Consider the following 56,962-nt stretch of genomic DNA (forward strand, 5'->3'; position numbering starts at 1 on the left):
GCTTTACGATCAGTTACGAAGACAGGCTGCCGCAGCAGTAACCCAAGCCCCGGTTACACAAAATTCTGCACACCCTCAATGTGCTGGCGGAAAGCCACGGAGTGCTTGCCGTCCAAGCTCGCACAGATATCCTCCCGATAACACTGCAGCTCCTCCAGCAGCGGACGGAAGACGTTCTCCAGCAGTTGTTCAGCCTCGCGCTCCGTGAACTGTTCGGGCGGCCCCTCCAAGTACTCGTCGATGATCGCGATGGCCAACCAACAGATCTGTACCATCCGCTGCTCGGACTCACTCAGTGACTCAAAATCACGGCGCTCAGACCCCAGCAGCTTGTAAGCGGCCAGGCCGGCGACCAAACCAATGCCACCCGTAAGTACCGCGCCAGCCGCCATGCCACCGCCAACCAGTCCGCCTACCCAGGCGAGTGTGGCATTAGCTGCCGCAGCACCGGAAAGAGAGGCAATAGCCGTCCCAGTACCGGCCGTGCCGAAGGTCGCCACAAGTGTTAACAGCGTGGTAGTTGCTGCTGCTCCAGTGGCTTTGGCGAGCACTGCACTACTGAACTGGCCGGCCAGCTTTTCGGAATCACTGCTACTGATCTGCATGAGGCAGGCAGAAACCTTTGCCAGCTCCGTCTTGGTATTCGTCAGAAGCTCACCGATATCCTCGGCCACAAAGTACGGTTTGATGACTTCACGGATCTTGCCGTATAGCTGCTCCAGTTGATTCAGCCCACTTTCAGCCACTTTATCGATACCGGCTCTGCTGATGGCTTCCTTGGTCGGCGTAACTACAGCGTCCCGGGTTCGCTGGACGGCCTGTTCGGCTAGCTCCTTCGCCCCGCTCTTCTCCACAAGCTCTTTGCCCGCATCGGCCACATGGCCAACTTTCTCACTGGTGTAGGCCCCAACCTGGGTGGACTTTTCTTTCAGGCCGTATCGCTCATCCAACCCCTGAACCTGCACACGCACTTTGCCACCGACCTCCTTGGCCTTTTCACTGATACCAGCGGCCTTATCGATGTCCTGCAACACGTCCTTGGCAACACCGGCGGCTTTTCCTGTTGTATCAATTACATAGCCTGCAGCCTTGAACAGACTTTTCTGTACATTTCGCATCCAGTGTTGCGACTTGTCGCCTTTCTTCATGCTCATATCGTCCCTCGCTCAAGCAGCCAATCATCCAAGAAGGCAGATCGTAGTGTAGTGGTCAGCTAAACCCTGCTTCGCCCATCAGGAATGGCTCGGCGCGCCCCCACATAAAAGGACTGCACATCAATCATGTCGCGCGGCTTCAGTTTGGCAGTGGCCTTGAACAGGGAGGGGGTCCGTTGTTTGTGTACTCAGTTCGTGAAACACTGCCGCAGCTCAAAGCAGTGCCGTTAGCCATTGGCTTTTTAGCCGATTCTATTGAAAAGTCGGCCTTGGTTGTGGATTCCACGCCATCCGGCCACCCAGTCCACGCTTATCTGGCCAGGCATTCCACGGCCATCTGGCCACCTGCTCCACGGCCATCCGGCCGGGCAGTCGGAGCGCAGCGACGCAGGGCTGGCATTGTTAGTCCGGGTTGGCTGGCGTCGTCAATTTCTGCGTCCGTTTGCGCATTGATTCACCCTTCAGATTGATCCGGTAAGCGTTGTGCACCAGGCGGTCGAGGATGGCGTCGGCCAGGGTCGGGTCGCCGATCAGCTCGTGCCAGTTGTCCACCGGCATCTGGCTGGTAACGATGGTCGAGCGCTGGCCGTAGCGGTCGTCCAGTAGCTCCAGCATGTCGCGCCGTTGCTCACCGGTGAACGGGGCCAGGCCCCAGTCATCGAGGATCAGCAGGTCGGTCTTGGCATAGCCGCTCATCAGCTTGGCGAAGCGCCCGTCGCCATGGGCCAGGCCCAGCTCTTCCAACAGGCGCGGCAAGCGCAGGTAACGCACGCTGTAGCCCTCTCGGCAGTCCTGGTGGGCCAGGGCGCAGGCCAGCCAGGTTTTACCGACACCGGTGGGGCCGCCGATGATCAGGTTGAGGCCGTCGCGCAGCCACTGGCCACTGCTCAGTTGCAAGATCAGCTCCTTATCCAGCCCGCGCGGGCTGCGGTAGTCGATGTCTTCGAGGCAGGCGTTGTGCTTGAGCCGGGCCTGGCGCAGGCGGCTGCTGCGACCAGGTGGCCTCGGTGAAGGTGTAGCTGGACGCGCCGAGTACCGCGACGAACACCTGCGCCTGACGGATCTCGCCGCTGTGGCGCTCGATAACCGGCACCGTCTGGCCGGCATAGTCGACGAACAGCTTCTCGCCGACGCGGTGCTCCTGGCGCGCGACCGTGACCAGTGCGACCGGCTGGTCCTACTCGTTCACCCTGTTGCGCCTCGCGCCCGCGCTGATCTGGGAATCCGGCGAGCGGCCAGCGCTTTTCGCAGGCACGGTGGCGATCGACACGACGCCAGCGGAAACCAACGGCTGTGCACCAGGCACACCGCCCGCGGTCGTGGGGCAGCCAGCACCCGAAGGTCAGGAGACTCCCCCTTGGGAATGCCCTCGCAGCGATACCGCCTTGCCACTTACCCCTGCGCCTGGACCTGCATCAACTCCAACAGTCGCGATACCATCCGGGGAGCATTTCATGACGTGGCTGCAACAGAGAGTCGCCGCGCGGCGATTCATCATCAACGACGCCAAGGCGCTCGTGTATACGGTGAGCGACACCGCCTACCTGGTCAGTCCCGGCGTGTTCCAGCGCTATGCGCGGGAACATCCCCAGGTGGATACGCTGGTCAGGCAGGACAAGCAGCAGGATTGGCAGTGGGTGCAAAAGCGCATTTAGAAACTGCAGCTACACTGCAAGCCCCCAAATGGCCTGAACATTTGGCGAACTAAGCTACTCGGCCCGCGCTAACTCCCGTGCAAGGAACGGAGCGGTTCTGCTGCCAGACGTTCGGGCCACCTGCTGAGGGGAGCCCGCCACCACGATGCTGCCGCCGGCAGCGCCTGCACCAGGCCCCACGTCGATCACCCAATCGGCCTGGGCCACCGCGCGCATATCGTGTTCGATCATCACTACGGTATTGCCGGCATCGACCAGGCGCTGCAACTGCATCAGCAGCCGGTCGGCATCCGACGCGTGCAGCCCGGTGGTCGGCTCGTCGAGCACGTACAGGCTTCGGCCGCGCTGGCTGCGCTGAAGCTCGGTCGCCAGCTTGATGCGCTGCGCCTCGCCACCGGAAAGCTCAGTGGCCGGTTGCCCCAGGCGCAGATAGCCCAGTCCGATGTCGCGCAGCAGTTGCAGGGGCCTTGCCACCGCGTCTTCACCCGCGAAGAATTCGCTGGCCTCGTCCACGGTCATCTGCAGCACCTCGGCGATGTTGCGCCCGTTCCACTGCACCTTCAGCGTGGCCTCGTTGTAGCGCGCGCCATGGCAGGTCGGGCACGGCGCGTACACGCTGGGCATGAACAGCAGTTCCACGCTAACGAAGCCCTCGCCCTCGCACGTCTCGCAGCGCCCCTTGGCGACGTTGAACGAGAACCGTCCGGCATCATAGCGGCGGCGTCGAGCATCGGGCGTGGCGGCGAACAGCTTTCGCACATGGTCGAACAGACCCGTGTAGGTAGCCAGGTTCGACCGCGGCGTGCGCCCGATCGGCTTCTGGTCCACCTGCACCAGGCGCTGTATGGCGTCCACGTTGCCCGCCAGATGGCCGCCGGTCGCTTCGACCACTGCCGGCCCTTCGCTGGTGGCGCGTTCGGCGGCATCGGCTTCAGGCTCGTGGCCCAGGTGCAGCAGCACCAATTCCGGCAGGGCCTGCGCGATGAGGCTGGATTTGCCGGAGCCAGAGATGCCGGTAACGGCTGTCAGCACGCCCAGCGGAATGCGCGCATCCACGCCATGCAGGTTATGGCGGTGGATGCCCTGCAGCTCCAACCAGCCGGTCGCTTCGCGTGCTCGGCTTCCGGGTGCGGGAATTTCGTCGAACAGGTAACGTGCAGTACGCGATTCGGCAATCTTGCGCAGGCCATCCGGCTCGCCGCTGTAGAGCACGCGGCCGCCACGCTCCCCGGCATCCGGCCCGACATCCACGAGCCATTGCGCGCGGCGCATCAGGTCCAGGTCGTGCTCCACCACAAAAACCGAGTTGCCCGCGTCGCGCAGCCGGTCGAGTGCATCGTACAGGGCCTGGCTGTCGGAGGGATGCAGGCCCGCCGAGGGTTCGTCGAGTACGTACACGACGCCGAACAGCAGGGAACTTAATTGCGTGGCCAACCGCAAGCGTTGCAACTCGCCGGCCGAAAGCGTCGGCGTGGCCCGGTCCAGCGTCAGGTAGCCCAGGCCTAGCTCGCGCAGTTGGCGCAGGCGCGCCATCACGCCTCCAGCCAGGCGTTGTGCGGCGAGGCGCTTTTCTTCCGACAGCGCGGAGGTACGGCGCACGTCGAGCGATACCGCATGGACCGCATGGCCGGTGGCAGCGCGTTCGGCACGCTCACGCCGGGTCGCTTCCTGGTCCGTAGCCGCACCCGCTGCATGGGCGCGGAAATCGCCCTGTGCGATGGGTTCGAGCAATGCCGCCAAGTGGTCCAGCGGCATCTGCATAAACGCGCCGATGTCCACCCCAGCGAAGGTGACCGACAGCGCTTCGGGCTTGAGCCTCTTGCCGTGGCAGGTAGGACATGGCTTGCCCTCCATGAACCGGGATACGCGCTTTCTCATCAGCGCGCTCTGGGTATTGGCGAAGGTGTGCAACACATACCGCCGGGCGCCGGTGAAGGTGCCCATGTAGCTCGGCTCCATCTTGCGTTTGAGCGCGGTGCGGGTTTCGGCAGGCGTGAAACCGGCGTACACCGGCACCGTTGGTGTTTCCTCGGTGAACAGAATCCAGTCGCGATCCTTTTTCGGCAGATCCTTCCACGGCCGGTCAACGTCGTAGCCCATGCTGACCAGGATGTCGCGCAGGTTCTGGCCCTGCCAGGCGGGTGGCCAGGAAGCAATCGCCCGCTCACGGATGCTCAGGGAGGGGTCGGGCACCATGAGCGCCTCGGTCACCTCGTACACATGACCCAAGCCGTGGCAGGCCGGGCACGCCCCCTGCGGCGTGTTCGGCGAAAAATCCTCGGCGTACAGCATGGGCTGGTTGGCGGGATAGGCACCGGCGCGCGAATACATCATCCGCACCAGGCTGGACAGGGTGGTCACACTGCCCACGGAGGAACGCGCATTGCTGGCCCCCCGCTGCTGCTGCAGCGCCACCGCTGGTGGCAGGCCGTCGATCGCATCTACGTCCGGCACGCCCGCCTGGTCGATCAGGCGCCGTGCATAGGGGGCCACCGACTCGAAATAGCGTCGCTGTGCCTCGGCATAGATGGTGCCGAAGGCCAGCGAGGACTTCCCGGAGCCGGAGACACCCGAGAACACCACCAGCGCATTCCGCGGGATAGAGACGTCCACCTCTTTGAGGTTGTTCTCACGCGCGCCACGCACCTGCACGAAGCCGCTGGCCGCAGCGGTACAAGAGGATTCACCGAAAGAATTGCTTGGCATGTTCTTATCCTGTAGTTCGCCCCGCTCAGGACGGGACTTCCTGAGTGCGAGGGCCGCGGCGACTGGCTTCGAGCACTGCGGTGAGAGTGCGGGCGTCGTAACTGCCGAGCAGACGACGACCCTGGATGAAGAACGTAGGAGTGACATGCGCACCGCTGGCGACCGCGCTGACGAGGTCACGCTCGACACGCTCTATCACTGCGGGACTGTCGAGATCCGCGATGAACCGATCGATGTCAAGACCCAGCTCGGCGGCGTAGCCGATCAAGTCCTCTCGCTCCAGCGCATGCTGACGGGTGAACACGAAGTCCAGCCACGGCCAGAACATCCCCTGGTTCGATGCCGCCTCGGACGCCCGCGCGGCGATCGGCCCGTGGGGGTGGTGCGGCAACTGGCGCACCACATACCGCAGGTCGTCCCCGAAGTGGGCGCGCAGATCGTCCCACGAACCGGTGGCGTGTGCACAGTACGCGCACTCGAAGTCAATGTACTCCACGAGCGTGAGCTGGGCGTCCTCCGGACCGCGGATGTGATCGACTTCCGGATCGACTGGTGGCTCAAGTACCATCGGCAAATCGGCAGTCTCCTCCCCCCACTTGAGAGCGGCGACCTTGAATATGAGCCACCCCAGCAACGTGGCGAGTACCATCGACACGAGCACCCCGACCGTCGCCTGGCGGCCCAGGTCAGAGGTCGTACCGAACGCGAGCCCGATGATGAGCAGCGACACGGTGAAACCGATCCCGGACAGCGCCGCACCACCGAACACGCTCCCCATCCCGACGCCCACCGGCAGGCGCCCCAGTCCGAGGCGGACTGCGGCTAGAGTGATGAGCCCGATGCCTAGGAGCTTACCGAGCACGAGTCCCGAGATGACGCCCCAGGTCACGGGCGAGCCGAAGGCCTCAGCGAGCAACCCGCCACGCAGATCCACCCCGGCGTTCGCCAAGGCGAACACCGGCACGATCAGCAGTGCCGCCGGCAGCCGCAGGAACTCGTGCAGCCGCTCGTTCACAGAGATACCGCGGGATAGTCCGCGGTCCACCGCGTGGGCCGATGCGGCACTCGGAGACTGCCAGAAGTCACGGAACAGTTGTCTTGCCGCGACGACTTTGTGACGCTGCGTCGCGTAGGCGGGGATCAGGAGCCCCGCAGCCATCCCGGCCAGGGAAGCATGGATGCCGGAGTACACGGTCGCGAACCACAGCACGATCACGATCAACACATACGGCGTCGCCCGCCACTGCCGGGTGCGCCCCAACAACCACAATCCAACGAGGCTGGCGAGGGCGATAAGCAACGGGACGATCCGGATCTCCTCGCTATAGACGATGCCGATGATGGACACTGCGAGGAAGTCATCGACCACGGTCAGGGTGAGCAGGAACACGCGCAACTGACCCGATAGCCGCGGGCCGACGATCGCCAAGGTGCCCAGCATGAACGCCGTATCGGTGCCGACCACAGCACCCCACCCGTGCAGGCCCTCACTTCCGGCTAGTTTCACGATCAGGGCATACACCAGCGCGGGGAGCACGACACCCGTGACCCCCGCGATCAGGGCGAGGCGGGCACGGCTGCGGTCCCGGAGCGATCCGTGGGCGAACTCCTGACGCACCTCCAGGCCGATCAGGAAGAAGAAGACGGCCATCAGGCCGTCGTTGACCCAGTGATGCAGATCCATGTGTAGGCGCAGTGGCCCGAAGTTGAACCCGACGTCTAGGTGCCACAACTCGAAATAGGCGTTGGATAGCGGCGAGTTCGCCCACACGAGCGCCACAACCGTGACGATCACCAGCAGCACCGCAGCGCCAGACTCCGTGCGTAGATAGTGGGCAACGCGTCCGCGTCTGATATGCGCCGAGGATTCACCGAAAGAAGAGGCTGGCATGTGCTTATCCTGTAGTTTGTGAGATCACGATGGGCCGGTTTCGGATGGACCGATCAGGCGTCCGCCTCTGGCGGCGTCTCATCATCGAGCGAGCGCAGCCAAGCGAGTCTTTCTCCCGGCCTGCGCTCAACACCTCTGTCCGTTGGCTGATACCAACCCGGCCGCGCCACGCCCTCGGGAAAATAGGTTTGCCCAGCGGCATAAAAGGCTAGAAATGGTGTCCACTTAAATCAGGTGGACACCATCGCCTTTGGCGTCGGGGCCAGGAAGGTGTGTTGGCCGGACGGATACACAGAATCGGCCAAAAGCGGTCATCAGGGCTGGCTTGAATCGGGGCCGAAGGATTACGCTCTCAGCCCCATAATTGCTGGTCAGACAGTTACCACGATCTTGCCGATCTGCTGATTGGCTTCAAGGAAACGATGGGCATCCTGGATGTCGCTAAGTGTGAATGTCTTGGCGATGATCGGGCGCAACGCACCGGACTCCAACCCTTGCAGAATAAAAGCCTTTGCTCTCTCCAGGGCTTCAGGGTCGGCCACAATCTCTGCGTAGAGATAGCCCTTCAAAGTCAGGCTTTTGCCCAGCACGGTAAACAGTGGGAATGGTGTCGGTTCAGAGCTAAGTGCGCCGTACTCCAGCAAAATTCCGCCCCGCGCCATGCTCTGCGTGAGAGGTTCCAAGGACGGCCCGCCTACAGGATCGAATACAACGCGAGCGCCTTGACCGGCAGTTATCGTCATAACACGCTCGACGATATCCTCTTCATCGCTGACGATGACATGCGCAGCGCCTGCATCAAGTAGGGCTTGCTTCTTCGCGTGAGTTCGAGTGATCGCAATCGATGTGGCGCCGACCATACGAGCCATTTGGAAGGCGGCCAAGCCAACGCTGCTTGACGCGGCGGTAACGATGACAAAATCGCCCTGCCGTAGCTTCGCCTGTTCAATCAATGCCCCCCAGGCGGTGACGTACTGCATCCAAGACGCCGCAGCCTCTTCAAAGGACAAGTTCTCAGGGCTCTTTACCACCAGGTGGGCCGGTACATTGGCCAACTCGCCGTAGGTGCCCCAGCGAGCAATATCCAGAGGTGGGATCAGAGCGACCGAGTCACCAATCGTGATCTCGGTTACGTCGCTCCCAACTGCCGTTACGATGCCTGCGGCCTCGTAGCCTAAGCGGCTGGGGAACTCCGCTTCTTGTAGGTATGCGTGATTGCGGAACATCACTTCGGCTCGGTTCAAGCCAATGGCTTTAACACTAATTTGCACCTCGTTTGCTGCTGGTGCCGATACTTCCAGATCTTCCAGCTTCAGAACGCTGGCGTCACCGTATTCATGAATTCTGACAATGCGTGCCATCATAGATACCTCGTTTATCAATGGGCCTCGACGTACATCCGGAAGGTATCCGGGCACTCGAAAGGTGACGAAAATTTAGTCATTGGTTGGCGCTGGATAAAGGCCTACGATGGCGTATTACTAGAAACAGAGTGTTTATAATGGATCGCCTGACCCAGATGGCCACGTTCGTCAAAACAGTTGAGCTGGGTTCATTCAGCGCCGCTGCGGAGGACCTGAATCTGTCCCCTCAATTGGTAGGGAAACAGGTGAAAATGCTCGAACAACATCTGGGTGTTTCCCTGCTGCACCGGACTACGCGCAGGCAAAGCCTCACCGACTTCGGCAGGGCGTTCTACCCGCGAGCAAAACTGATCCTTGCAGACATGCAGTCTGCCGAGAACCTGGCCGCCCTCACTCGGGGCACACCAAGCGGCCGCCTTCGCATCAACGCGCCGGTCACGTTCGGAATTCGCACGCTTTCGCCACGCCTGCTGGAATACATGGTTCGGTATCCTCAGGTGTCTGTTGACCTAACGTTATCGAACGAACTGGTCGATATCGTTGATGATGGTTACGACGCGGTATTTCGCATCGGCGAGCTAGAGAGCAGTGGGTTGAAGGCATTGCCACTGGAGCCCTATCAGATGGTTTTATGCGCTGCGCCGTCCTATCTTGCACGTCGCCCTCCCATCATCAATCCGTGGGATCTACAGCAGCAGGAATGTCTGGGGTTTACCTATTCTGATGGCCGCTCACACTGGAGCTTCGACAGCCCGGAGGGGCGTATAGATGTTCCTATTACAAGCAAATTAACGATCAATCAAGGTGATCCACTGCTGGCAGCGGCTGTAGCTGGTCTAGGTGTGGTTCTACAGCCGATAGAGTTGGTTAGCGATGCACTGCGCGATGGGACACTGGTGCGTCTGTTGCCGCAGTACCCGGTGCCGAATACCGCAATGCACATCCTCTATGCCCCTGACCGAAGAATGACTCCAAAGCTGCGCAGCTTCTTGGAGTTTGCGCGTGAGGCTTTTGGGCAGCGAGGCCCTCTCTAACGCACGAAAATCAATGTCTGCATCTGGCCGATTCTGTTGAAAAAGTAGCTGCTCCCTCCATGCTGTTGGCAGAATTGCTCTGTCAGCTAGCGCGGGGGCGAACAGCATAATGGGACAGTTACCAGGAGGACAGCAGCGCCTGTTCTACTCGTTCAATCTGGAAGACCACGTTCCGCCCCAACACCTCTTACGCAGCATCGACCAGTGCTGGATCTCAGCGATCTGCGTGCCTACCTGGCGGATTTCTATAGCCCCATCGGGAGTCCCCCGATTGACCCGGAATTGATGGTGCGCATGCTGGTCGTCGGCTACTGCTATGGCATCCGTTCCGAACGGCGAAGTAATGCCCGCTGTGGCCGGAGCGGCCCTTCGACACGCTGGAGCAGGCCAGGAACTGGGTGAACCGCTTCGCGGACCGGTACAACCACGAGCATCGCCACAGCGCGCTGAAGTTTGTGACGCCGGCGCAGCGACTGAGACAGCCCAAGCTCGACTGCAATCTGCGGTAATTGTAGAAGGCCATCCAGTCCACGATGGCCTGCCTTGCTTGCTCCCGAGTTGCGAAACGCTGCCCACGCACGCAAGCGGTCTTCAATCAACCCCAGAAGCTTTCGATGGGCGAGTTGTCCCCGCAATTGCCCTTGCGACTCATCGACGAACGTATGCCCCTGCTTGCTGACGCAGCTTGGAAGTTCTGGCTGCAATATTGCCCCCCAAATCGCTGTGGAAGGTAGCTCCCTGGGCAAGTGCAATCGAGGGGGGGATCGCTGCGTAGAGCTTGTGACCCCCATCCTGCAGCGTGACCTGATTGGGTCAAGGCCGGGTTGTCATGCAGGCAGTTTGGCTGCAAGCAGTTCGACCTTCTCGATATTGGGCGGAGAACTGAGCAAGGTCGCGGAGTTGGCCATCAAGGCCGCGGCGATCTGGCCGTTCAGATGTGCTTGGCGACCTGCCTCATCGGCAAAGGCATCGAACACACCGAACGTCGAAGGGCCAAACTTCAATGCGAACCAGGCAGTGGTGCCGGACTCGGCGTTGGCGAGCGGCAGTGCGCTGGCCAGGAAGTCGGCAAGCGCAGCCTCCTGGCCGGGTTTGGCTTCGAGGCGAACAAACAGGGCGAGCTTGGTCATACTGTAATCCTTTGGGTAAATGGGTTAGGTGAATGGATCAACGAGCCTGCAGTCTAAGTCGTCATGACAGCCATCTCTATAGACAATAATGACAACATTGATATCATTATTGCCATGAAACTCCACATCCTTGTTTGTGATGGCGTGTTTGATCTGGGGCTTGCGGCGCTCACCGACACAGTGGGCTTGGCCAATGCGATGGCGGGCTCGCTGCCACAGGCTCCCGCGCACATAGAGCTCACGCTGGTGGGCGTGCGGCGTCGCATCCGAACTGCGCAAGGCTTGACGGTCCCCGTGGTCACTGCGCGTGGTGTGCCGGAACCAGACGTCGTGCTCGTGCCCGCGTTTGGTGACAAGATGCCCGACACGCTCTCGGCTCGGCTCACACGCCCCGACGTGCCCGATGCGGTCGCCGTGCTACAGCAGTGGTCCACCGCTGGCGCGCACCTTGGTGCCGCCTGCTCCGGTAGTTTCTTGCTTGCAGAGAGTGGCCTGCTTGATGGGCATCGTGCGACGACGTCATGGTGGCTGGGGCCGATGTTTCGGCAGCGCTATCCGAACGTCACGCTGGACGAGTCACGCATGATCGTGAACTCGACACACTTCACTACCGCGGGTGCCGCTTTGGCCCACGTCGACTTGGCCTTGCGCATCATCCGGGGGCGCAGTCCGGCGCTGGCGGCCCTAGTGGCACGCTATCTGCTGGTCGAGGCACGCAGTTCGCAAGCCGAGTTCGTGATTCCCGACCACCTTGCGCATGCCGACCCGATGGTGGAGCGCTTCGAGTGCTGGGCCAGAAGTCGACTCGCGCAGGGGTTCTCGCTGGCCGAGGCGGCCAGCGCCGCGGGCACAAGCGAGCGTACCTTGGCGCGGCGGCTGCAAAGCGTTTTGGGCAAGACACCGCTGTCGTATTTCCAGGACCTGCGCGTGGAGCATGCCGTCCATCTCTTGCGCACCGGAAACGCGAGCGTCGACCAAGTCGCCGCACAGGTCGGGTACTCGGATGGGGTGAGCCTGCGGGCCCTGTTGCGCCGCAAGCTGGGCCGGGGTGTCAGAGAATTGCGACGCGGTGGATGACCAGAGGCGTTTGGTGTATACACGGCTGGAGACCGCCGAGAAACTAACGCAGGCCAAACGGCGCATTTGGACCTGACAAAACTACTGCCCGCCACGGCGCGCAAGCTCCAGCTTGACCCCGGACAAAGTTTTGCTGGCAACGCCGTGGTTGAGCAAATCAATACCTTGATTGAACAACGCTGTGCCCTGACGATTCGACGGTTCACCGCCCCCCGCCGCCGCCAATGACGCAGCCGACGAAACCTCGGTCTGAACCGTCACGCGGACGCGGGTTCGATTCCGTGTTTGGGAATTTAACTGGCGCTGGAAAGCAGATGGGTTTGATGTCCGTTTCCGGTGACAACCAAGGTTGGAAAACCTGTGTGCAGGTCTACAATCCAGCAGGCTTTTCGATGGAGTTCGCAGCAGCCCGCAGCGCTTCGATTGCGTACTTTCAAATAGCAGTTTGGTGCGAGGTGCCATCCCACCACCATTTTAGCTCTATAAATCAGGCGCTTAGCGTATAGCTACAGTGCCTTTTTTGTGTCTTTTGAGGCTGTTCTGGCTGGGTTATGCCAGCTTTATGACAGCCTCCCTGCCCGCGGAGCCCATCCGCGGCTGTCGCCTCTACCTCAACAACCGACAAAACGTTTTCCGTCGCTTTTCCGGTTTGAAAACGCGCCACGGCGGTCTGTCAGAGGTATTAAATCTGTGTCGGCTTACACACAGAGACCCACACATACCGACACATGCCCCCCAAGAAATACCGGCTCCATCATGCCGGCCGAGGATCATCCGATTCTGGTCAGCCGTCCGCTGGTCGATCCGGTGATCAGCCGTACCCTGGGCCTGGTACGCCGCCGCGGCTCTTCGCTGTCACCGGCAGCCGAACAGTTCGTCGAAACCCTGCTGCGGCAATGGCCGAGCTACACCTCCATTGGCACCAGTAACCCCGCCGAAGTCGACAGCTGAGGCATCGCTCGGGCCGGCGTCGCACTCGCCGCCGGTCCGGCGCGCCTTCATCAGCAACCACCGAGCAAGACAGGCCGTCGAAAACCCGGATAATGGCGGCCATTTTGTTTCGCTCGCTGGTATTGCCCCATGGAAATCAAGGTCAACTTTCTCGACAACCTTCGCCTCGAAGCCAAGTTCGATGACTTCACGGTGATTGCCGATCAGCCGATTCGCTACAAGGGCGATGGCTCGGCGCCGGGGCCGTTCGACTATTTCCTGGCCTCCTCGGCGTTGTGCGCAGCCTACTTCGTCAAGCTGTACTGCCAGACACGCGACATTCCCACCGAGAACATCCGCCTGTCGCAGAACAACATCGTCGACCCGGAGAACCGCTACGCGCAGATCTTCAAGATCCAGATCGAGCTGCCGGCGGACATTTCCGAGAAGGATCGCCTGGGCATCCTGCGCTCCATCGACCGCTGCACGGTGAAGAAGGTGGTGCAGCAGGGTCCCGAGTTCATCATCGAAGAGGTGGAAAACCTCGACGCCGACGCCCAGGCGCTGCTGATGCCGGTGAGTGACACCACCACCTACATTCCAGGCAAGGATCTGCCGCTGGAGCAGACCATTGCCAACATGTCGGGCATCCTCGCCGAGCTGGGGATGAAGATCGAGATCGCCTCCTGGCGCAATATCGTGCCCAACGTCTGGTCGCTGCATATTCGCGACGCGCAGTCGAACCTGTGCTTCACCAACGGCAAAGGATCGACCAAGGAAAGCGCACTGGCCTCGGCCCTCGGCGAGTTCATCGAGCGGCTGAACTGCAACTTCTTCTACAACGACCAGTTCTGGGGCGAGGACATCGCCGCCGCCGAGTTCGTCCATTACCCCAACGAACGCTGGTTCAAGCCGGGCCCGAAGGATGCGCTGCCCGAGGAAATCCTCGACGAACACTGCCTGGCCATCTACAACCCGGATGGCGAGCTGCGCGGCTCGCACCTGTATGACACCAACTCGGGCAACACCCTGCGCGGCATCTGTTCGCTGCCATTCGTGCGCAGGAGCGACGGCGAGACGGTGTACTTCCCGTCCAACCTGATCGAGAACCTGTATCTGTCCAACGGCATGAGCGCCGGCAACACCCTGGCCGAAGCCCAGGTGCAGTGCCTGTCGGAGATATTCGAGCGGGCGGTCAAACGCGAAATCCTCGAAGGCGAGCTGTGCCTGCCGGACGTGCCGCAGGAGGTGCTGGCCAAGTACCCGGGCATCGTCGCCGGTATCCAGGGCCTGGAGGAACAAGGCTTCCCGGTGCTGGTGAAGGATGCTTCCCTCGGCGGTGAATTCCCGGTGATGTGCGTAACCCTGATGAACCCGCGCACCGGCGGCGTATTCGCCTCCTTCGGCGCGCACCCGAGCCTGGAAGTGGCGCTGGAGCGCAGCCTCACCGAACTGCTGCAGGGCCGCAGCTTCGAGGGTCTCAACGACCTGCCGCAACCGACCTTCGACAGCCTGGCGCTGACCGAGCCGAACAACTTCGTCGAGCACTTCATCGACTCCAGCGGCGTGGTGTCCTGGCGCTTCTTCGGCGCCACGCCGGACTTCGAATTCGTCGAATGGGATTTCTCCGGCGAAGGCAGCGACTCGAATGAGCAGGAAGCCGCGACCCTGTTCGCCATCCTCGAGGACATGGGCAAGGAGGTCTACGTGGCCACCTATGACGACCTCGGCGCCAACGCCTGCCGCATCCTGGTGCCGGGCTACTCGGAGATCTATCCGGTCGAGGACCTGATCTGGGACAACACCAACAAGGCGCTGCTGTTTCGCAAGGACATCCTCAACCTGCACGCCCTGAGCGATCGCGAGCTCAAGTCGCTGCTGCGCAACCTCAATAACACCGAGGTCGACGACTACACCGACATCACCACGCTGATCGGCGTCGAGTTCGACGACAACACGGTGTGGGGCCAACTGACTATCCTCGAGCTGAAGCTGTTGATCAACCTGGCGCTGAAGAAATACGACGACGCCAAGGAGCTGGTCGAGGCCTTCCTGCAGTACAACGACAACACCGTCGAGCGCGGCCTGTTCTATCAAGCGGTCAACGCCGTGCTGGAGATCCAGTTGGACGACGAGCTGGAACTGGCCAACTACGAGCACAACCTGCGCCGTATGTTCGGCAACGAGCGCATGGATGCAGTGATCGGCTCGGTGGACGGCAGCGTGCGTTTCCATGGCCTGACGCCGACCAGCATGAAACTCGAAGGCCTGGACAAGCACCTGCGCCTGATCGACAGCTACAAGAAGCTGCACGCTGCGCGCGCCAAAGCAGCCGGGCTGGCCGGCTGAACATGGTCAGCGAGCGCCCACCCCACAGGGTCGCAGCGCTGATGCTGGCGGCCGGCTACAGCCGCCGCTTCGGCGCCGACAAACGCCGGCTGGAACTCGCCGACGGTCGCTCATTGCTCGCCGCCAGCCTGGCACTGCCCTGCTCGATGCTGGAAGAGGTCTGGCTGGTGCTACGCCCGGACGAAGCGCCAGCAGAGCTGGATCTGCCGACGGGTGTGCGTATCGTGCAGAACCCGGCCACCGCCCAGGGCATGGGCCATAGCCTGGCGGCAGGTGCCGAGCGACTACTGGCCGAATCCAACGCTGATGCCGTTGCGATCTTTCTAGCCGATATGCCGTCGATACATCGGGACAGCCTGGAGACCCTAATCGCCCACTCCAGCGCGAACAACATCGTGCTGCCCAGCTATCAGGGCAAGCGCGGCCATCCGGTGCTGTTCGGCCGCGATTTCTGGCCACAACTCGCGACGCTGAGCGGCGATGCTGGCGCCAAGCCGGTGCTGCAGCAGAACGCCGAAGTCGTGCATATCGTCGAACTGGACGACCCTGGTGTGCTGCAGGACGTCGATACTCAGGAGGACTGGCAATGCCTCAGCACACGCTGAGCCCTCAGAACCTGCTCACGATCTGCTGCGCGTCAGCCATGCTGCGTTGAAACCAGCCTGGAACGCCAGCCCGAGCTGGGCGCCCCCGTCAAAATGCTCATTTACAACTCGTAAACTGCGCTTTTTCGCCTGACTTCGCCTTGCCTAGCTCTAGCTCGCGAGATCGTGAACAGGTTCTTAGTGCGGCTCCTTGCGGTACTCGCTGCCCAACTCGCGAGCCAGGGCAATGAAGTTGGCCACCTGCGGTGACTGGTGCAACTCGCGGCAGACCAGGGTGATCGGCGCGACCAGGCGCGGCTTGGCATCACGAATCGAGCGATAAGCCACACTGTGCTCGTGGAAGCCGCGCATCGATGCCGGCACCACCGAAACCCCGGCACCAGCGGCCACCAGGCTGACGTTGGTCAGCATGCGCTCCACCTCGAACGCCACATGCGGCTCGAACCCAGCATTACGACAGGCTTGCAGGAAATTGGCGTACATCCCCGGCGCACCGGGGCGGCGCACCAGAATCAACGGTTCGCCAGCCAGATCCTTCAGCGAAACCGCGCCCTTGCCCGCCAGCAGCCGATGCCCGACCGGCAAGGTGAGCACCAGCTCTTCGTTGAGCAGACGGTGATAGGCGACGCCGGCAGGGTCGGCCACTGGTGCACGCAGGATTCCAACATCGACTCGTTCGCTGACCACGTTATCGGTCAACACCCTGGCGCTGCCCTCGTTCAGGGCGATATCCACTCCCGGGTAGTCCTCACGATAACGGCGAATGATTTTGGGAATAAGCGGATGCGACGCCGCGGAGCTGGTGAACCCCAGCCGCAACGTACCTTCAATGCCCTGTGCAGCGCGTGCAGCCTTGAGTCCTCCCTGCTGAACGCGCAAGAGGATGTCCTTCGCCTCACGCAAAAACACTTCGCCGCCAACTGTCAGGTCGACGCCTTTGGCGTGACGGATGAAAAGTTCGAATCCCAGTTCCTGCTCCAGAGTTCGAATCTGCTGACTCAAGGGCGGCTGCTGCATGTTCAAGCGCGCAGCAGCGCGAGTGAAGTGACGCTCTTCAGCGACCATGACGAAGTAACGAAGGTGACGAAGCTCCATTGGGACAGTTCACCGTTAGGGAGAATGGCAGCAGGGCCGAACAATACCGAATTGCTCGCTCCATGGGTTAGGATGACCCTCTGTACACAGCAGACAACAATAACTAAAAAACAGAATGCAATGATCCAGCGACTGGCCCGTTCCGGTATTGCCCGACTGCTTTTGGCCGTTCTGCTCGGCGGTACCCTTGGTCTCTGGAATCCGCCTCTGGCAATCCAGATGAAACCACTCAGCGAGTTGTTCCTCAGCGTGATCGGCTGGCTGACCCCTTTTGTGATGTTCATCCTGCTCTGCTCAAGTGTCGCCAAACTAGTCGGCTATCCAGGCAGCGTAAAACTGGCGTTGAGGATGCTGGGTTACTGGCAACTCGTCTCTGTGCTTTCACTGAGCACGGGGCTTTTGGTGGCGCTGACGCTACAACCTGGCAACGACTCTCACTCACCACAAGTGGCCGAAAGCGTTACCCATACGGACGTTATTACTCAACTTCCCGGTATGGTGCTGCATACGCTTGAGCAGAGCCTGATTCTTAAAGTACTGCTCGCCGCGCTGATCTGTGGCTACGTGCTGGGACTTTCCGGCGCTGCTGGCGCCCCACTACAGAGACGGCTGGACCAGGGCGTCTCGATGATATTTGCATTGATGTCCAGCATCGTCCGCTTCGCTCCTCTAGCCGCTTTTGGCGCCATTGCTTTCACCCTGGGCAAATACGGCGCAACGGCCGCTGTCCCGCTGTTGAAGTTCGTCATCACCATCTATATGGCCAGCCTTCTCTATGTCGCGTTGATATTGGGACTGATACTGCGCCTGACGGGGTTGCGTCTGCAGCGCTTGATCCTTTACATCAAAGAGGAGCTGCTGCTGGTCGCTGCGACAGGCTCGTCGGTAGCAGCACTGCCGAAGCTGCTGGATAAACTCGAAGCAGTTGGCTGCGATAGACAGGTCGCTCGCCTGGTGTTGACCGGCGGTTACAGCTTCAATCTCAACGGCTCAAACCTCTACCTGATCGTAGCGATGGTGTTTCTCTGCCAATTGGCGGGGAACGAGCTGAGTGTGGAGCAAATGTTGCTGCTACTCTGCACCAGCCTGTTCACCTCGCTGGGAGCCACCAGTGTCGCGGGTTCAGCCTTCGTCATTCTGACTGCCACACTCAGCGTCTTGCCGTTCGCTCCCCTGGAAATGCTGGGCATCCTCATCGGCGTTGAACGTCTGATGAAATGCCGCTCACTGACGAATGTTCTGGGCAATTGCGTGGCCTGCTTGTTCATCAGTCGCTGGAACGGTGCCCTGGATACTGAAAAGTCCCGGCAAATGCTGGGAAGGCCTCAACGACGGCGGCGGTCACTCATGTTCATTGGGCGATGAAGTACGCTGCTCCAGCCGATAGCGCAGCTCAAAGCCCCTTGTGAACTGGGGAGGCTCCTTGATGTGCTCCAGGATCAGTAGCTGCAGCAGCTTGGCCTCTGAGCCACGACTAATGAGATCTACCTCCCGTAGCTCTGCGAAGCTCGATCCCTGATCGAGATAACGCAGCAAAGCGTCGAGAATCGACACAGCAGAAATGCCCTTCATGGCGTGCGTGGAACGCTCGCCCCGGGTCCAGCCTCCGGCGGTCCAAGCCGGCATGTCTGGCTGAAGCCGTAGGTCATCCGAATGCAGAAATACAGGGACAAGCAGAAGTGTGCCCGGCGAAGGGGCGCGGGTTTCCTCGAAACCGGCACCCACCAGAATCTCGACCCGTTTCAGGCCTTCGGGGAGGTTGTAGATGTCTGCGCTGGCCGCTATCAATACCGAGAACAGCGTGCGGTCAGTGTGCAAACGCATGAAATGCGTCGTCAGCTCGGCCCGCGACACCGGGGCAAGCGCGGCTTCAGAAACATCGGGATATGGCGAAGCGCTGCTACCAATCATCGATAGCAGCGCAGGCAACCAGAGTAGATGCTTGCTCAGCACACTCTGTGATCAGGGCCGTGCGAGACGATTAAAAGCCTTGTCCAGCACCTGCTCGGCCTCAGTCAGATGCTGGCGACGCTCACTCATCCAACCCATATCAGCAGACAGGTTTTTCCGCGCAGCAGCCAACATGCGTTTGACCTCCGCAGGCTGAGGACCACCCGTGCCCTTGCGAGTCTCTACCATGGTGCGAGGAGAGAGGGTCGCGCGGAACTCAGACTCGTTCAACGGCAACGTCTGATCCTGCCATTTGTACTTCTGCGCAGCCTTGGTATAGAGCCTCTGCGCATCGGCATAGGGGAAGTTTTTCGGCAGCAAACCGTCTTTCCGTGCCTCGCCGACGATCAGTGAAGCAAAGCTGTGACCAATGCGGAATGGCACCTTGTGCTCGCGCTCCAGGGTGTCGGCCAACTCCATCGAGGTTGTCCAGTCGTTATCCAGCTCCTCCATGGCACGCTCAGGATTGATTACCAGAGCATCGAGCACAGCATCCAGACGCTTGAACATCTGCGTAGCCGACTCGAACAGACCGAGCTCATCGAACGCTATCTTGTAATCGGTCATCCCGGTCGTGACATTGTGGGCACGGATCGTCGTGGCACCCGCCAAACCAACGACATCGGATGCCGACTCGCGGGTTCGCATCAGCAAACCGGGGTTACGTTTCTGCGGCATGGCGCTGCTGCTATAGGTAGAGCCCTCTTCAAGCAGCAACCAGGGACGCGTCTGATGGTACTGAGTGTGGATGTCGCCAATCAGCGCACCGACACGAATCGCCGACGAGGATGCAATACCGGCAGCCTCCAGAGGAATGTCGAACGTCGATACCTGACTGGAATCCAGTGAATTTTCGCGTACGCCATCGAAACCGAGCAAGGTGGCCAGGCGCTCGCGATTGAGCGGCCACCCCGAATTGGCCAGGACCGCCGTGCCCATCGGGCTGAGGTTGAGCCGCTGGTACAGCTCTTGAATACGCTGGGCATCTCGCTGGAATGCCGCCTCGAACGCCAGCAGATAGTGCGCGTAGCTGATCGGCATGGCCTGTACACCATTGGTATAGGCCGGGATCAGCGTATCGACATTATCACCAGCGATTTTCAGCAGGCGCTCACGCACGCCGTTGAGGCCATCACTGAAGTCCAACACCTGGGCACGCAGCACAGCCAGACGATAAGTCGCATACATGTCTTGCCGGCTGCGCCCGGAATGAATCAGCGAAGCTTCGGGCCCAATCTTGTCGATCATGATCTTCTCGACCTGCAAGACGTCACTCGGGCGCTTGCCATCGGGCTGCCCAGCCTGATCGACTACATGCTGCACGCCGCTGGCGATACGCTTGCCCTGTGGGGCACTAACGATACCTTCTTCGGTGAGCATGACGATGGAAGCCTTGTTGATGCGATTCATCCAGGCGAACTGACTTTCGTAAGCACCGCCCTTCAGGGCTCGCTTGTCAGTACTTGCACCAATCTTGGCAGCCTGTGCGGCACATTCGGCGGTACTGGTGCAAGGGACGTCGGCGGTGTTGGCGGCCTGGAGGCTGAACGGCAGAAACAGCGCGGTGATGATAGCCAGGTGCAGCAGGCTCTTGCGGTTTTTCATGTATGAATCCTCGCGAATGCACCGAGCCTTTGCGGGCCCGGTATAAGGTAGAAAAGGGATCAAAGTAGCGGCAGGGTGTAGCTGAAGATCAGGCGGTTTTGGTCTACATCATTGCCGCCATTGCTGCGGTATGTGCCGTTACGCCACTTGACGCCGAAGTTCTTCAGCGGACCGTTCTGAACCACGTAGCCAATGTCGGTGTTGCGCTCCCATTCCTTGCCCTCGCGGCCTCCTGCCCGTTGGAAGTTGTCGCCGCTGATATAGCGCGTCATGAACGTCAGGCCAGGCAGCCCCAACGCGGCGAAATCGTAGTCGTAGCGCACCTGCCAGGAGCGCTCCTCGGGGCTGGCAAAATCTGCCGAGATCATCACGTAGTTGACGAGGAAGGAGTTGGTTCCCTCGATATGCGGGAAACCGGTATCACCGCTCATTTTCTGATACGCGACAGCGAATGAATGGCTATTGAGGTTGTAAGTGAACTTGACACCTACAGCGGTGTTATCGACATTGCTGTTGCCGTCGCTGGTGGAGCGGGCATAACGGATATCACTGTCGAACGAATGCCCGTCCATGATAGGCAAACGATGTCGCAGATTGACGATGTGCTGTCTGTAGTTCTGATCCAGATGACCGTAGTTGTAGGCAGTTGTCAGGTTCTTCGACCATTTGTAACTGGCACCGCCGAAGTTGAATTCATCACTGGCCTGCCCGCCACGAATGCCTTTACCGGCGACCAGCATGTCCTCAGACGCACTGGTGTTGCGCAGACTGTTCTGCGTCAACTGACCGAAATCCAAGGTCAGGCTATCGATTTCTCGTGACTGCAACTGGGCACCACGAAAAGTTTGCGGCAGCAAACGAGAGTCACTGGGTAGCACGGTCGGCAACTTCGGAATCAGCGTGCCAACATGAAGCGTGCTCTTGGATACGCGAGCCTTGGCCGTAAACCCCAGCTGACTGTAGTCATCCGGTGCCTTCTCATCGCCACTCGGCAGCAGGCCGGTACCCTGGCGATCGGGACCGGAGTCCAACTTAAGACCAAGCAGCCCCAACGCATCAACACCGAAACCTATCGGCCCTTCGGTGAAGCCGGACTGATAGTTGAGCAGAAAGCCCTGCGCCCACTCGTCTCTCTTGGACTGACTGGCGCCATCCTGACGAAAGTCATGGTTCATGTAGAAGTTGCGTAGCTCGACCGTGGCCTTGCTGTCCTCAAAGAAGGCGGCGCTGGTGACGACGGGAAAGGCGAGGGAACTGCCCGCTACGACAAGAGCGGTCAGACGCGAGGTGGGTCGTATCATTTTTATGCCTCGATTCATTGTTGTTGTTAGCTACCAGGCAACTGGCATGAAGATGCTAAAGACAACCAGTCGAGATTAAAAATATATAAATAATCTCAGATTAATACTTAAAAAATATACTCACTCGTTAGTGGTTTATCCGGTTCTAGCCATCCCAAGCAGGGTCTCACTTAACGCCTGCGCCGCGCTGGACAGCTGATGCCTAGCCTGGTGCAGCAAGCCGATACGGCGCGATACCTTCGGCTCGCTGAGCGGCAGGCAGCGCGCGCCGAGTTCTTCCATCTGTTGCCGACACAGCTGCGGCACAGCGCTGACGCCGAGACCCTCGGCGACCATGCGCCCGACCGTGACCAACTGATGGCTCTCGAACGCCACCGGTAGCTTGCCGTGGCTGGCGGTAACGCTGTCCTCCAGCAGCAAACGCACCGCCGAGGGCCGCTGCAGGGTGATGAAGGGTTGTTCCAGCAGCTGTGCCCAGGTCAGCGCGGACTGTTCGGCCAACTCGCTGGCGACCGGCACTACGGCGACGAAACGGTCCTCATACAGGGGTGTGAACTGCAAGCCATCCAGTGTCGTTGGCTCGAAGGCGATGCCCAGTTCGACACGACCATCGCGCACCATTTCCATCACCTGTTCGTTGATCACGTCGTGCACCGCCACGTTGACCCGTGGGTAGGCATCGCGGAAGGAGCGCAGCGCCGCCGGTAAGCGGTTGCCGGCGAACGACGGCATGGCCGCCACCGCCACCTTGCCCATCTGCAGGGTGAAGTGCTGGTGCAATAGATCCTCGGCGTTGTCCCAGTCCGCCAGCAGGCGCACGGCAATCGGCAGCAGCGTCTCGCCCTCCGGCGTCAGCGCCACGCTTCGGGTGGTGCGCACCAGCAACTGGCCGCCGAGCGATTGCTCCAGATTCTTGATCGCCAGGCTCAGCGCCGGCTGCGACAGATGCAGGCGCTCGCAAGCCTGGGCGAAGCTCAGGCTCTGCGCCACAGCGAGAAAGGCGCGTAGCTGCTTGACGGTCATTGATTTATTTACCTGATCAATCAAGAGGAAAAACAAACTTAACAAATAAGCCTACAGCGCAGAAGCTTGGCCTCACTCCTGATAACAACAAAGAGGCAGCCTCGAATGAGCGGACTCGACAAACGCGTCGGCAGCTATGCAGAAGCCCTGGACGGCCTGCAGGACGGCATGACCGTGCTGGCCGGCGGTTTCGGCCTGTGTGGCATCCCCGAGAACCTGATCGCCGAGATCCGCCGTCGCGGCGTGCGCGATCTGACCGTGGTGTCCAACAACTGCGGCGTCGACGGCTTCGGCCTCGGCGTGCTGCTGGAAGACCGGCAGATTCGCAAGATGATCGCCTCCTACGTCGGCGAGAACGCCCTTTTCGAGCAGCAACTGCTCTCCGGCGAGCTGGAAGTCGAACTGACCCCGCAAGGCACCCTGGCCGAGAAGTTGCGCGCTGGCGGCGCCGGCATCCCCGCGTTCTTCACCGCCACCGGCTACGGCACCCCGGTCGCCGAAGGCAAGGAAGCGCGCGAGATCGATGGCCGTCATTACATCCTCGAACCGGCCATCACCGGCGACTTCGCCATCGTCAAAGGCTGGAAGGCCGACCACTTCGGTAACGTGGTCTACCGCCACACCGCGCAGAACTTCAACCCGGTGGTCGCCACCGCCGGGCGCATCACCGTGGTCGAGGTCGAAGAGATCGTCGAGCCCGGTGAACTCGACCCCACGCAGATTCACACCCCCGGCATCTACGTCGACCGGCTGATCTGCGGCAGCTTCGAGAAACGCATCGAAAAACGCACCCTGCGCGCCTGAGGAGAGACCAGCATGGCACTGACCCGTGAACAAATGGCCCAGCGCGTCGCCCGCGAATTGCAGGACGGCTTCTACGTCAACCTCGGCATCGGCATCCCCACCCTGGTGGCCAACTACGTGCCCGAGGGCATGCAGGTGATGCTGCAGTCGGAGAACGGCCTGCTCGGCATGGGCGCCTTCCCCACTGAGGACGAAGTGGACGCCGACATGATCAACGCCGGCAAGCAGACCGTCACCGCAATCAAGGGCGCGGCCATCTTCGACTCGTCGCAATCCTTCGCCATGATCCGTGGCGGCCATGTCGATCTGACCGTGCTCGGCGCCTTCGAGGTGGATGTGCACGGCAACATCGCGTCCTGGATGATCCCCGGCAAGCTGGTCAAAGGCATGGGCGGCGCCATGGACCTGGTGGCCGGCGCCGACAACATCATCGTCACCATGACCCACGCGTCCAAGGACGGCGAGTCCAAACTGCTCGAGCGTTGCAGCCTGCCACTGACCGGCAGCGGTTGCATTCGCAAGGTGCTGACCGACCTGGCCTACCTGGAGATCGAGAACAACGCCTTCGTCCTGCGCGAGCGTGCACCGGGCGTTAGCGTCGAGGAAATCGTCGCCAAGACCGCCGGTAAGCTGATCGTCCCCGAGCACGTGCCGGAAATGCAGTTCTAGGTTGTCTACCGCCCTGCAGAACGCCACCACGCCTGGCGTTTTGCGGGGTGTTTTTATTTGGTGTTATCTGCTGCACTCCCTGTAGGAGCGGATTCATCCGCGAAGCGTTCCGTCCTACCGCACCCAGAGGATTTCCCATGCAAGACGTCGTCATCGTCGCCGCCACCCGCACCGCCATCGGCAGCTTCCAGGGCAGCCTGGCCGATATTCCCGCGCCGGAACTCGGCGCCATCGTCATCAAGCGCCTGCTGGAGCAGACCGGCCTCGACGCTGCCCAGGTCGATGAAGTGATCCTCGGCCAGGTGCTCACTGCAGGCAGCGGCCAGAACCCCGCACGCCAGGCCGCCATCCGCGCCGGCCTGCCGCATGCCGTGCCGGCCATGACCCTGAACAAGGTCTGCGGCTCGGGCCTCAAGGCCCTGCACCTGGCCACCCAGGCCATTCGCTGCGGCGACGCCGACGTGATCATCGCCGGCGGCATGGAGAACATGAGCCTGGCGCCCTACGTGCTGCCCAAAGCCCGCACCGGTCTGCGCATGGGTCACGCACAGATGCTCGACAGCATGATCGTCGACGGCCTGTGGGATGCCTTCAACGACTACCACATGGGCATCACCGCCGAGAATCTGGTGGACAAGTACGGCGTCAGCCGTGAAGCCCAGGACGCCTTCGCTGCTGCATCGCAACAAAAGGCCGTGGCTGCCATCGAGGCCGGTCGCTTCGACGCTGAAATCACTCCAGTGCTGATTCCTCAGCGCAAGGGCGACCCAGTCGCCTTCGCCCGTGACGAACAACCACGCGCCGGTACCACCGCCGAATCCCTGGCCAAGCTCAAACCCGCATTCAAGAAGGACGGCAGCGTCACCGCCGGCAACGCCTCCAGCCTCAACGACGGTGCCGCTGCCGTGCTGCTGATGAGCGCAGCCAAAGCGCGGGCGCTGGGTCTGCCGGTACTGGCGAAGATCACTGGCTATGCCAATGCCGGTGTCGATCCGGCGATCATGGGCATCGCCCCGGTATCGGCTACCCGCCGTTGCCTGGACAAGGCCGGCTGGAGCCTGGCCGACCTGGATCTGATCGAAGCCAACGAGGCCTTCGCCGCTCAAGCGCTGTCCGTCGGCCAGGAGCTGGGTTGGGACGCTGACAAGGTCAACGTCAACGGCGGCGCCATCGCCCTCGGCCACCCCATCGGCGCCTCGGGCTGTCGTGTGCTGGTCAGCCTGTTGCACGAGATGATCCGTCGCGATGCCAAGAAAGGCCTGGCGACCCTGTGCATCGGTGGCGGTCAAGGCGTGGCGCTGGCCATCGAACGCGAATAAAGCGCGAAACCGTAGGTCGGGTGCACCCCGCTGCCAGAGAAATTGGCAGGCTACACCCGCCCTACGGATCAACATAACCACCAGCTCGGCCTCGGCCGGGCTTTGTAGTATCCAGGCGTATCCAACCTCGAATGCCTGGTTAAAGCCCTTACACAACCATAAGAAAGAGGCGTCATCCATGTTCAACACCCTCACTCGCATGAGCGTGAGCCTGGTACAGAAGTACCTGCCCTCACCCTTCGTGTTCTCTGCACTCCTGACCTTGGGAGTTCTACTGGCTGGTATCTTCTCCACCGGCCAATCGCTACCGGCCATGGTGCAGCACTGGAGCGGCGGCTTCTGGACACTGCTCGGTTTCGCCATGCAGATGTCACTGATCTTCGTCACCGGCCATGCACTGGCCAGCGCACCGATCATCAACCGCCAACTCGACCGCCTGGCCGGTATGGCCCGCACCCCCGGTCAGGCAATCATCATGGTCACCCTGGTGGCACTGGTCGGCTGCTGGGTGAACTGGGGTTTTGGCCTGGTGATCGGCGCGGTGTTCGCTCGCGCCCTGGCACGCAAGGTCGATGGCGTCGATTACCCGCTGCTGGTGGCGTCGGCCTACTCGGGCTTCCTGGTCTGGCACGGCGGCCTGGCCGGTTCGGTGCCGCTCTCCCTGGCCACCGGCGGCCCGGATCTGGCGCGCATCACTGCAGGCGTACTGACCGACCCGGTAAGCATCACCGAAACCCTGTTCAGCACCCTCAACCTGACCATCGTCGCGCTCCTGGTGATCGGCCTGCCGCTGCTCAACCGCGCCATGCACCCGCGTCAGGGTGCCAAGGTCGCCGACCCGGCCAAACTGGTGGAATCGCGTGCGGAACTGCCGTCCCGTGAAACCCCGGCGCAGCGCCTGGACGATAGCCGCATCCTCGGTCTGGCACTGGTGGCCATGGCCGGTATCTACCTGTTCAACCACTTCGCCAGCAAGGGCTTCGTGCTTGGCCTGGACGTGGTCATCGCCATCTTCCTGTTCAGCGGCCTGCTGATGCACGGCACACCGGAGCGCTACATGCGTGCGGTGGACGAGAGCGTGCGCGGCATCGGTGGCATCGTCCTGCTGTTCCCCTTCTATGCCGGGATCATGGGCATGATGATGGGCGCCAACGCCGACGGCATCTCCCTCGGCCGGCAGATCACCGAAGCGTTCATTTCCTGGTCATCGGCCGACACCTTCCCGCTGCTGGCCTTCCTCAGCGCCGGTGTGGTCAACGTGTTCGTCCCGTCCGGTGGCGGCCAGTGGGCCGTGCAAGGTCCGATCATGCTGCCAGCCGCGCAGGCTCTGGGCGTTTCGCCGACCGTTACCGCCATGGCCATTGCCTGGGGTGACGCCTGGACCAACATGATCCAGCCATTCTGGGCGCTGCCGCTGCTCGGCATCGTTGGCCTTGGCGCCCGCGACATCATGGGCTACTGCCTGATCATGCTGCTGTACTCGGGCGTGGTGATCTGCGGCGCGTTCTACTTCCTCGGCTGACCAGGCAGCTAGGCCTTGCAGGGTGGGCTGGGCGGCGATCCGCTTCGGCCCACGCTGACCAACCCAGGTGGGCTAAAGCCCACCCTACGAGCTGACCTGCACCACTATCAGGCAGCCAACCGGCCCTGGGGTGAGCTTCAATCTGTAGGGAGGGCCGGGCGGAGATCGCCTCTTGTAGGGTGGGCTTCAGCCCACCAGCAGCGGCCCACAGAGCTCGCCTCCTGACAGAGCGGGCACCGCCCCATGCGGCCATCGCCCGATCAATCCCCCATCAGCCCCTGCGCCTTGGCCATCGCCACGGCCTGGGTGCGTCTTTGCACACCGAGCTTGACGTTGATCCGCCGCGCATGGGTCTTGACCGTGTGCAGCGAGATGAACAGACGATCGGCGATTTCCTGATTGGAATAACCCTGCGCAATCAACTGCAGCACTGCCAGCTCACGCGAGCTGAGCAGCGCGGTACCGGCACTGGCAGGTTCGTCCAAACGCGGAGCCGGCTCGAACAGCCGCTGATGCAGGCTCTGCCCGGCCTCCCCCGGCAGCAGGCGTTCGAGCCATTGCGCCTGGCGCTGCTGCAACTCCTGCAAGGGTCGCAGCAGGCGCAGTTGCCGCGCCTCGCCGATGGCCTGCTGCAACAGGGCATCGGCCTGTTCCACCTGGCCCTGTACCAGCAGCGCTTCGGCCAGGCTGACCCGGCACTCACAGGCAAGGCTGCGATGTCCGGCGAGCTGGCTTTCGTCCAGCAACAGGCGCAGCGCATGCTCGGCAGCCGCCTGATGACCGAGCAGCAGGTCACTGATCGCCAGACAATGGCGCAGACGCGGCAGCAAGTCATAGAACTCGGACGGCGCCAGCTGCTGGCGCTGCTGCAAATGCTGCAGGGTCTGGGCGAACAACTCGCGCGCGCGCCCGGTTTGTCCCTGACGCAGCAGCAGACGCCCCGCCTGCAGCCGCAAAACCGAGCGGTAACGCACTTCCGGCACATGCGACCACTGCATGGCCCGCTCGGCTTTCTGCAACCACTGATGCGCTTCTTCAAGATCACCACGGCTCTCGGCCAGCTCCAGCAATCCCAGGTAGCCGGAAATGATGTAGGCATCCTCGCAATGTTCGGCTTCCTGCAGCCCCTGGCGATACGCCTGCTGCGCCGCCTCGTCCAGGCCCTGGCGCGCCAGCAGGCTGGCCCGCACCAGCAGCAGACGGGCAACCACCGGGCTATGGCTGAAGCCTTCACGCAGCAGTGCCAGCGACTGCTCGGCCAGTTCGGCCGCACGCCCGGCCTCACCGCGCATTTTCAGCAGCAGGCAGTGATCGGTATTGATCAGGGCTTCGAAAATCAAACTGCCATGCAGTCGCGCCAGGCGCAGCCCCTGATCCAGCGCCTGCTTGGCCTGATCCAGGGCGTGCTCGGCCATATGCTGCTGGGCCAGCGCCTGATAACAGAGCACGCGCTGCGACCAACTGCCCTCGTCCAGCATCTGCAGCGCTTCCTGGCAGTGCAAGCGGGCATCGCGCCGTCCGCACTGACGCGCCAGCACGCCCGTCAGTGCCTGCCAATGGGCGATCAACTTGCGCTGGCGCCGAGCATCGGGTTGCGGCATGAAATGCGCCAGCCCCTTGATGCAGGCACTGGCCTCGTCGAATCGGGCGCAGATGATCAGCGCCCAGGCCTGCAGCACGATCAGACGCGGCGAGCTGGCGAACAACCAGTCCGGCAGTTCCTCGCGCCATTGCAGCAGTTGCGCTACCGAATGACCCTGCAGCAACTGCTCCTGATCGAAGCGCTGCAGATAGTTGACCGCGACCTCGACCTGACCCGCCTGCAAGGCATGCTCGACCGCCTCACGGATGTCGCCATGCTGAGCGAACCACTGGCAGGCCCGCACATGGATCGGAGCCGGCGCCGGTGCCCCCGGCAAGCGCCGCAGTACTTCGGCCAGCGGTCGCCACATCCGGAACCAGGTGCCGCTGCTGTCGAGACTGCGCACGAACAGCTGACGCCGCTGCAGCTCACTCAACAGCTCGGTAGCACGCCCCTCCAGCAGGTGCTCACAGAGCGACAGGGAGAAACGTGGTAGCAAGGCCAGTGCATGCAGATCGCTGCGCAGCTCTTCGTCCAGATCGGCTAGTACCTCACGCTGCACGTAATCGCGCAGCACCGGACAGCCATCCTGCAAACGCTGGCGCAGCGCGTCCTCGTCGGCATCGAGTAGCAGCAGACGAATCGCCGCCAGCCAGCCCTCGCTGTGTGCGAGCAACGTCTGCCGAAGATCATCGACCAGCTCGATCTGCAGCGCGGCGAGAAGCTCGCTCAGCGCCGATTCATCCAGCGCCAACTCTTCGCCCTTGAGCTCCAGCAGATCGCCCTGGAGCAGCAGGCGTGGCAGGTTCCAGGCTGGCGTTCGGCGGCTGGCGACCCACCAGGTGACCTGAGCCGGCGCCGCGGCGAACAAGCGGTCGAGGCAGGCGTCGAGCGCCTCGTCGGCCTGTCGCGGGTAGTCATCGATAAAGACCCACAAGCGCCCCGCACGCTCGTGCAACCGCTCGATCAGCCCTACTTCGTTGGCATCATCGTTCGGCAGTTGCAAGACAACCGCCAGTCGCTTGCATAACTGCGCTGGCGTCAGGCTGCGCCCCGCCAGATCGAGCAGCACGCTCTTGCCGGTTCCGGCAGGCGCGCACAGCAGACGCAGACGCGACTCGCTGGCGAGCAGACGCTGCAGCAGGACGGGACGGGAAACGACGCACGGTGGCAGCCGTGGTAGATCGGCAGGTTGTACCTGCAGCGCACTCGGACGGGCGATGGCGAGGGTCGGCATGGCAGCGGTTCTCTCTGCTTGTCATTGTTGAACCACCCGGCGATGGTACCCCGCTCACCACTCACGACCACCCCTTGACGCTTATGGCGTGAGATTCACGTGAGAGAAGCAGGCAGAAAAAAGCCGGTGGCACGCGGGCGCCACCGGCTTGTTCAGACTGCTACCGGGTCAGCGAACGCCGGCGTTACGCAGCGCGGCCGGGGTGAAGTCCTTGGCCGAAGCCTGGGTGCCGTACTGCACCGCGGTACGCTCCTCGTTGGCCATGCCGATGGCGATGTAGCGGCCAGCGATTACGTCGTAGAGGGCTTCCAGCGCGTACACCGGCACCTGCTTGTCGTACTGCTGGAACAACAGCGCCTCACCCACACGCCAGAGCTGACCACGGCCGTCGTAATGCTCGGACAGAGCGATCTGCCAGGAGTCCTCGTCGACGAAGAAGCGCCGCTTGGCGTAGATGTTGCGCTCACCGCTCTTCAGCGTGGCTTCCACCTCCCAGACCCGGTGCAGCTCGTAGCGCGCCAGATCCTGATTGATATGGCCTGCCTTGAGGATGTCGCTGTACTTCACCTGCGGCGAGGCCAGACGGAAGTTGTTGTAGGGAATAAACGCCTCACGCTTGCCCACCAGCTTCCAGTCGTAACGATCCGGCGCACCGCTGAACATGTCGAAGTTGTCGGTGGTGCGCAGGCCGTCGGCGGCAGTACCAGGACCGTCGTACGCCACCTGCGGCGCACGGCGCACACGGCGCTGACCGGCGTTGTAGATCCACGCCATGCGCGGTTCGCGCACCTGGTCGAGCGAGTCGTGCACCAGCAGCACGTTGCCGGCCAGACGCGACGGTGCCGTGACCCGCTGCTTGAACAGCAGCAGGGTGTTCTCCGCCTTCGCCGGGTCGATATCCGGAACGTTGTCGGGGAAGGCGACCTCGTCCTCGAAGTTCACCAGGGTGTAGGCGCCATTGGTCTGCGGCGACGCCTGGACGATGCTGCGCTTGAGGTTGCCACCGCGATAACGGGTGATGTGGTTCCACACCACCTCCAGGCCGTTCTGCGGGATCGGGAAGGCGTAGTAGCGGCTGTCATTGAAATTGGTCAGGCCGTTGCCCCCCTCCACCAGCCCGGTATTCAGCGCGCTGCGTCTGGCAGCCTCGTAGATCCGCTCCGGCACAGCCGAGCTGCGATGGGTCGGGTAGACCGGCATGCGGTAGCTTTCCGGATAGCGCTTGAACATCGCCAACTGGCCGGGTGTGAGCTGGTCGCGGTACTGATCCAGGTTTTGCGCGGTGATGGTGAACAGCGGCTGCTCGCCGGCATAGGGGTCACTCAGAAAGCCGCGGGCGTCGACCTGCCCGGCATCAATGGCCAGGCCGCCGGTCCAGGCCGGAATGGTGCCAGCATTGTTACCGGCCATCTCCGCACCCAGCGGGGTCAGGCTGTTACCGAGCTTGGCTGCTTCCTGCTCGCTGACCGCCGCCAGCACGCTACCGGCCAGCAGGCTCAGGGACAGCGCGCCGAGCATCTTCAGGGTTGTATTCATCTGCATTCCTCAACTGATCCTGATGGCCTAGAAGCTCACGCCGAAGCTGAGCGCCAGGAAGTCGCGGTCGACCGCGGTGTTGTACTTGCCGCCGAAGAAGTCGGTGTACGACAGGCTGGCGCTGTAGGTGTTGCGGTAGTCGGCGTCGATGCCGAAGCTCACGGCCTTGGCGCCCTCGTTGAACAGGCCGTTGGGGCCGTAGCCGTCGACGTCGTGCGACCAGGAAATGTTCGGTTTGAGGTTCACGCCGGCGAACACGTTGCTGTACTCCCAGATGCCGCGCACGCGGTAGCCCCAGGAGGTGCTGGTGACGAAGCCATGGGTATCGCCGCGGAAGCCGTAGGCACCGAACAGCGAATCACGGCCGTAGCGCAGGTCTTCGCGACTTTCCAGGCCGCCGACATGGGCCATGCCGATCTCGCCCACCAGGGTGAAGCGCCCGGCGCCCATGACCTGATCGAAGAAATGGGTGAAGGTGGTTTGCACCTGGGTCACTTCCTTGCGCCGGTAGCCGACGTTGTCCTGACCCGGGCCTGCGGTGACCGGCGAGGTACCCGGCGCGATAGGGTTGAGCAAGCTCAGGGTCATGTCGGTGGTATTGATCTGCAGCGGCAAGTTTGGCCGGTAGCTGATCTCGCCGCTCCACGCGGTGCCGGTAGGCAGCGTGGTGGAGAAGCTCGCGCCGTAGAGACGGATGTCCTCGGGGTAGTCGAGGAAGTAACGACCGTTACCAAGCATCACGCTCTGCGCCAGACCAGCGCCACTGCCCGGCACGATCCCGTTGGCGGTGCCGATGATCCCCGGCAGCGCATTCAGAGTCGCCTGCCCGGCGTTCTGCGTGCTGACGATGGGCGTACGGCTGTGGTAGTTCATGAAGTACAGGCCGTACTCGGTCTCGTCGCCCAGCCAACGCAGGGCTAGGCCCCACTGACCGCTGTCACGCGCATCCCGATCACCAGCTCGCGGCAGGATCACCCCTTCGCTGTCGACCCGGAAACCCTGACCGAACGCTGCAGCCACCGGCTGCAGCGGCGCGATGGCCGGCGAGCCGATGTGATAGCCGCTGTCGCAGCCGTCTGCGGCCACATCGGCGGTGGAGAAGAAGGTGCCGCAGTTGTCGATGATGGTCTGGTCCCACTCCAGCTGGTAGAAGGCCTCCATGCTCAGGCGGTCGGTCAGGCTCTGCGACAGGTAGAGCATGTTCACCGGAATCAGGCCTTCCTTGATTTCCGCGCCGGGACGGCGGAAGGCGGCGACATCGATGGGGTTGATCGAGTTGATGCTGTTGCCGATGAAGGTGCTCTCGCCCCAGCTCACCACCTGCTTGCCGGCCCGTACCGTGCCGGGCAGATCACCGATGGCGTAGTTGTGGTAGACGAAGGCATCGAGAATTTCCGCCCCCGAGGACTTGGCGCCCTCCTTGCGGTTGTGGTCGTCGATGTCCTTGAAGCGGCGGCTCTCATCCTTCAGCTCGAAGTCGTACCAGTACTTGCCGCGCACGAAGACGCCGGTATCGCGGTACTTCAGTTCGAGGTCATGGATGCCCTTGAAGATCTTCGAGAAGGTCTCGCCCTTCTTGAAATTCAAGCGGCCGTCATCGCCAGTCTGCGCCTGACCCTGGCCACCGTTGTTAGGGCCGATCAGATCGCGATCCGGACTGCGCATCGACCAACTGGCACCGACCGACAGCGAGCTGTCGAACTGCCCTTCGATCTCACCGATATTGAAATTGACGGCCTGCGCCGGGGCGGCGAAACCGACGGCGACGGCCAAAGCCAAGGTGTGCGGCTGGAATAGTCCGGGCCCTGTTGTTCTTGTCATGCGGGTCTCCTGAAGTGGGGTGCAACTGCAGGAAACCCTACGCAGCGACCACACCTCGGATAAGCGCACCAAGGAGGGATTTCACCTGTCGCCCGAAAGGATGAATGACGCCCTGACACGGGCGCGTACGGGCCGACCTCGATTGGGTGAATGACGCCTTATCAGGCACAAGATGGGCTGGGCCCTGTGAACAACCCAACAGGTTTTAGCGTAAGGTCGGGACGCAAGGACCTATTCGCCGTGGGCACACATATTGCCTAACGTTTGCTGTCAGGCATGAACCGTTTCCTGCATACCGCCAACACGAGTCAACGTGCCGCTTTTGCAGGCGTAATAAAAAGAGCTGGTCAAAAACAACTTCACGATGACGCATGAGTACACCACTCAGGAGTTCGCCATGAAAAAAACCTTCCTCCTACTCTTTTCCGCAGTGCTGATGCTTACCGCCCTGGGTGCCAAGGCAGAGTTGCCGGACTACTACAGAGTTGTACTGCTCACAGAGAACTTCCCTCCATTCAACATGGCCACTGACGGTAAGAATTTCGCGCGCGATGAAAATGTCGAAGGTATGAACACCGATATCATTCGCGAAATGTTCAAGCGTGCGAAAATTCAGTACAACCTCAGCCTGCGTTTCCCGTGGGACCGGATTTACAAACTGACGCTGGAAAAACCCAACTACGCCATCTTCTCAACCACTCGTTCTACCGCACGTGACCCGCTGTTCAAATGGGTCGGGCCGCTCTCCTCGACCGAGCGTGTTCTGGTCGCAGCCCCCGGAAAAACGTTCGACATCAAGACGCTGGAAGAAGCCAAGCAATACAAGATTGGGGCATACAAGGCCTCTTCTACCGGGCAATTTTTGGAGAACAACAGCATCCCCTTCGAGTCGTCGCTACGCGACCAAATAAACGCTGGCAAACTCATCGATGACAAGATAGACCTGTGGGCGACCAATGACCCCGTGTTCCGCTACTTCGCAGCGCAAGAGGGAGTAACAGGCCTACACGTCGTGTTTGTCGCAGAAACGGGAACCTCGCAGTACCTCGCCTTCAATCTGGAAACGCCTGACGAGGTCATTCAGCGTCTGCAAACATCGCTGGACGCAATGCGTCAGGACGGCACCATCGAACGCCTTCGCAGCCCTTACCTGGGCACCTCCAATTGATCGACAACGACCAGTAGCTCTGCAGGAAGTGGTCGAGCGAACGTCAGGTGATACCGATGGCGCCTTCAGCCAAACGGTTCGGAGCGGACAGGGTGCACGGCCTAAAGCGATAAAAAATTGCTTTAGGCCGTCATAGCGCTCCCTGCAATGGCTTCACTTCCAACGATCCATCAGATTCACCGCCAGCCGGTCCAGCCAGCCCCACAACCGCTGTTGCGCACGACGCCACCAGGGGCGCTGACGCCAGTCGTCGAGGGTGATTTCGCGGCTGACGCCAAAGTCCTCGATGAAGCTGGCCGTCACGGCCTGGGTAAAGTCCGGGTCGAGCGCCTCGACGTTGGCGTCGAGGTTGAAGCGCAGGTTCCAGTGGTCGAAGTTGCACGAACCGACGCTAACCCAGTCGTCCACCAGTACCATCTTCAGGTGCAGGAAACGCGGCTGGTATTCGAAGATACGCACCCCAGCCCTGAGCAACTTGGGATAGTAGCGCTGGCCAGCAAAACGCACTGGAGGATGGTCAGTGTGGCGCCCGGCCAGCAACAGGCGCACTTCGACGCCACGGGCCGCGGCGCGGCGCAGGGCACGGCGGAGTTTCCAGGTCGGCAGGAAGTACGGCGTGGCCAGCCAGACCCGCTGCTTGGCCCCGCGCAAGGCACGTAGCAGCGACAGCAGGATGGCGCGGTGCTGCGCCGCGTCGGCATAGGCCACACGCCCCAGGCCAATCCCTGCTGGCGGGCATTCGGGCAGGCTCAGCGCGGCCGGCTGATGACTGGGGCGCCAGGAAAAGCGCGCCAGCCAGAGTTGCTCGAACAACTGCTGCCAGTCGCCCACCAGCGGCCCTTCCATTTCCACCATGACTTCGTGCCAGGGGCTGCGGGGCTCGTCTGGCAGCCAGAACTCGTCGGTGGAGCCGGTGCCGCCGACGTAAGCCAGGCATTGGTCCACCAGCAGCAGCTTGCGGTGGTCGCGGTGAAAGTTGCGGATGCCACGCCGCCAGCGCACCGGGTTGTACCAGCGCAGCTGCACGCCCGCGGCCGTCATCCGCTCACGCAGCGCAGCACCCAGCCCCGCCGCACCATAGGCATCGAACAGGCCGCGCACCGCCACGCCACGCTCGGCCGCCCGGCACAGGGCATCGACCAGGCGCTCACTGCAGCGGCCATCCTCGATCAGATAAAGCTCGATTTCCACCTGCTGCTGCGCGCCCTCGATGGCCGCCAGCATGCGTGGGAAGAACGCCGGCCCGTCCAGCAGCAATTCGAAGCGATTGCCGCCCCGCCAGGGAAAGATGCGGCCGCGCTTATGCACGCTCAACGCGCCGTGAATATCAGCACGGCGCCCACCGGCACCGAGAGGCTGATGGCCGGCAGTTCGGCGACCTTGCGCAGCGCCTCGACGCCACTGGCCAGGGCGAAGTCTTCGGCGTGCAACACCAGCGGAGCCAAGGTCACCACCTGAAAGCGGCGATCATCCAGGCGAGTCACCAGCAGCTCGCTGTTCAGCTCGCGGCTGTGCTCGTTGAGGGTCAATTGCAGAGGCAGACGCAGTTCCAGCTGCGCGCCGGGCGCCAGGTCGGTGAGTTGTGGCAGGTTGACCTGAGCGCTGATGCGCGCCTCGGGCAGACGCGAGGTATCGAACAGCATGGCCCGCAGGCGCTCATCGCGCAGCGCGATACCGGTGCTTACAGAATCCAGATCCACCCGCAGGCGCGCACGCCCATCGGCGGCGATCTGCCCGTGCAGGGTAAGGAAGCGATGCACCTCCGACTGACTGCCAGAGTGAGTGGAAATGAACGACAGCCGCGAGGACTCGTTATCCAGGTACCAGTCGGCATGGACGGGCAAGGCGGCAGCAAGCAGCAGGGCGAAAAGCGAACGGCGCATGGGGACTCGGAAAACGGCATGACCAGGCGGCAACGATAGTCGCCAGCGCAGGCCTTGCAAAGCCCAACGCTGGCCCAGTTCTACTCGTTCGGCAGCAACTGACAGCCCTGCCGCTCACCCAGCCAGGCGGCGCTGTGGGTGCGGCCGAGGCCACTGGCGGTCACACGTTTGGCGCTTTCGTCATCGAGCAGACTGCTGATCGGCACGTACAGCGCGACATAGCCTTCACAGTAGGCCGCCGGGTTACCGCTGACATAACGGCAGGAGCAGTATTCCTTGGCCGTGTAGGCGCCGATGATGTCCGGAAACGCTTGCAGGTAAACGCGGTTCGGCCAGGCCCAGGCCAGCAGTAGGACCAGCAGCAGCGCCAGCACACTGAGAATCGGGTGACGACGGATCATGGCTGCACCTCCGCGGCGAAGGCCGCCTGCACGCGCTTGAGCAGCTCGTTGTGCTGGAAGCCGCCGTCGCGGTCATCGGCGTAACGCACCACCACCAGGTTCTCCTGCGGCATCACGTACAGGCCTTGGCCCCAATGTCCGAGCGCGGCGATGGTATCGGACGGCGCATCCGGCCAGGGCCGCGTGCTACCCGGCAGTTCAGCGTTGAGCCACCAGTGCCCGCCCGGCACCGCGTCGCCAGGCGCGAAGCCCTGTGGCTGATAGCCGGCGAAGGGCGTGGCGACAAAATCGACCCAGGCTGCCGGCAGCAACTGGCGCTCACCCCAACGGCCACCGCGCTGCATCAGCAGGCCGACACGGGCCAGGTCACGCGCGGTCATGTAAGCGTAGGACGAGGAGATGAAGGTGCCGCTGGCATCGCGCTCCCAGGTCGCGCTGCTGATACCCAGCGGCTCGAACAATGCCGTCCAGGGATAGTCGGCGTAAGCCTGCTCGCCGACCATGCCGCGCAACGCGGCAGCCAGCAGGTTGCTGTCGCCGCTGGAATAACGAAAGCGCGTTCCCGGCGCGGCATCGGCCTCATGTGCGGCGGTGAACGCAGCCATGTCGTCGCGACCACGGGTATAGAGCATGGCCACCACCGAGGATTTCAGCGGCGCGTACTCGTAGTCCTCATGCCAGGCCAGGCCCGAGGCCCAGTTGAGCAGGTGACCGATCTTGATCTGCGGGTGGTCCGCCATCGGCGGGTAGTACTGCGCCACCGGTGCATCGAGCTTGAAGCGCCCCTCGCCATAGGCCACACCGAGGGTGGTGGCGAGCAGGCTCTTGGCCATCGACCAGGAGAGGTGCGGCGTCTGCGCGGTGGTCGGCTCGGCGTAGCGTTCGTAGACGATCTGCCCATCGCGGATCACCAGTAGCGCATCGGTACGCACGCCCTTGCGTTCGACATCGTCGCGCGGGGCAAAGGCATAGGCCTCGAGCTCGGCGATGGCGGCGGACGGTGGTGCGGGTTGGCTCTGCCAGTCGGGTTGCGGCCAGCTTTCCGCCGCGGCGGTGCTGGCAGCCAGGCTGAAACCGAGCGCCAGGCTCAGTCGACGAAGCAAGGAAGTGGGCATGGGCGGCCTCGATCAGAAATCGTGGCGCACCCTAGCACGGCGATGATGAAGGCTTGAAGCGACGAAAACGCCATCTCAGACCTTCATTTGGGCAGTTGGTAATCCTCAGGCCCCATCAGGTCGAGACCGCATTCGAGGTTCTCGATCCAGTAAAGAAAAGCGCTGATCATTTCCGGGCCGACGAAGGGCCGGCCATGTTGCGGCACGATCATCGCCACGTCCATCTGCCGCACCATCGCCGCCCACAGGCGGCAGGCCTTGTTACCAGCCATGTAACGCCGGTGGAACCCTTCCATGTTCGGCACATGGTTGACGAAGTCGCGCACCGGCGTGGCGTCATCCACCAGCGAAGCGCCCATGTCGCCGGAGAAGAGGATCTTGCTCACCGGGTCATAGACCTGGAAGTTGCCCACCGAGTGCAGGAAGTGCGCTGGCACGGCTTTGAGCGAGCACTTGCCCAGCGGGATGCTCTGGCCACGATCCGGCAGCGCGATGATGCGGTCGAAGGTATTGATGCCGCGGCTCAGCACCAGGTAGTTGGCGGTCAGGTGCGGTAGAAAGCGCGCCCACAGCTTGGAGCAGATCACCCGCGCACGGGTGTGCAGCAGCCACTTGTCGAGCGAGGCGATGATGTCCGGGTCCTGGTGCGAGGCGAAGATGTAGGTCAGGTCCTGCACCGGAATGTGCTTGGACAGCTCCAGCGACAGCGGCGTGTAGGTCAGGTCGCCACCTGGATCGAGCAGCAGGTACTGCTCGTTGTCGGTGATCAGGAACTGGTTGGACTGCACGCCTTCGCCGCTGACCAGGTCATCGAACATCAGGCATTGGTGGCTGCCGTTATCGAACAGCACGATGGGCTCGCGGCGCATGGAAACCTCGTAGATGAATCGCGAGGCAACCTTATGCGCACACTGCCGAGAGGGTACTGATATGGATCAAGAGCCGGCGACAATCTGCCGCGCTTTCTCCAGGCGTTTGCTGCGCGCCGCCGCGGCAATGCGCCGCAAACCCGTGTCGCGCTGCCACAGCGCGGCCCAGTGCGTAGGCCCCGTGGCGAAAGCGTCATCCAATTCACCAGCCAGCGCCTGCTGTTGGGCGAACAGGCCGGCGAGCAGCAGATGAGTAGTTGCAGCATTGGGCGCTTGCCGCGCCACCTCGGCGCAGCCTGCCAACAGTGCCTGCAAACGCAATAGCAGGGATTCGGGCCAGGCGCTTTCGCGGCCCACACCGAACAGCCAGGCCGCCACTGCCGCGAGGACGTGCGCGTCTTCCAGCGTACGAAAGGGTTTGACGTAGTCGTCCCAGCCATCGCCTGCCAAGCGCTCGCCCTGCGCCTGATCCAGATGCAAACGGGCATGGCCGATATCCGGCATCAGCGGCAAGGCTGGCAGCGGCTCGATGCGCACGCCGGGTGCGCCCTGGCGCACCACACCGAGAGCTAGACGCGGTGCCTGCCCTTCGCCCTCTTCGCGCGCAGCTACCAGTAGCCAGTCGGCGCATTCAGCAGCGGTGACAAAATCCTTGCGACCCACGATGTGCAGACCGTCTATACGCGTGTTCATGTCCGCCGGGCGGGTGCTGCGGTTCTCCGTCACACACAGCGCGCCGGCCGTCCAGGGCGCCGCCGGCCAAAGCACACGCAGCGCCGCCTGGTAACCCGCGAGAAAGGCCAGCCCAGGCGTGGCCGCCTGCAAACCGCCCACCAGCGCCAGCTCGAAGGGCTGTGGCGTGCCGCCCAGACGCGCCAGCAGGCGAGCGTACCAGTCCTCCAACCCCGCCTCGGCAGTCAGGCGCTCGATAGGCTGAAACAGGCTCGACCAAGGCATCGCATCGGCTCCTCGCAGCAGCATCTGAGCTGCTGTCACATAAGCATCAAAAAAGCTTCACGGTGGTGACACCGCAGCTACCTAGCCTGAGCTTGCCCAACAAGATCGACCGGCTGCAAGCATCCAGCCGGCACACGGAGGATCTGGCATGACTCAAACCGCTCGCCGACTGCAGGCCGAACGCCTGCAAGGCCCCGCCGCCCTGCGTGAAGCGCAGGCCTTGCGCTACCGCGTATTCAGCGCGGAATTCGACGCCAAGCTCAACGGCGCCGAATTGGGTCTGGACATGGACGACTACGACATTCACTGCCGCCATATCGGCGTACGTGACCTGGAAAGCGGCGAGCTGGTGGCCACCACCCGCCTGCTCGACCACCAGGCGGCTGCCGGTCTTGGCCGCTACTACAGCGAAGAGGAATTCGCCCTGCACGGCCTTGCCGGTCTCGAAGGCCCAGTGCTGGAGATCGGCCGCACCTGCGTCGATGTCGCCTACCGCAACGGCGCCACCATCGCCGTACTCTGGGGCGAGCTGGCCGAGGTGCTCAACGAAGGCGGCTACCGCTACCTGATGGGCTGCGCCAGCATCTCCATGCAGGACGGCGGCATCCAGGCCCATGCAGTCATGCAGCGCCTGCGTGAACGCTACCTGTGCACCGAGCATCTGCGTGCCGAGCCGAAACACCCACTGCCGCAGCTGGACCTGCCGGGCAACGTCATCGCCGAAATGCCGCCGCTGCTCAAGGCCTACATGCGCCTGGGCGCGAAGATCTGCGGTGAACCCTGCTGGGACAAGGATTTCCAGGTGGCCGACGTGTTCATCCTGCTCAAGCGCGACGAGCTGTGCCCACGCTACGCCCGGCACTTCAAGGCGGCAGTCTGAAACCCGGCCTGTAGGAGCTCGCCCCTACAGGCCGGCATGAATCACGATAATGGCCAAACGGCGCTGCCCGTGGATAATGCTGGCACTCGTTCTCAAGCGGAGGCCTCAATGGCCAAACTGCGTCTGTCCCTGCGCCTCGCCCACCTGGCCCTGGTAATCGCCTTCGGCGCCCTGCTGGCCGGCATCGTCAGCCTGTTCGAGCGTGTAGTTCGGCACGACCTGATGCCGCTGCGCCAACGCCTGACCCGCTGGTTCCTGGCACGCCTGGGCGGCGCCCTGCCGTTTCGCGTACGGGTGGAGGGCGAGCTGCCCACGCAACCGATGCTGTGGGTCGCCAACCACGTGTCATGGACCGACATTCCGCTGCTGGGCGCTCTGCAGCCGCTGTCCTTTCTGTCCAAGGCGGAAGTACGCGGCTGGCCGCTGGCCGGCTGGCTGGCACACAAGGGTGGCACGCTATTCATCCGCCGCGGTGCAGGCGACAGCAGCCAGGTGAGCCAGCAGCTCACCCGCCACCTGCAGCAGGGCCATCACCTGCTGATCTTTCCCGAAGGCACCACCACTGACGGCCTGGCCCTGCGCACCTTTCACGGTCGCCTGCTGAGCAGCGCCATCGACAGCGGCGTGGCGCTGCAACCGGTGGCCATCCGTTATTTGCGCGATGGCCAACCCTGTCCGGTGGCGCCGTTCGTGGGCGACGACGACATGCTCTCGCATCTGCTGCGCCTGCTCTCGAGCTCGGCCTGCGAGGTCGAGATCCGCCTGCTCGCACCGATCCCCAGCGAATCACGCAGCCGCAACGAACTGGCCCGGCACAGCCAGGCCATCATCGCTAGCGCGCTGCAGCTGGATGCGGTCGAGGCGCAACCGGCCGCAGCGGCCTAGGCTCTGTACGAAAAGTGCCTGCGCTCGGTGATGCTTCGTTAAAAACGGGTTCGGAATGCTCATTTACAGCTCGTAAACTCTGATGCGAGCCCAGTCCGTTCCTCACCCGTTTTTGTGGGGCCGCCATCGGTATCGCCTGACCTTCGCTCGGCGACTTTTCGTACAAACCCTAGCCTCAGCCAGCCGGCGGTACGATCAAGGCGTCGCTGTCGAGCGAGGCCAGCAAGCGACTGGCAACGCTGCCCAGGAAGAAACGTGATGCTCCTTCGCGGGCATGGGTGCCGAGCACCAGCAGGTCAGCACCAGACTGACGCAAGGCCTCGCCGATCACCCCTTCCGGCGAGCCGATCTGCACCAGCAGGCGCTCGTGACTCAGGCTCACGCCGACTGCACTCAGGCGCTCCACCAGTTGCTGACGCTGCAGCTCGCGCTGATTCTCCAGCACCTCGGCGCTGATACCCGCCTCCATCATCGCGCCCGCCACGACCGGCTCGACCGCGCTGGCCACATGCAGCTCGTCCAGACTCGCCAGACCCAGCTCACGCACCCGGTTCAGGGCTTGCTGCGAGGTGCGCGAGAGGTCCATCGCCAGCAACGCATGACGGTATTCATGGGTCACCGGACCATTGACCCGCAGCACTGGCAGATGACTGCTGCGCACCACCCGCTCGAGCGTCGTGCCGACGAAGAAGTCACGCAGTGCCGACTTGCGATGTGCGCCCACCACCAGCAGGTCGGCGCCCATACCTTGCGCGCTTTCGACAATGACCGAGGCGGCCTCGCCAGTGCCCACGATCACCCGCGGCACGCTGCCCGCCTGCTCGCCGAGGCGTTCGGCCTGCGCCTGCAGCAGGGTTTCGGCCTGTTGCACCTGACGTTGCACATGCGCAGCCGGCGCATCGTCATCGATCACGTGCAGCAGAGCCCACTCGCCACCACCTTGGCGGCGGATCAATTGCACGGCGCGCTGTACCGCGTGCGCCGAACGTTCGGACAGATCGGTCGCTACCAGAATCTTGATCATCTCGTGTTCCTCCATGGGTTTAACACCGCGTTACATTCAAGCGCCTCGCGACCTCGTACTCCTTGATGCAGGTCAGGTCCGACGCGCTAAAGCGGTCTAGGTTAGTAAGGACTGCGGGGTGCGCCGGCCGTCGGCCATCGACAGGCGCAGCCGGCCCAACCAAGGAGACGCGCCCCATGGGCAATCCCCCCTCACAACATAGTGACCACGCCTGGCACGGTTTGACTGCACAACAAGCGCTCGACGAGCAGCGCAGCAGTGCCAGCGGCCTCAGCCAGGAGGAAGCCGAGCAGCGCCTGCAGCGCTACGGCGCCAACCGCCTGCCGCCGCTGCAACGCCGTGGGCCGCTACTGCGCCTGCTCTATCAGTTCCACAACGTGCTGCTCTACATGATGCTGGTCGCAGCGCTGATCACCGCCCTGCTCGGCCATTGGGTCGACACCTCGGTGATCCTCGCCGCCGTGCTGATCAACGTGATCATCGGCTTCATCCAGGAAGGCAAGGCGGAGAACGCGCTGGACGCCATTCGCAGCATGCTCTCGCCCCACGCCATGGTGCTGCGTGGCGGTGAACGCCATGAAATCGATGCCGAGCGCCTGGTGCCCGGCGACATCGTGTTGCTGGTATCCGGCGACAAGGTGCCGGCCGACCTGCGCCTGACCAGCGTGAAGAACCTGCTGGTGGAAGAAGCGGCGCTGACCGGCGAATCGGTGCCGGTGGAAAAATCCGTGGCCCACTGCAACGCCGACGCCCCGCTCGGCGCCCGCCGCTGCATGGCTTACTCGGGCACGCTGGTCAGTAGCGGCCAGGCCAGCGGCGTGGTGGTGGCCAGCGGCGCCGACACCGAACTCGGCCGAATCGGCGCGATGCTGCAGCAGGTGCAGGCGTTGTCCACGCCGCTGCTGCGACAGATCGAACAGTTCAGCCGCTGGCTGGCGGTGATCATCCTGATCCTGGCCTTGGCCACCTTCATCCTCGGCATCCTCTGGCACGGCCAGAATCCGGGGGAGATGTTCATGATGGTGGTGGCACTGACCGCCTCGGCCATCCCCGAGGGTCTGCCGGCGATCATGACGGTGATCCTCGCCCTCGGCGTGCAGCGCATGGCCGGCCACAATGCCATCGTCCGCCGCCTGCCGGCAGTGGAAACCCTGGGCTCGGTGACGGTGATCTGCTCGGACAAGACCGGCACCCTGACCCGCAACGAAATGACCGTACAACGCGTGGTCAGCGCCAGCCGCATCCTCGATGTCTCCGGTGTAGGTTACGCCCCGGAAGGCGCCTTTCACCAGGACGGCAAGCTGCTTGAGCCCGACACCGAACTGCTGGAGATCGCCCGTGCCGCCCAGCTGTGCAACGACGCCCGCCTGCAACAGGACGCCGCCGGCCACTGGCGACTGCATGGCGACCCGACCGAAGGCGCGCTGCTGACCCTGGCGCTGAAAAGTGGTCTCGATATCCAGTCGCTGCGCACACAATTGCCCCGCAGCGACGCAATTCCGTTCGAATCCGAACACCGCTTCATGGCCACCCTGCACCACGACCACACCGGCCATGGCCTGGTCTACCTCAAGGGCGCCCCCGAGCGCGTGCTGGAAATGTGCGCCAGCCAGCGCAGCGCCGACGGCGCTAACACGGCTCTGGATGCCGACTACTGGCGACGCCAGGCCACCGATCTGGCTGCCCGTGGCCTGCGCCTGCTGGCCCTGGCCAGCAAAACGGCACCGACCGAGCAACGCAATCTGAGCTTCGACGACGTCGAAAGCGGGCTGACTCTGCTCGCGCTGGTCGGCATCATCGACCCGCCACGCGAGGAGGCCATCGCCGCCGTCGCCGAATGCCAGCGTGCCGGCATCCGGGTAAAGATGATCACCGGCGACCATGCCGAGACGGCCCGCGCCATTGGTGCACAACTGGGCATCGGCGTCGGCCTGCCGGCGATGACCGGCGCCGAGCTGGAACTGCTCGATGACCGCCGTCTGCGCGAGGTGTTGCCCGGCGTCGAGGTATTCGCCCGCGCCAGCCCCGAGCACAAATTGCGCCTGGTACAGGCCATGCAGGACAGCGGCGAGGTCGTGGCCATGACCGGCGACGGCGTCAACGACGCGCCGGCCCTGAAGCGCGCCGACGTCGGCGTGGCGATGGGCAACAAGGGCACTGAAGCAGCCAAGGAAGCCGCCGAAGTAGTGCTGGCCGACGACAACTTCGCCACCATCGCCGGGGCCGTGCGCGAAGGCCGCGCGATCTACGACAACCTGAAGAAATTCATCCTGTTTTCCCTGCCGACCAATGGCGGCCAGTCGCTAATCGTGATCTTCGCCATCCTGTTCCAGGTGGTGCTGCCACTGACGCCGGCGCAGGTGCTGTGGATCAACATGGTCACCTCAAGCACCCTGGGTCTGGCGCTGGCCTTCGAACCCAGCGAGCGCGGTTTGATGCAGCGCGCCCCACGCGCGCCGAACGAGCCCCTGCTGTCCGGCTTCTTCGTCTGGCGCGTGGTGATGGTTTCTGTACTGATTGCCGGCGCGGGCATCGGCCTGTTCCTCTGGGAGCTGAAGCTCGGCAACAGCCTGGAAAGCGCCCGCACCATCGCAGTGAATGCCGTGGTGATGTGCGAAATCTTCTACCTGTTCAACAGCCGCAGCATCTTCGGCTCGGTGCTCAACCGCGACGCCCTGCTGGGCAATCGCGCGGTGCTGGTGACCATCGCCATCTGCCTGGTGCTGCAGCTGTTGTTCACCTATGCACCGCCATTGCAGGGGGTGTTCGGCTCGGTCGGCCTGAGCCTGGAGGAATGGCTGCGAGTGCTCCTGGCAGGCCTGGCGCTGTTCGCCGTGGCGGAGCTGGAGAAATGGGTGGTGCGGCGCTTTGGCCTGCATGCCCAGTCGGCCTGAGCCGCTGAAGGAGAGATTGCAGTGATGGTCGTCGCGGCTGACGCCCCTCCCACAGCGCCCGACGCGAAACCTGGTGGGAGGCGCTTTGGCAGCGAACGTCGCAGCGGCGAAATCCCCGGTGCGCACGGCGCACCCTACGGTCCAGACTCGGTTCACATGTAGGGTGCGCTGCGCGCACCGCCGCTACCTCGATGCGTTCAGTTCGGCCTCGGCGAAGGCCATCAGTTCGGGGTAGAAGGCACTGAAGTCCTCACTGAGCGGCTCGTACAACTGCTCCAGCTCGGCCAGGCTGCCGTCGAGCAACTGCGGTTTGGACAGCCGCCGCTGCATACCGGCAATCACCTGCTCCAGCACCGCGAACTCGCGGTAGCTGCCGAGCCAGTCCTGCGCGGCCATGCGCGGTGCCATCAGTGCCAGGCGCCCGGGCAACTCGGGCTCGGCCGCCAGCACGCGATATACCCGCCCGGTGAAGTGATCCAGCGGTTGCGACGCGTACGCCGACCAGTCACGGGCCAGGCAGTGATCGAAAAACAGATCCAGCAGCATGCCGGCCGTTCTTCGCCGCTCGACAGGAAAGCGCGCCCGCGCGCGGGCTTGCAGTGGGTGGCTGTCGGTGAAGGCATCGATGCGCCGGTGCAGACGAATGGCCGCCTCGATTTGTGCCGGCCAGCGCCCGCTCAACGGGCCTTTGACGAAATCGCCGTAGAGGCTGCCAAGCAACTGCGGTGGTGCGTCGCCACCAAGATGGAGATGGGCCAGATAGTTCATCCCGCGAGCTTACCGCCGTGAGCAGAACAATCGAAGCCGTTGATGGAGACTATTGGAACAATCAATCTGTATATCGCTCAGAGACGATATAAGGTTCGCCACATGACGATACAGACCCACACCGCCATGGAAATCGACCTCGACGCCATCATCAAGGCTCTCGCCCATCCGGTACGCCGCGACATCCTCGACTGGCTGAAGGAGCCCGAGCTGAACTTCGCCGAACAGGATCACCCGCTGGAGATCGGTGTGTGCGCCGGCAAGATCTTCCAGCGTACGGGGCTGTCGCAGTCCACCGTTTCTGCCCATCTGACCACTCTGCAACGCGCCGGTCTGGTGACCAGCCGCAAGGTTGGCCAGTGGCACTTCTTCAAGCGTAACGACGAGCTGATTCAGGTGTTCGTCGAGCGCCTCGGCCAGCAACTCTGATTTGACCTTTCCTCCGGAGAAACCACCATGCCCACACTGTTCGACCCCATCCAGATCGGCGACCTGCAGCTGAACAACCGCATCATCATGGCACCGCTGACCCGTTGCCGCGCCGACGAAGGCCGTGTGCCCAATGCGCTGATGGCCGAGTACTACACGCAGCGCGCCGCGGCCGGGCTGATCATCAGCGAAGCTACCGCTGTCACGCCGATGGGCGTGGGCTACCCAGATACCCCCGGCATCTGGTCGGATGCGCAGATTCGCGGCTGGAGCAACGTCACCCAGGCCGTACATGCCAACGGCGGCAAGATCGTCCTGCAGCTGTGGCACGTCGGCCGCATCTCCGACCCGATCTACCTGAACGGCGAGCTGCCGGTCGCCCCGAGCGCGATCCAGCCGGCCGGCCATGTCAGCCTGGTGCGCCCGATCAAGGACTACGTCACCCCGCGTGCACTGGAAACCGAAGAGATCGCCGACATCGTCGAGGCGTATCGTCAGGGCGCCGAAAACGCCATGGCTGCCGGTTTCGATGGAGTGGAAATCCACGGTGCCAACGGCTACCTGCTCGACCAGTTCCTGCAGAGCAGCACCAACCAGCGCACCGACCGCTACGGCGGCAGCATCGAAAACCGCGCGCGTCTGCTGCTGGAAGTGACCGATGCAGCCATCTCGGTATGGGGCGCCGGCCGCGTCGGCGTACACCTGGCACCGCGTGCCGATTCGCACGACATGGGTGACGCCAACCGCGGCGAAACCTTCGGCTACGTCGCTCGCGAGCTGGGCAAACGCGGCATCGCCTTCATCTGCGCTCGCGAAAAAGCCGACGACGACAGCCTGACGCCGCAACTGAAGAAGGAATTCGGCGGCGTATTCATCGCCAACGAACGTTTCACCAAGGATCAGGCCAACGCCTGGCTGGCCGAAGGCAAGGCTGATGCCGTGGCCTTCGGCATCCCCTTCATCGCCAACCCGGACCTGCCGCAGCGCCTGGAGCAGAACGCCGCACTGAACGAGCCGCACCCGGAAACCTTCTACGGTTCCGGCCCGGTCGGTTATATCGACTATCCGCGTCTGTAAGATCGCAGCTAATCCCCCTCCCGCAAGCGATATCCCGTGGGAGGGGCTTTAGCCGCGACCAATAAATGAACAAGCCCCGCATTGCGGGGCTTGTTCATTTAGCGAATTGCCTCAGCGCTGATTGATCTGCTGCTGCAGATTCACCACCTGGCTCTGCAGGGTGTTGATGTTGCGCGTCATCTGCGCGCGGAAGGCATCGAACTCGGCAGTATTCGGGCCGGCACTGGCAGCCGGGCGATTGTCCAGCTCGCTGCGCAGCACCAACAGATCCTGCTCCAGACTGCGAATGGATTGCGCCGGATTACCCTGCTTTTTCAGCGTCTCGATATCGCCGCCGAGAGCCTTGATACGGGTATCGAGCTTGGCCAGCTCGGCCTGGGTGGCCTTGGCATCGCCTTGCGCGGCCTTCAGCGCCGCCTGCTCGGTGGAAAGCGCCTGCAGGCGCTTGTCGAAATCGGCGCTGGCGCCAATGCCGCTCTTGAGCTCCGTGCCCAGCTGATCGATACGCTTGTCCAGCGCAGCCTGCGCCGTGGCGCTCTGCTGTTGCTGCTTGCCCAGCTCGGCCAGGCGCGTTTCCAGCTGTTTGACCTGCAGCTTGAGCGCCTCGCTACCGCTGGTGACGTTGGATTCGGTCGCCACCACCTTGCCGGAAATATCCTGAATGCGTCCTGCCGCCTCCTCGCTGATGCGAGCGAAGCTCTCCTGGGTCGCCACCAGGCGCTGCTCCATCAAGCCGATCTGCTGCAGGCTCCACCAGCCCAGTCCAGCCAGAGCGAAACTCAGTGCACCCACCAGCGCCCACAGCGGCCCGGTACTGGCGCCCTTGGCTACTGCCTTGCTGCTGGTAGCGCGGCTGCTGCGCGGCGCTGGTTCCTCGCGCGGCTCGGCAAACTCCTCGCGGCGCTCCGGGGTCAGGCTGGGCAGATTGTCGAGTTCGTCGTTGGCGTCGTTGCGCATGGTCGGACCTATGGTTGGAACGAATAAACAGAAATGCCGCGCAGTATACCGATTCGCCATTACACCATCAGCGTCGCGCCAAGCGGGTGCGCGATGCACCGACGAAGGGCGCGACAGGGCCATCGACTCGTCTGCAACCCAGCAGTTCCGCAAAACATGAACTGGTACGCAGTTTGCTTTTGATCCTGTCGTGAACGCGCCGATAGAGCGTCGCTAACGAGCCAGCAGGCGGCCTGAAAAGTTCTGCAAAGCAATACAGCACAAGTTCGTGTTACAGCCGCTGGGAAGAGGCTGCTCAGATCGCGGAAGGCGTGGAACGCCGAAGCCCGTGATCCTTCAACCAATCGGGGGAAGTGGCAATGGAACTGAACAAAGAAGTACTGGACTGCATGAAAGCGCTGCGTCGCCGTCTACGCGAAGAGCAGGACGTGGATATTCGCATGAGCCAGCCCAATGCGATCATCGCCATGCTCGATGGCAGCCTGAAATCCGACGATGAAGAAACCCGCCGCCTCGGCCAACGTCTGGCCGAACTGTCCGATCAACCGCAGCGAGCAACAGTGATGCCACTGGCCGCAGTCGAGCTACCGGTCGGTACGCCAACCGGCTCGGTACGCGTCTATCGCGGCCAGCGCATCTACGCCTGAGGCCCCATCTGCGCCTGCCACCAGGTGCAGAACTCATCCAGTGCATCCCACAGGCTGGCCCGGGGCTCGTAGCCAAGGTACTCGCGGGCGCGATCGATGTTCAGGGAAAAATCCCTGGCCATCACCGCCACGCCGAGGCGAAACAGACTTGGTTCTGGCCGCCCGGGCAGTACCCGGCACACGCCTTCGTTGAGCGTCGCCGCAGCGTAGGCCAGCGGGAATGGCACATGCCGCGTCACCGGCGGCAGCTCCAAGCGACGTAACACATAATTGACCACGTCCCACAGCGGCACTGGCGCACCATTGCTGATGTTGTACACCTGGCCAAGCGCCGCTCCGCCCACCTGCAGCGAGCTGAGCAAGGCGTCGTTAAGATTGTGCACGTTGGTGAAGTCGACCTTGTTCAGGCCATTGCCGATGATCGCCAGACGGCCCTTGCGTTGCATACCGATCAAGCGTGGGAAAATGCTGGTATCGCCCGCGCCGGTGACGAAGCGCGGACGCAGGGCGATCACCTCCAGGCCGAATTCCTGTGCGGCGAACACCTGTTGTTCGGCCAGGTACTTGGTCTTGCCGTAGTGATCGGAGAAGCGTTTGGGCACCTGCTCCTCGCGGATATCGACATGAGACTTGCCATCGAAATAGATCGACGGCGAGGACAGATGCACCAGGCGCTGGACCTTCTGCTTGAGGCAGGCGTCGACGATATTCTCGGTGACCGTGACGTTGGCCTGATGAAAGTGCGCGTAATCACCCCATACGCCAACCGCGCCGGCGCAGTGCACCACGGCCTCGACATCCTGGCACAAGGCCTGGGCCAGCTCGGCATCACCAAGGTCGCCCTGAACGAACTCGGCGCCACGCTTGATCAGGTGCTGCACACCTTCTGCGCGGCGGCCATTGACCCGCACGGCCAGCCCTTGCTCGAGCGCAAAACGAGCGAAGCGCCCACCGATGAAGCCACTCGCGCCGGTGACCAGAATCTTCATCGTCATCCCCTACCGTTAATTCTTGTAGTTGCCGCACTCTAGCAGTGCCATTGTCGTAACGCGCTGTCGGCGGCGGCCATAACTACGACCCGGCGGGCCGCTCACTGGTGCAACGGCACCAGCACCGACGCGGAGTGACGACGCAGTTGCTCAGTCAGTTCGCCGAGCAATTCGCCGCCATTGCGCCAGTGGTGCCAATACAACGGCACATCGATGCAGCGCTCGGGCACCAGGTCCACCAGCCTGCCGCTGGCCAGCTCTTCTCGTACCTGCAATTCCGGCACCAGGCCCCAACCGAGGCCGCCTTCGGTCAGGCGCACGAACCCTTCGGACGAGGGGCACAGGTGGTAGGCGAAGGCGCCCGTGACCCCGAGGCTCGCCAGGTAGCGATGCTGCAACTGATCATCCGGGCCGTAGACGATGGCCGGTGCCCGCGCCAGGGTTTCGGCGCTAACGCCTGCGGCAAAATGCCGGGTGATGAAGCCCGGGCTGGCAAGCGCGCGATAACGCATCGCGCCAAGCGCCAGGCTGCGCGCCCCCGCCACTGGGCGCTCGGCAGCACACACGCAACCGGCCACTTCACCGGCGCGCATGCGCTTGAGGCCCACTTCCTGATCTTCCACCACCAACTCCATCAGCACTTGCTGGGCGGCGCAGAACTCGGATGTCGCCGTCGCCCACCAGGTCGCCAGGCTGTCGGCGTTGATGGCGATGCGCAGGCGCTCGGGCAAGGCCTGCTCGTCCAGCCCCGGCACCTGGCCCTGCAGGTCGCGCTCGAGCAGGCGCACCTGCTGCACGTGATTGAGCAGACGTCGGCCGGTTTCGGTTGGCGCCGGTGGCGTCGCGCGCACCAGCACCGGCTGGCCGACCCGTGCTTCGAGCAACTTGATGCGCTGCGATACCGCCGACTGCGACAGCCCCAGCACCTGCGCGGCACGTTCGAAGCCAGCCTGCTCCACCACCGCCGCCAGCGCAGCGAGAAGTTTGTAATCGAACAATCGATTTTCCTAATGAGCGATCAGTAATATTTGTTTCTCTTATACATCCGCACGCAGCAGACTCGCCAGCATTCAATCCAATCAGGAGCCCGCCATGTCCGGCGAAACCAACCTCGCGCGCCTGCTGCAGAGCATGACGCCGCGGCTCAATCCCGGTCAGTACGTGTTCTGTTGCGTCCCGGCCGAGCATGACTGCAACGGCCTGCAGCCCATCGCTAGCCTGCGCGAAACCGAAGGACTGAGCCTGGTACTGACGCGCGAAGTCGCCGACGCCCATGGCCTGCACTACGACTACGTCGCTGCCTGGATCACCCTTGAGGTGCATTCGTCGCTGGCTGCCGTGGGCCTCACAGCATCCTTCTCTGCCGCCCTGGCGCAGGCGGGAATCAGTTGCAACGTGGTCGCCGGCTTTCATCACGACCATATCTTCGTGCCCAGCGAACGCGCCGAGCAGGCGCTGTCCACCTTACGCGCGTTGTCGGCGGCGTCCATACCGGAGTCAGCGTGATGTGGCAGAGCTATAGCAACGGCCTGTTGGTGGCCATCGGCCTGATCATGGCCATCGGCGCGCAGAACGCCTTCGTCCTGGCGCAGAGCCTGCGCCGTGAGCACCATCTGCCGGTGGCCGCCCTGTGCATCGTCTGCGACGCCCTGCTGGTGGCCGCTGGCGTGTTCGGTCTGGCCACCCTGCTGGCGCAGAGCCCGACCTTGCTGGCCATCGCTCGCTGGGGCGGCGCTGCCTTCCTCATCTGGTACGGCAGCCAGGCGCTGCTGCGCGCTGCGCGCCCGCAATCACTGCAAGCGGCAGGTAGCGAGCCGCGCTCATTGCGCGCGGTGCTGCTCGCCGCACTGGCGGTCACCCTGCTCAACCCGCATGTCTATCTGGATACCGTGCTGCTGATCGGCTCGCTCGGCGCCCAGCAACCAGAACCTGGCGCCTATGCCGCAGGAGCTGCCAGCGCCTCCTTTCTCTGGTTTGCCACACTGGCACTTGGCGCCGCCTGGCTTGCGCCCTGGCTGGCCAGGCCACTGACCTGGCGCCTGATCGACCTCGGCGTAGCGGCGATGATGTTCGCAGTGGCGGCGCAGTTGATTCTCGGCGCGCTGTAATCACGCATAATGCGCCGGGCTAATTACGCCAGGAGCAACAATGGATACCTTGCATGGTATGCGCGTATTCGTTCAGGTGGTCGAGCGCGGCAGCTTCACTGCCGCGGCCCAAGCACTGAATCTGTCCACCGCGCAGGTGTCGCGACTGATCGCTGATCTCGAGCAACACCTCGAGGCCCGCCTGCTGCAGCGCACCACGCGGCGCCTGGCGCTAACCGAGACCGGTGAGCGTTACCTCGAGCGCTGCCGGCAGATTCTCGGCCAGATCGACGAAGCCGACGCCGAAGCACGTGGCGCGCACCGCACCCCCAGCGGTCGCCTGCGCGTGCACACCATGACCGGTCTCGGCCTGCAGCACATCACCCCGCTGATTGCCCGCTATGCCGAACATCATCCTCAGGTCGTGGTGGAACTGACCCTGGCCCAGCGCACTCCAGACCTGCTCGAAGACGGCCATGACGTGACCATCGCCTTCGCCCGCGACCTGCCTGACTCGCAACTGGTTGCGCAACGCCTGGGCGCAATCCACAGCGTCATCTGCGCGGCGCCCAGCTATCTGGCTCAATACGGCATTCCCGAACACCCGGCTGACCTGCAACGACATCGTCACCTGCGCCTGACCGACCCGCTGTATCGCGGTCAATGGGATTTCGGTGACGACCAGTTGGAGGCGCTGCCGGCCGAATGCTTCCAGGTCAACGTCGCCGAGGCCTTGGTCAAGGCAGCCCAGGCCGGCATGGGTTTCTGCCTGCTACCCTCCTTCGTCGCCAGCCAGCCGCTGCGTGAAGGGCGCCTGCTGCGCATCCTGCCGCAGCACCGGCTACGCGCACTGAACATCTATGCGATGTATCCATCGCGACGCTTTCTCGATGCCAAGACGCGCACCTGGGTAGAGTTTCTCAAGGCCGAACTGCCGCCGTTACTGCTTGGCGACGAAGCGGTGCTGGACGACGCACAACACTGGGCAAGCCCGGAGAAATTGTTGCGCGAAAGGTAATGGTCATTCACTCAAAGCGCGCTTTTTCCGACCTCGATGCCTCACTAGGATGACTTCGAACCCACGAAGAATCCCAAGAGGATCGCCCCAATGAAGAACCTTCTCACTGCCACTGTCCTGTCCCTTTCCACCCTGCTGGCCGCCCAAGCCTGCTTCGCCGAAGAGTCGGCGGCCTTCGTCGCTCATCAGCAGGCCCACCAGCAACAGCCGCACGCCACAGCCACCCAGCAGGCGCATGCCGCGAGCACGCAGAACAGCGATCAGCACGGTTGACCCAGAGCTTACCTGGCGCCGGCCGCGCTCCTGACCGGCGCCCCTCGGGCCGCTGAACCGGCCCTTTTTCCCGCATCGAGGCCATCATGAAACGTATCGCCTGCCTGCTCGCTTTCAGCTGCGCCGCAACCCTGGCACATGCCGAAACGCCCGAGCACTACCACTACGGCATGCACCTGGACATTGCAAAGGTCATCAGCCAGACCCTGCCGCAAGGCTGCCAAGCGGGTGAAGCCCGCATGGTCTACCTGGACTCCAAAGGTGAGCAGCACACGCTAATCTACCAACGTATCGGCGAAAACTGCCGATACTGACCACCGCCAGGCGCCGGCCGGCGCGTGCAATCCGTCACTTCGTACCACCATCTCATTTCTAGCGGTCTACCCTGATCAAAAGGCAGCACCTTGCCGACAACCGGGTAGCACCAAGGTTGCACCCTAAAGCCTCTCCACTGGCTTCAGCTTGGTTTGCGCTACTCATGACCTATTTGCCTGCGGCGTCGGGCTTCAGCGGCACCGTTCATCGGCCAAGGGATTAGACGTTCGTCGGTCCACGATAATTATTGGTTGCACCTGGTTGCACCCTGCGTATTTACGGGTTTAATCTCCCGCAGCTTTTTTGTTGCCCGCCATTCATGGCGGCACCGCTTCGGGCCGTCGCAAGCGACGTCAAAAACTGCTCCGGCAGTTTTTACCGTGCATAACCTGACAATAAGTAGGACTCCCCATGGCTACTACCACTCTTGGCGTAAAACTCGACGATGCCACCCGCGAACGCCTGAAAAAGGCCGCCGCGCAGATCGACCGCACGCCGCACTGGATGATCAAGCAGGCGATCTTCAATTATCTGGAGCAAGTCGAGAGTGGCCTGACGCCCGCCGAACATGCCGGCCTGGCCGCAGCCGCCGGTGAAGAAGCCCTGGAATCGCTGACCGAACAGGGTCTGCAGGTGTTCCTCGATTTCGCCGAGAGCATCCTCCCGCAGTCGGTGTTGCGCGCCGCCATCACCAGCGCCTATCGCCGCCCGGAAACCGAAGTGGTACCGATGCTGCTGGAGCAGGCGCGCCTGAACCCGGAGCAGGCCGAGGCCTCGCAGAAGCTGGCCCTGGGCATCGCCGAAAAGCTGCGCAACCAGAAGAACGCCAGCGGTCGTCAAGGCCTGGTGCAGGGGCTGCTGCAGGAGTTCTCGCTGTCGTCGCAGGAAGGCGTAGCGCTGATGTGCCTGGCCGAAGCCCTGCTGCGCATCCCCGACAAGGCCACCCGTGACGCGCTGATCCGCGACAAGATCGCCAACGGCAACTGGAGCCAGCACCTCGGCCAGAGCCCGTCGATGTTCGTCAACGCGGCGAGCTGGGGCCTGCTGATCACCGGCAAGCTGGTCTCGACCCACACCGAAGCCGGCATGACTTCGGCGCTCAACCGCATCATCGGCAAGAGCGGTGAGCCGGTGATCCGCAAGGGCGTGGACATGGCCATGCGCCTGATGGGCGAGCAGTTCGTCACCGGCGAAACCATCGCCGAAGCCCTGGCCAACGCCTCCAACCTGGAAGCCAAGGGCTTCCGCTATTCCTACGACATGCTCGGTGAAGCCGCGCTGACCGAAGAAGATGCCAAACGCTACCTGGCCTCCTACGAGCAGGCCATCCACGCCATCGGCAAGGCCTCCCATGGCCGTGGCATCTACGAAGGCCCGGGCATCTCGATCAAACTGTCCGCCCTGCACCCGCGCTACAGCCGCGCCCAGTACGAGCGCGTGATGGACGAGCTGTACCCGACCCTGCTGGGCCTGACCCAGCTGGCCAAGCAGTACGACATCGGCCTCAACATCGACGCCGAGGAAGCCGACCGCCTGGAGCTGTCGCTGGACCTGCTCGAGCGCCTTTGCTTCGAGCCGAGCCTGGCCGGCTGGAACGGCATCGGTTTCGTCATCCAGGCCTACCAGAAGCGCTGCCCATACGTGATCGACTACGTCATCGACCTGGCCAAGCGCAGCCGCCACCGCCTGATGATCCGCCTGGTAAAAGGCGCCTACTGGGACAGCGAGATCAAGCTGGCCCAGGTCAACGGCCTCGAGGGCTACCCGGTGTACACCCGCAAGCCGTACACCGACGTGTCCTACCTGGCCTGCGCACGCAAGCTGCTGGCCGCGCCGGAAGCCATCTACCCGCAGTTCGCCACCCACAACGCCCACTCGCTGTCGGCCATCTACCAGTTGGCCGGGCAGAACTACTACCCGGGTCAGTACGAGTTCCAGTGCCTGCACGGCATGGGTGAGCCGCTGTACGAGCAGGTCGTTGGCAAGATCGCCGACGGCAAGCTGAACCGCCCGTGCCGCATTTACGCGCCAGTGGGCAGCCATGAAACCCTGCTGGCCTACCTGGTGCGCCGCCTGCTGGAAAACGGCGCCAACACCAGCTTCGTCAACCGCATCGCCGACCACAGCATCTCGCTGAAAGACCTGGTGCTCGACCCGGTGCTGCAGGTCGAGCAGATGGCCGCGCAGGAAGGCACCATCGGCCTGCCGCATCCGCGCATCGCCCTGCCGCGTGACCTGTACGGCAAGGAGCGGGTCAACTCCTCCGGCCTGGACCTGGCCAACGAACACCGTCTCGGCTCGCTGTCCTCGGCGCTGCTGTCGACCGCCAACCAGAGCTACCTGGCCGAGCCGATGCTCGGTTGCGATGGCGTCAATCCGGGCGAGCCGGAGCCAGTGCGCAATCCAGCCGATCACCGCGATCTGGTTGGCCATGTACGCGAAGCCAGCGTCAAGGATGTCGACAGCGCCATCCTCTGCGCCCTGGCCAGCGGGCAGATCTGGCAGTCCACCCTGCCCGCCGAACGCGCCGCCGTGCTGGAGCGCGCCGCCGACCTGATGGAAGCCGAGCTGCAGCAACTGATGGGCCTGCTGGTGCGTGAGTCCGGCAAGACCTTCGCCAACGCCATCGCCGAAGTGCGCGAGGCGGTGGACTTCCTGCGTTACTACGCGATCCAGGCCCGCAGCTTCGGCAACGACAGCCACCGCCCGCTGGGCCCGGTGGTGTGTATCAGCCCGTGGAACTTCCCGCTGGCGATCTTCAGCGGTCAGGTGGCTGCCGCCTTGGCCGCCGGCAACACCGTGCTGGCCAAGCCCGCCGAACAGACCCCGCTGATCGCCGCACAGGCCGTGCGCATCCTGCGCGAGGCCGGCGTGCCGGCTGGCGCCGTGCAACTGCTGCCGGGCCGTGGCGAGACCGTTGGTGCGCGCCTGGTGGGTGACGAGCGTGTGCGTGGCGTGATGTTCACC

Annotated in this window: 46 protein-coding genes and 8 pseudogenes (1 of these 54 cut by a window edge); 27 read left to right on the forward strand and 27 right to left on the reverse strand. The window is 62.9% G+C overall.

The genetic code is table 11. The features are described 5' to 3' along the window. Positions 1-53: 53 nt before the first annotated feature. From EGJ86_RS25125 to EGJ86_RS19545, 3 genes and pseudogenes are all read right to left on the reverse strand, one after another. Entirely contained in the window at positions 54-1,154 is a 1,101-nt protein-coding gene (locus EGJ86_RS25125) for a hypothetical protein (RefSeq protein ID WP_177432886.1), read from the reverse strand. A gap of 402 nt (positions 1,155-1,556) precedes the next feature. Then, positions 1,557-2,144: pseudogene (gene istB / locus EGJ86_RS19540) on the reverse strand (IS21-like element helper ATPase IstB); the annotation flags it as partial. Continuing rightward, positions 2,134-2,316 (reverse strand): annotated as a pseudogene (locus EGJ86_RS19545) (IS21 family transposase); the annotation flags it as partial. The pseudogenes EGJ86_RS19545 and istB, both read right to left, overlap by 11 nt. Here EGJ86_RS19545 and EGJ86_RS19550 point away from each other — a divergent pair. Next, positions 2,297-2,878 (forward strand): annotated as a pseudogene (locus EGJ86_RS19550) (conjugal transfer nickase/helicase domain-containing protein); the annotation flags it as partial. The pseudogenes EGJ86_RS19545 and EGJ86_RS19550 overlap by 20 nt on opposite strands. Here the strand turns inward: EGJ86_RS19550 and EGJ86_RS19555 are convergent. The 3 genes from EGJ86_RS19555 to EGJ86_RS19570 all read right to left on the reverse strand — a co-directional run bounded on the left by EGJ86_RS19555 (position 2,864) and on the right by EGJ86_RS19570 (position 8,767). Further along, positions 2,864-5,515 carry an excinuclease ABC subunit UvrA gene (locus EGJ86_RS19555; protein WP_125836300.1) on the reverse strand — a complete coding sequence of 884 codons (2,652 nt, stop codon included), beginning with the start codon at positions 5,513-5,515 and terminating at the stop codon, positions 2,864-2,866. The pseudogene EGJ86_RS19550 and the gene EGJ86_RS19555 overlap by 15 nt on opposite strands. A 25-nt stretch (positions 5,516-5,540) precedes the next feature. Beyond that, positions 5,541-7,406 (reverse strand): Na+/H+ antiporter NhaA, encoded by a 1,866-nt coding sequence (gene nhaA / locus EGJ86_RS19560; protein ID WP_125836301.1) that lies wholly within the window; start codon positions 7,404-7,406, stop codon positions 5,541-5,543. Positions 7,407-7,777: 371 nt separating this feature from the next. Continuing rightward, the gene (locus tag EGJ86_RS19570; protein WP_033471767.1) at positions 7,778-8,767 is read right to left on the reverse strand and encodes a zinc-dependent alcohol dehydrogenase family protein; all 990 of its coding nucleotides are present in this window, start codon (positions 8,765-8,767) and stop codon (positions 7,778-7,780) included. A 140-nt stretch (positions 8,768-8,907) separates the two neighbouring features. Between EGJ86_RS19570 and EGJ86_RS19575 the strand changes: the two genes are divergently transcribed. The 3 genes and pseudogenes from EGJ86_RS19575 to EGJ86_RS25410 form a co-directional block, all read left to right on the forward strand. Further along, on the forward strand, positions 8,908-9,804 hold the full coding sequence (locus EGJ86_RS19575; protein WP_125836302.1) for a LysR family transcriptional regulator: 897 nt from the start codon (positions 8,908-8,910) through the stop codon (positions 9,802-9,804). A gap of 106 nt (positions 9,805-9,910) precedes the next feature. After that, positions 9,911-10,143, forward strand: a pseudogene (locus EGJ86_RS19580) (transposase); the annotation flags it as partial. 5 nt (positions 10,144-10,148) lie between these two features. Further along, positions 10,149-10,283: pseudogene (locus tag EGJ86_RS25410) on the forward strand (integrase core domain-containing protein); the annotation flags it as partial. Here the strand turns inward: EGJ86_RS25410 and EGJ86_RS19590 are convergent. Both EGJ86_RS19590 and EGJ86_RS19595 read right to left on the reverse strand, forming a co-directional pair. After that, positions 10,277-10,548, reverse strand: a pseudogene (locus EGJ86_RS19590) (transposase); the annotation flags it as partial. The pseudogenes EGJ86_RS25410 and EGJ86_RS19590 sit on opposite strands and share 7 nt — an antisense overlap. A gap of 83 nt (positions 10,549-10,631) precedes the next feature. Then, positions 10,632-10,934, reverse strand: coding sequence for a putative quinol monooxygenase (locus EGJ86_RS19595; protein WP_125836303.1), 303 nt, complete (start codon positions 10,932-10,934; stop codon positions 10,632-10,634). A gap of 198 nt (positions 10,935-11,132) precedes the next feature. Between EGJ86_RS19595 and EGJ86_RS25665 the strand changes: the two are divergent. From EGJ86_RS25665 to EGJ86_RS19620, 5 genes and pseudogenes are all read left to right on the forward strand, one after another. Then, positions 11,133-11,579, forward strand: a pseudogene (locus tag EGJ86_RS25665) (AraC family transcriptional regulator); the annotation flags it as partial. Between the two features lie 123 nt (positions 11,580-11,702). Next, positions 11,703-12,011 carry a helix-turn-helix domain-containing protein gene (locus tag EGJ86_RS25670; protein ID WP_372237979.1) on the forward strand — a complete coding sequence of 103 codons (309 nt, stop codon included), beginning with the start codon at positions 11,703-11,705 and terminating at the stop codon, positions 12,009-12,011. A 756-nt stretch (positions 12,012-12,767) separates the two neighbouring features. Further along, positions 12,768-12,962, forward strand: a pseudogene (locus EGJ86_RS19610) (LysR substrate-binding domain-containing protein); the annotation flags it as partial. Positions 12,963-13,091: 129 nt separating this feature from the next. Then, positions 13,092-15,290: an OsmC domain/YcaO domain-containing protein gene (locus EGJ86_RS19615; RefSeq protein WP_125836305.1), complete on the forward strand. Its 2,199-nt coding sequence runs from the start codon at positions 13,092-13,094 to the stop codon at positions 15,288-15,290. Between the two features lie 2 nt (positions 15,291-15,292). Next, the gene (locus EGJ86_RS19620; RefSeq protein WP_125836306.1) at positions 15,293-15,895 is read left to right on the forward strand and encodes an NTP transferase domain-containing protein; all 603 of its coding nucleotides are present in this window, start codon (positions 15,293-15,295) and stop codon (positions 15,893-15,895) included. A 177-nt stretch (positions 15,896-16,072) separates the two neighbouring features. Here EGJ86_RS19620 and EGJ86_RS19625 read toward each other — a convergent pair whose 3' ends face one another. Beyond that, positions 16,073-16,990, reverse strand: a complete 918-nt coding sequence (locus EGJ86_RS19625; protein ID WP_125836307.1) for a LysR substrate-binding domain-containing protein — start codon at positions 16,988-16,990, stop codon at positions 16,073-16,075. Between the two features lie 120 nt (positions 16,991-17,110). On the opposite strand from EGJ86_RS19625, the gene EGJ86_RS19630 reads away from it, so the two are divergent. Further along, positions 17,111-18,355 (forward strand): cation:dicarboxylate symporter family transporter, encoded by a 1,245-nt coding sequence (locus EGJ86_RS19630; RefSeq protein ID WP_125836308.1) that lies wholly within the window; start codon positions 17,111-17,113, stop codon positions 18,353-18,355. On the opposite strand, the gene EGJ86_RS19635 is transcribed toward EGJ86_RS19630, so the two are convergent. The 4 genes from EGJ86_RS19635 to EGJ86_RS19650 form a co-directional block, all read right to left on the reverse strand. Next, entirely contained in the window at positions 18,332-18,943 is a 612-nt protein-coding gene (locus tag EGJ86_RS19635; RefSeq protein ID WP_125836309.1) for a hypothetical protein, read from the reverse strand. The genes EGJ86_RS19630 and EGJ86_RS19635 overlap by 24 nt on opposite strands. 9 nt (positions 18,944-18,952) lie before the next feature. Then, positions 18,953-20,545, reverse strand: a complete 1,593-nt coding sequence (locus tag EGJ86_RS19640) for an argininosuccinate lyase (RefSeq protein ID WP_125836310.1) — start codon at positions 20,543-20,545, stop codon at positions 18,953-18,955. A 59-nt stretch (positions 20,546-20,604) separates the two neighbouring features. Continuing rightward, complete coding sequence (locus tag EGJ86_RS19645; RefSeq protein ID WP_125836311.1) at positions 20,605-21,846, reverse strand: OprD family porin; 1,242 nt, start codon at positions 21,844-21,846, stop codon at positions 20,605-20,607. A gap of 135 nt (positions 21,847-21,981) precedes the next feature. Next, complete coding sequence (locus tag EGJ86_RS19650) at positions 21,982-22,869, reverse strand: LysR family transcriptional regulator (protein ID WP_125836312.1); 888 nt, start codon at positions 22,867-22,869, stop codon at positions 21,982-21,984. A gap of 105 nt (positions 22,870-22,974) precedes the next feature. Between EGJ86_RS19650 and EGJ86_RS19655 the strand changes: the two genes are divergently transcribed. The 4 genes from EGJ86_RS19655 to EGJ86_RS19670 all read left to right on the forward strand — a co-directional run bounded on the left by EGJ86_RS19655 (position 22,975) and on the right by EGJ86_RS19670 (position 27,183). Continuing rightward, positions 22,975-23,673: a CoA transferase subunit A gene (locus tag EGJ86_RS19655; protein ID WP_013714330.1), complete on the forward strand. Its 699-nt coding sequence runs from the start codon at positions 22,975-22,977 to the stop codon at positions 23,671-23,673. 12 nt (positions 23,674-23,685) lie between these two features. Continuing rightward, positions 23,686-24,342: a CoA transferase subunit B gene (locus tag EGJ86_RS19660; protein WP_099522291.1), complete on the forward strand. Its 657-nt coding sequence runs from the start codon at positions 23,686-23,688 to the stop codon at positions 24,340-24,342. 137 nt (positions 24,343-24,479) lie between these two features. After that, the gene (locus EGJ86_RS19665) at positions 24,480-25,661 is read left to right on the forward strand and encodes an acetyl-CoA C-acetyltransferase (RefSeq protein WP_125836313.1); all 1,182 of its coding nucleotides are present in this window, start codon (positions 24,480-24,482) and stop codon (positions 25,659-25,661) included. Between the two features lie 178 nt (positions 25,662-25,839). Next, positions 25,840-27,183: a short-chain fatty acid transporter gene (locus EGJ86_RS19670; RefSeq protein ID WP_125836314.1), complete on the forward strand. Its 1,344-nt coding sequence runs from the start codon at positions 25,840-25,842 to the stop codon at positions 27,181-27,183. Between the two features lie 260 nt (positions 27,184-27,443). Here EGJ86_RS19670 and EGJ86_RS19675 read toward each other — a convergent pair whose 3' ends face one another. The 3 genes from EGJ86_RS19675 to EGJ86_RS19685 form a co-directional block, all read right to left on the reverse strand. After that, on the reverse strand, positions 27,444-30,002 hold the full coding sequence (locus tag EGJ86_RS19675; RefSeq protein ID WP_125836315.1) for a LuxR C-terminal-related transcriptional regulator: 2,559 nt from the start codon (positions 30,000-30,002) through the stop codon (positions 27,444-27,446). 168 nt (positions 30,003-30,170) lie between these two features. Further along, positions 30,171-31,538 carry a DUF1329 domain-containing protein gene (locus tag EGJ86_RS19680; RefSeq protein WP_256672480.1) on the reverse strand — a complete coding sequence of 456 codons (1,368 nt, stop codon included), beginning with the start codon at positions 31,536-31,538 and terminating at the stop codon, positions 30,171-30,173. 27 nt (positions 31,539-31,565) lie between these two features. Beyond that, complete coding sequence (locus EGJ86_RS19685; RefSeq protein WP_125836317.1) at positions 31,566-33,359, reverse strand: DUF1302 domain-containing protein; 1,794 nt, start codon at positions 33,357-33,359, stop codon at positions 31,566-31,568. Between the two features lie 397 nt (positions 33,360-33,756). Between EGJ86_RS19685 and EGJ86_RS19690 the strand changes: the two genes are divergently transcribed. Continuing rightward, positions 33,757-34,527: an ABC transporter substrate-binding protein gene (locus EGJ86_RS19690; protein ID WP_125836318.1), complete on the forward strand. Its 771-nt coding sequence runs from the start codon at positions 33,757-33,759 to the stop codon at positions 34,525-34,527. A gap of 153 nt (positions 34,528-34,680) precedes the next feature. Here EGJ86_RS19690 and EGJ86_RS19695 read toward each other — a convergent pair whose 3' ends face one another. The 6 genes from EGJ86_RS19695 to EGJ86_RS19720 form a co-directional block, all read right to left on the reverse strand. Further along, positions 34,681-35,835, reverse strand: a complete 1,155-nt coding sequence (locus EGJ86_RS19695) for a phosphatidylserine/phosphatidylglycerophosphate/cardiolipin synthase family protein (protein ID WP_256672481.1) — start codon at positions 35,833-35,835, stop codon at positions 34,681-34,683. Between the two features lie 2 nt (positions 35,836-35,837). Continuing rightward, positions 35,838-36,410, reverse strand: coding sequence for a YceI family protein (locus tag EGJ86_RS19700; RefSeq protein ID WP_125836320.1), 573 nt, complete (start codon positions 36,408-36,410; stop codon positions 35,838-35,840). An 80-nt stretch (positions 36,411-36,490) separates the two neighbouring features. Further along, on the reverse strand, positions 36,491-36,811 hold the full coding sequence (locus tag EGJ86_RS19705) for an amidase (protein WP_125836321.1): 321 nt from the start codon (positions 36,809-36,811) through the stop codon (positions 36,491-36,493). After that, a complete protein-coding gene (locus EGJ86_RS19710; RefSeq protein WP_125836322.1) occupies positions 36,808-37,926 on the reverse strand; it encodes a serine hydrolase in 1,119 nt (372 codons plus the stop codon). Before EGJ86_RS19710 ends, EGJ86_RS19705 begins: the two co-directional genes overlap by 4 nt. A gap of 83 nt (positions 37,927-38,009) precedes the next feature. Beyond that, entirely contained in the window at positions 38,010-38,795 is a 786-nt protein-coding gene (locus tag EGJ86_RS19715) for an MBL fold metallo-hydrolase (RefSeq protein ID WP_125836323.1), read from the reverse strand. A gap of 66 nt (positions 38,796-38,861) precedes the next feature. Beyond that, complete coding sequence (locus tag EGJ86_RS19720; RefSeq protein ID WP_125836324.1) at positions 38,862-39,752, reverse strand: acyl-CoA dehydrogenase family protein; 891 nt, start codon at positions 39,750-39,752, stop codon at positions 38,862-38,864. A 148-nt stretch (positions 39,753-39,900) separates the two neighbouring features. Between EGJ86_RS19720 and olsB the strand changes: the two genes are divergently transcribed. Beyond that, complete coding sequence (gene olsB, locus EGJ86_RS19725; protein ID WP_099522304.1) at positions 39,901-40,632, forward strand: L-ornithine N(alpha)-acyltransferase; 732 nt, start codon at positions 39,901-39,903, stop codon at positions 40,630-40,632. Between the two features lie 108 nt (positions 40,633-40,740). Then, a complete protein-coding gene (locus tag EGJ86_RS19730; RefSeq protein ID WP_125836325.1) occupies positions 40,741-41,517 on the forward strand; it encodes a lysophospholipid acyltransferase family protein in 777 nt (258 codons plus the stop codon). Positions 41,518-41,692: 175 nt separating this feature from the next. Here the strand turns inward: EGJ86_RS19730 and EGJ86_RS19735 are convergent, their stop codons facing one another. Further along, entirely contained in the window at positions 41,693-42,541 is an 849-nt protein-coding gene (locus EGJ86_RS19735) for a universal stress protein (RefSeq protein WP_125836326.1), read from the reverse strand. 176 nt (positions 42,542-42,717) lie between these two features. Here EGJ86_RS19735 and EGJ86_RS19740 point away from each other — a divergent pair, with 176 nt between their 5' ends. Next, on the forward strand, positions 42,718-45,435 hold the full coding sequence (locus EGJ86_RS19740; RefSeq protein ID WP_125836327.1) for a cation-transporting P-type ATPase: 2,718 nt from the start codon (positions 42,718-42,720) through the stop codon (positions 45,433-45,435). Between the two features lie 183 nt (positions 45,436-45,618). On the opposite strand, the gene EGJ86_RS19745 is transcribed toward EGJ86_RS19740, so the two are convergent. Then, positions 45,619-46,203 (reverse strand): ACP phosphodiesterase, encoded by a 585-nt coding sequence (locus EGJ86_RS19745; protein ID WP_125836328.1) that lies wholly within the window; start codon positions 46,201-46,203, stop codon positions 45,619-45,621. A gap of 126 nt (positions 46,204-46,329) precedes the next feature. On the opposite strand from EGJ86_RS19745, the gene EGJ86_RS19750 reads away from it, so the two are divergent. Further along, complete coding sequence (locus EGJ86_RS19750) at positions 46,330-46,632, forward strand: helix-turn-helix transcriptional regulator (RefSeq protein WP_099522956.1); 303 nt, start codon at positions 46,330-46,332, stop codon at positions 46,630-46,632. A gap of 27 nt (positions 46,633-46,659) precedes the next feature. Continuing rightward, a complete protein-coding gene (locus EGJ86_RS19755) occupies positions 46,660-47,709 on the forward strand; it encodes an alkene reductase (RefSeq protein WP_125836329.1) in 1,050 nt (349 codons plus the stop codon). A gap of 111 nt (positions 47,710-47,820) precedes the next feature. On the opposite strand, the gene EGJ86_RS19760 is transcribed toward EGJ86_RS19755, so the two are convergent. Next, a complete protein-coding gene (locus tag EGJ86_RS19760; RefSeq protein WP_125836330.1) occupies positions 47,821-48,666 on the reverse strand; it encodes an ATPase in 846 nt (281 codons plus the stop codon). A gap of 359 nt (positions 48,667-49,025) precedes the next feature. Here EGJ86_RS19760 and EGJ86_RS19765 point away from each other — a divergent pair, with 359 nt between their 5' ends. Beyond that, positions 49,026-49,313 carry a hypothetical protein gene (locus EGJ86_RS19765; protein WP_125836331.1) on the forward strand — a complete coding sequence of 96 codons (288 nt, stop codon included), beginning with the start codon at positions 49,026-49,028 and terminating at the stop codon, positions 49,311-49,313. On the opposite strand, the gene EGJ86_RS19770 is transcribed toward EGJ86_RS19765, so the two are convergent. Both EGJ86_RS19770 and EGJ86_RS19775 read right to left on the reverse strand, forming a co-directional pair. After that, the gene (locus EGJ86_RS19770; protein WP_125836332.1) at positions 49,304-50,302 is read right to left on the reverse strand and encodes an NAD(P)-dependent oxidoreductase; all 999 of its coding nucleotides are present in this window, start codon (positions 50,300-50,302) and stop codon (positions 49,304-49,306) included. The genes EGJ86_RS19765 and EGJ86_RS19770 overlap by 10 nt on opposite strands. A gap of 101 nt (positions 50,303-50,403) precedes the next feature. Beyond that, positions 50,404-51,300 carry a LysR family transcriptional regulator ArgP gene (locus EGJ86_RS19775; protein WP_125836333.1) on the reverse strand — a complete coding sequence of 299 codons (897 nt, stop codon included), beginning with the start codon at positions 51,298-51,300 and terminating at the stop codon, positions 50,404-50,406. A 94-nt stretch (positions 51,301-51,394) separates the two neighbouring features. Between EGJ86_RS19775 and EGJ86_RS19780 the strand changes: the two genes are divergently transcribed. The 6 genes from EGJ86_RS19780 to putA all read left to right on the forward strand — a co-directional run. Then, positions 51,395-51,808, forward strand: coding sequence for an ACT domain-containing protein (locus EGJ86_RS19780; protein ID WP_125836334.1), 414 nt, complete (start codon positions 51,395-51,397; stop codon positions 51,806-51,808). Further along, positions 51,808-52,410, forward strand: a complete 603-nt coding sequence (locus tag EGJ86_RS19785) for a LysE/ArgO family amino acid transporter (RefSeq protein ID WP_125836335.1) — start codon at positions 51,808-51,810, stop codon at positions 52,408-52,410. The genes EGJ86_RS19780 and EGJ86_RS19785 overlap by 1 nt, the downstream gene beginning before the upstream one ends. A gap of 40 nt (positions 52,411-52,450) precedes the next feature. Next, a complete protein-coding gene (locus EGJ86_RS19790) occupies positions 52,451-53,407 on the forward strand; it encodes a LysR family transcriptional regulator (protein WP_099522315.1) in 957 nt (318 codons plus the stop codon). 90 nt (positions 53,408-53,497) lie between these two features. Beyond that, positions 53,498-53,680, forward strand: a complete 183-nt coding sequence (locus tag EGJ86_RS19795; protein WP_125836336.1) for a hypothetical protein — start codon at positions 53,498-53,500, stop codon at positions 53,678-53,680. Positions 53,681-53,766: 86 nt separating this feature from the next. Continuing rightward, positions 53,767-53,994 (forward strand): DUF2790 domain-containing protein, encoded by a 228-nt coding sequence (locus EGJ86_RS19800; protein WP_125836337.1) that lies wholly within the window; start codon positions 53,767-53,769, stop codon positions 53,992-53,994. A gap of 412 nt (positions 53,995-54,406) precedes the next feature. Continuing rightward, positions 54,407-56,962: the 5' portion of a trifunctional transcriptional regulator/proline dehydrogenase/L-glutamate gamma-semialdehyde dehydrogenase gene (gene putA, locus EGJ86_RS19805; RefSeq protein ID WP_125836338.1), read on the forward strand. It continues 1,380 nt past the right edge of the window; only the first 2,556 of its 3,936 coding nucleotides appear in the window; it begins with the start codon at positions 54,407-54,409; its stop codon lies off the right edge, out of view.

The organism is Pseudomonas sp. o96-267, from assembly GCF_003935465.1.
In the GTDB taxonomy this organism is placed as follows: domain Bacteria; phylum Pseudomonadota; class Gammaproteobacteria; order Pseudomonadales; family Pseudomonadaceae; genus Aquipseudomonas; species Aquipseudomonas sediminis.

Excerpts from the sequence above, each read along its gene's own strand:
- EGJ86_RS25125 (WP_177432886.1), bottom strand. The coding sequence starts at position 1,154 with ATGAGCATGAAGAAAGGCGACAAGTCGCAACACTGGATGCGAAATGTA.
- EGJ86_RS19555 (WP_125836300.1), bottom strand. The coding sequence starts at position 5,515 with ATGCCAAGCAATTCTTTCGGTGAATCCTCTTGTACCGCTGCGGCCAGC.
- nhaA (WP_125836301.1), bottom strand. The coding sequence starts at position 7,406 with ATGCCAGCCTCTTCTTTCGGTGAATCCTCGGCGCATATCAGACGCGGA.
- EGJ86_RS19570 (WP_033471767.1), bottom strand. The coding sequence starts at position 8,767 with ATGGCACGCATTGTCAGAATTCATGAATACGGTGACGCCAGCGTTCTG.
- EGJ86_RS19575 (WP_125836302.1), top strand. The coding sequence starts at position 8,908 with ATGGATCGCCTGACCCAGATGGCCACGTTCGTCAAAACAGTTGAGCTG.
- EGJ86_RS19595 (WP_125836303.1), bottom strand. The coding sequence starts at position 10,934 with ATGACCAAGCTCGCCCTGTTTGTTCGCCTCGAAGCCAAACCCGGCCAG.
- EGJ86_RS25670 (WP_372237979.1), top strand. The coding sequence starts at position 11,703 with ATGGTGGAGCGCTTCGAGTGCTGGGCCAGAAGTCGACTCGCGCAGGGG.
- EGJ86_RS19615 (WP_125836305.1), top strand. The coding sequence starts at position 13,092 with ATGGAAATCAAGGTCAACTTTCTCGACAACCTTCGCCTCGAAGCCAAG.
- EGJ86_RS19620 (WP_125836306.1), top strand. The coding sequence starts at position 15,293 with ATGGTCAGCGAGCGCCCACCCCACAGGGTCGCAGCGCTGATGCTGGCG.
- EGJ86_RS19625 (WP_125836307.1), bottom strand. The coding sequence starts at position 16,990 with ATGGAGCTTCGTCACCTTCGTTACTTCGTCATGGTCGCTGAAGAGCGT.
- EGJ86_RS19630 (WP_125836308.1), top strand. The coding sequence starts at position 17,111 with ATGATCCAGCGACTGGCCCGTTCCGGTATTGCCCGACTGCTTTTGGCC.
- EGJ86_RS19640 (WP_125836310.1), bottom strand. The coding sequence starts at position 20,545 with ATGAAAAACCGCAAGAGCCTGCTGCACCTGGCTATCATCACCGCGCTG.
- EGJ86_RS19645 (WP_125836311.1), bottom strand. The coding sequence starts at position 21,846 with ATGATACGACCCACCTCGCGTCTGACCGCTCTTGTCGTAGCGGGCAGT.
- EGJ86_RS19650 (WP_125836312.1), bottom strand. The coding sequence starts at position 22,869 with ATGACCGTCAAGCAGCTACGCGCCTTTCTCGCTGTGGCGCAGAGCCTG.
- EGJ86_RS19655 (WP_013714330.1), top strand. The coding sequence starts at position 22,975 with ATGAGCGGACTCGACAAACGCGTCGGCAGCTATGCAGAAGCCCTGGAC.
- EGJ86_RS19660 (WP_099522291.1), top strand. The coding sequence starts at position 23,686 with ATGGCACTGACCCGTGAACAAATGGCCCAGCGCGTCGCCCGCGAATTG.
- EGJ86_RS19665 (WP_125836313.1), top strand. The coding sequence starts at position 24,480 with ATGCAAGACGTCGTCATCGTCGCCGCCACCCGCACCGCCATCGGCAGC.
- EGJ86_RS19670 (WP_125836314.1), top strand. The coding sequence starts at position 25,840 with ATGTTCAACACCCTCACTCGCATGAGCGTGAGCCTGGTACAGAAGTAC.
- EGJ86_RS19675 (WP_125836315.1), bottom strand. The coding sequence starts at position 30,002 with ATGCCGACCCTCGCCATCGCCCGTCCGAGTGCGCTGCAGGTACAACCT.
- EGJ86_RS19680 (WP_256672480.1), bottom strand. The coding sequence starts at position 31,538 with ATGAATACAACCCTGAAGATGCTCGGCGCGCTGTCCCTGAGCCTGCTG.
- EGJ86_RS19685 (WP_125836317.1), bottom strand. The coding sequence starts at position 33,359 with ATGACAAGAACAACAGGGCCCGGACTATTCCAGCCGCACACCTTGGCT.
- EGJ86_RS19690 (WP_125836318.1), top strand. The coding sequence starts at position 33,757 with ATGAAAAAAACCTTCCTCCTACTCTTTTCCGCAGTGCTGATGCTTACC.
- EGJ86_RS19700 (WP_125836320.1), bottom strand. The coding sequence starts at position 36,410 with ATGCGCCGTTCGCTTTTCGCCCTGCTGCTTGCTGCCGCCTTGCCCGTC.
- EGJ86_RS19705 (WP_125836321.1), bottom strand. The coding sequence starts at position 36,811 with ATGATCCGTCGTCACCCGATTCTCAGTGTGCTGGCGCTGCTGCTGGTC.
- EGJ86_RS19710 (WP_125836322.1), bottom strand. The coding sequence starts at position 37,926 with ATGCCCACTTCCTTGCTTCGTCGACTGAGCCTGGCGCTCGGTTTCAGC.
- EGJ86_RS19715 (WP_125836323.1), bottom strand. The coding sequence starts at position 38,795 with ATGCGCCGCGAGCCCATCGTGCTGTTCGATAACGGCAGCCACCAATGC.
- EGJ86_RS19720 (WP_125836324.1), bottom strand. The coding sequence starts at position 39,752 with ATGCCTTGGTCGAGCCTGTTTCAGCCTATCGAGCGCCTGACTGCCGAG.
- olsB (WP_099522304.1), top strand. The coding sequence starts at position 39,901 with ATGACTCAAACCGCTCGCCGACTGCAGGCCGAACGCCTGCAAGGCCCC.
- EGJ86_RS19730 (WP_125836325.1), top strand. The coding sequence starts at position 40,741 with ATGGCCAAACTGCGTCTGTCCCTGCGCCTCGCCCACCTGGCCCTGGTA.
- EGJ86_RS19735 (WP_125836326.1), bottom strand. The coding sequence starts at position 42,541 with ATGATCAAGATTCTGGTAGCGACCGATCTGTCCGAACGTTCGGCGCAC.
- EGJ86_RS19740 (WP_125836327.1), top strand. The coding sequence starts at position 42,718 with ATGGGCAATCCCCCCTCACAACATAGTGACCACGCCTGGCACGGTTTG.
- EGJ86_RS19745 (WP_125836328.1), bottom strand. The coding sequence starts at position 46,203 with ATGAACTATCTGGCCCATCTCCATCTTGGTGGCGACGCACCACCGCAG.
- EGJ86_RS19750 (WP_099522956.1), top strand. The coding sequence starts at position 46,330 with ATGGAAATCGACCTCGACGCCATCATCAAGGCTCTCGCCCATCCGGTA.
- EGJ86_RS19755 (WP_125836329.1), top strand. The coding sequence starts at position 46,660 with ATGCCCACACTGTTCGACCCCATCCAGATCGGCGACCTGCAGCTGAAC.
- EGJ86_RS19760 (WP_125836330.1), bottom strand. The coding sequence starts at position 48,666 with ATGCGCAACGACGCCAACGACGAACTCGACAATCTGCCCAGCCTGACC.
- EGJ86_RS19765 (WP_125836331.1), top strand. The coding sequence starts at position 49,026 with ATGGAACTGAACAAAGAAGTACTGGACTGCATGAAAGCGCTGCGTCGC.
- EGJ86_RS19770 (WP_125836332.1), bottom strand. The coding sequence starts at position 50,302 with ATGAAGATTCTGGTCACCGGCGCGAGTGGCTTCATCGGTGGGCGCTTC.
- EGJ86_RS19780 (WP_125836334.1), top strand. The coding sequence starts at position 51,395 with ATGTCCGGCGAAACCAACCTCGCGCGCCTGCTGCAGAGCATGACGCCG.
- EGJ86_RS19785 (WP_125836335.1), top strand. The coding sequence starts at position 51,808 with ATGTGGCAGAGCTATAGCAACGGCCTGTTGGTGGCCATCGGCCTGATC.
- EGJ86_RS19790 (WP_099522315.1), top strand. The coding sequence starts at position 52,451 with ATGGATACCTTGCATGGTATGCGCGTATTCGTTCAGGTGGTCGAGCGC.
- EGJ86_RS19795 (WP_125836336.1), top strand. The coding sequence starts at position 53,498 with ATGAAGAACCTTCTCACTGCCACTGTCCTGTCCCTTTCCACCCTGCTG.
- EGJ86_RS19800 (WP_125836337.1), top strand. The coding sequence starts at position 53,767 with ATGAAACGTATCGCCTGCCTGCTCGCTTTCAGCTGCGCCGCAACCCTG.